This window comes from Brevundimonas sp. UBA2503 (genome assembly GCF_002341485.1).
In the GTDB taxonomy this organism is placed as follows: domain Bacteria; phylum Pseudomonadota; class Alphaproteobacteria; order Caulobacterales; family Caulobacteraceae; genus Brevundimonas; species Brevundimonas halotolerans.
Map to the genome: position 1 here is coordinate 256,514 of NZ_DDOD01000025.1, position 54,225 is coordinate 310,738.

Sequence of the window (54,225 nt, forward strand, 5' to 3'; positions counted from 1 at the left end):
TGTCGGCGTTGAAGGGCTCTCCACCAAAGGTCGTGTGGCTTCGATGCGGCAATCGCCCGACAGCCTACGTCGAGAACCTCATCCGCAACCATGTGCTGCCGATAAGGACCATGGGCCTGGGCGATGATATCGATTGCCTCGAGGTCGGCTGACCGCCCCTACCGCGCCATGCGGCCGTCGATCAGGGCCTCGGGTTCGAACATGAAGGCGATGTCCGGGTCGATGGGACGGGTGTCGACGCTGAGGTTCCAGACCGCCAGCCGCTCGACCAGGTGGCGCATGACGTTCAGGCGAGCCTGCTTCTTTTCATCGGTAGCGACAATCAGCCAGGGGGCGTGCGTGCTGTGGCTGCGCAGCAGCATGGAGTCGCGCGCCTCGGTATAGGCATGCCAGCGCTTCTGGGCCTCTCCATCCAGCGGTGAGGTCTTGAAGTGTTTCAGCGGGTCCTCGACCCGGGCCTCGAGCCTGCGGGCCTGTTCCTCCTTGGAGATATCCAGCCAGATCTTGATCGGGACGATGCCGGCCTCGGTCAGCATGGCCTCGAACGCCGGGACGTCGCGGATGAAGTCGGACTGTTCCTCAAGGGACGAGAAGCCCATCACCACCTCGACCCCGGCCCGATTATACCAGGACCGGTTGAAGATCACGATCTCACCGGCCGCGGGCAGGTGGGCGACATAGCGCTGGAAATACCACTGGCTCAGCTCGCGGTCGCTGGGCTTGGGCAGGGAGATGACCCGGGTATGGCGGGGGGCCATATATTCGGTGACGCGCTTGATCGACCCGTCCTTGCCCGCCGTGTCGCGGCCCTCGAACAGGATCAGGACCTTGCGACCTTGAGCGATCAGCCGGGCCTGGCTCTCGACCAGGGCGATCTGGAGGGTGTGAAGCTCTGCCTTGTAGGCCTTTTTGGATATTGCCATGCATCCAGTGGACCCAGGTGGCAGAGGGATGCAAGTCCATGCGGCTTCTGGCATCGTTCCTCCATGATCCGATTGTATATCCCCCAGCCTCTGGCCGCCGGCGCTGCGGTTGCTCCGACGCTGGACCAGTCACGCTATCTGACCCAGGTCATGCGGCTGAAGGCGGGCGACGACCTGCTCGTCTTCAATGGCCGCGATGGCGAGTGGCGCTGTTCGGTGGCCGAGGTGCTGAAGCGCGGGTGCCTGCTGAAGGCCGATGAACGGGTGCGCGACCAGATACTGCCGCCCGATGTCGAGTTGATCCTGGCTGTGGTGAAAAAGAGCCCGCTGGAGTTTGCGGTCGAGAAAGCCACCGAACTGGGCGTGCGGCGCATCCGGCTGGTCCGCACCGCGCGCACCCAGCCGCAAACGATCCGGTTGGACCGGCTGGACACCATCGCGGTCGAATCCGCCGAGCAGACCGGGCGAATGGATGTGCCGGAGATTGTCGTGTCCGAGCCCCTGGACGCCCTGCTGGACGGGTGGGACCCGGGCCGCCGTCTGATGTTCTGTGACGAGACGGGCGGACCACCTGCGCTGACGGCCCTGCCAAAGGCGGGCGGAGCGGGCTGGGGGATTCTGATCGGGCCAGAAGGCGGGTTTTCGCCAGACGAGCGCGAGCGACTATTAGCCCTGCCGTATGCCACCGCCGTGTCGCTGGGGCCCCGGGTGCTGCGGGCCGACACTGCCGCAGTCACAGCGCTGGCCCTGTGGCAGGCAACCCTGGGCGACTGGGAGCGGTGAGGCCACTTGTGCCCGCCCCCCGGACTGCCCAATTGGCCAGACGAACAAGGGGCCCCTTCGATGTCTGACGCTGCACCGCTGACCCGCGAGGCCCTGGTCGGGGCGCTGTCGAAAGGGATCAAGCCGAAAGACCAGTGGCGGATCGGGACCGAGCACGAGAAATTCGGCTTCGACAAGGGCAGTCTGCGGCGCCCCGCCTATGACGGGCCGTCCGGCATCCGCGCCATGCTGGAGGGGCTGCAGCGGTTCGGCTGGAGCCCGGTCGAGGAGGCCGGTCACGTCATCGCCCTCGAGCGTAAGAATGCCGAGGGCTTTACGGCCTCCATCAGTCTGGAACCCGGCGGGCAGTTCGAACTGTCGGGGGCGCCGCTGAAGGACATTCACGACATCTGTTCCGAGACCGGCCAGCATCTGGTCGAGGTCAAGATGGTGGCCGACGAACTGGGGCTGGGCTTTCTCGGATCGGGCTTTGATCCGCTGTGGTCGCGCGAGGATGTGCCGATCATGCCCAAGGGCCGCTATGACATCATGCGCGCCTATATGCCGAAGCGGGGTCAGTTGGGCCTCGACATGATGCTGCGCACCTGCACCATCCAGGCCAATCTGGACTTCGACTCCGAAGCCGACATGGTGATGAAGTTCCGAACTTCGCTGGCGCTGCAGCCGGTGGCCACCGCCCTGTTCGCCAACTCTCCGTTCACGGAAGGTCGTCCCAACGGCTTTCTGACCGCGCGGGCCAATGTCTGGACCGACACCGATCCCGACCGCACCGGCATGCTGGATTTTGTCTTTGCCGATGGCTTCGGCTTTGAGACCTATGTCGACTATGCGCTGGATGTGCCGATGTATTTCGCCAAGCGGGGCGAGCGCTATGTCGACCTGTCGGGCCAGTCGTTCCGGGCCTTCGCCGACGGCAAACTGGACGCGCTGCCGGGCGACCGGGCGACCGAAAAGGACTGGGCCGATCACCTGACCACCCTGTTCCCCGAGGTTCGGCTGAAACAGTATCTGGAGATGCGCGGCGCCGACGGCGGTCCGTGGAGCCGCATCTGTGCCCTGCCGGCGCTATGGGCGGGCATTTTCTATGACGCACCGTCGCTGGCCGCCGCCTGGGACCTCTGCAAGGACTGGCAGATCGAGGATCACGAGCGTCTGCGGCGCGAGGTGACGCGGCTGGGCCTGCGGGCCGAGATCGGCGGGCGGCCCCTGCGTGACGTCGCCGTCGACATGGTGGCCATCGCCCGTCAGGGGCTGAAGAACCGGGCGCGCTTCTCGGGCGGCATGGTGGATGAGCGCGGCTATCTGTCCGAACTGGAAGACACCGCCGACAGCGGCATCACCCCGGCCGAGCGCCTGCTGGACCTGTACCACGGGCCCTGGGGCGGTGATGTCCGGCGGCTCTATTCGGACTACGCCTACTGAGGTTGCGGCAGGCCGTCGCGGCGCGGAACAACGGTGGCGCTTGCGGGTTCCTCTCGCATGAACACCGAAAATCGCCCCCCCGCAGAACCCACCGATGTCCGCCCCGGCGAAGAGCCCTCTGACGCCGACGCCCGCGAGTCCGACGGCCCCGTGGTCGATGCCCAGGAGACCAAACAGGGCCGCGGCGGTCTCAGGATCGTGGTCGTGCTGGTGGTCTCGATCGCCCTGATCCTGATCATCTATGCCATCATGGTCATGGCCAGCCAGCCGGGCCTGGATGCCGTCGAGGATCAGGCTGAGGGCCGTCCGGTGCCTGCCGAACTTCAGCCGGTACCGGAAGCGTCCGAGGGCGGCTCGCCTGCGGCCGTGCCGGAAACGGATCAGCCCCCCGCCCAGTAGGGGCGCGACGGTTTCGCCTTGCCCCCTGACCGCCGAGGATGTCTCATCTCGGCAATGGCAAGCAGGGAATGGGCATGACCGCTAACATCCACATCGGCATCGGCGGCTGGACCTATGAGCCGTGGCGAGGGGTCTTCTACCCCGAGGGTCTGGTCCAGAAACGCGAGCTGGAGTACGCGGCCGGCAAGCTGACCTCCATCGAGATCAACGGCACCTACTATTCCACCTTCAAGCCCGACAGCTGGATGAAGTGGCGCGATGAGACGCCGGACGGGTTCGTCTTTGCCGTCAAGGCCAGTCGCTATTGCACCAATCGCAAGGTGCTCAGCGAGGGCAAGGACAGCTTTGACCGGTTCCTCGATCAGGGCCTGACGGCGCTGGGGGACAAGCTGGGGCCGATCAACTGGCAGTTCATGGCCACCAAGAAGTTCGATCCGGTCGATTTCGAAGGTTTCCTCAAGCTGCTGCCGAAGGAAAAGGACGGGGTTCGGCTGCGTCACGCGCTGGAGGTCCGCAACCCGACCTTCGACACGCAAGAATTCTACGACCTCGCGGCGAAATACGGCTGTGCCATCGTCTATGCCGAGGATGACGAGGCGCCGGAATGGCCGCGCATCGACCAGCCCACCGCCGACTTTGCCTACGCCCGCCTGATGTCGAGTCGCGAGGATGAGCCGACCGGCATGTCGGATGCCGAGCTGAATGCCACCGCCGACCGCCTGCGCGGCTGGGCCAAACGCGGCGATGTGTTCGCCTATATGATCGCGGGCGCCAAGGTGAGGAATCCGGCGGCGGCCATGGCCCTGATCGAGCGGGTGGGATGACAGCGCCTCAACTGAAGGGAAGCTGTCACTGCGGGGCGCAGCGGTTTACGGCACCCGCACCGGACTCTGTCACCGACTGCACCTGCACCACCTGCACCAAGCGGGGCACGCTGGCCGCCTACTACGCTCCGGGCGTGGTCGATCTGGACCTGACGCCCGGAACCCTGACCGCCTACGAGTGGGGCGACCGGATGATGACCTTTTATCACTGCGCGACCTGTGGCTGCGCTGTCCATTCCGAGGCCCCGGCCTGGACGACCGACGCCGGCGAGGCCCGCCCCGCCCGCGTGGTCCTGAATGCCCGCCTGTTCGAAGGGCTGGATCTGGCCGCCGTGCCGGTCCGTCATGTCGATGGTCGAAACGAGTGGTAACCTTGCGCTTGCCGCCCGTCATACGCACCTGCATCTGATACTCTTTGAAGGATACGCCCCATGCCCATCGCCACCCGCGCCTTTGCCGCCGTCGCCGCCGACAAGCCGCTGGAGCCGTACGGCTTTGACCGGCGCGATCCGGGCCCGGACGATGTGGCCATCGAGATCAAATACTGCGGCGTCTGCCACTCGGATCTGCACATCGCCCACAATGACCTGGGCAACACCCGCTATCCGATCGTGCCGGGTCACGAGATTGCCGGGGTGGTGACGGCGGTCGGATCGAACGTCTCGCGTTTCAAGGAGGGCGACCGGGTGGGCGTCGGCTGCATGGTCGACAGCTGCCGGCAGTGCCAGCCCTGCCTCGAGGGCGAGGAGCAGTATTGCGTGCCCGGCATGACCCAGACCTATGGCTCGCCGGATCCCAAGGGCGCCGAGGTCGGGCAAAAGGTCACCCAGGGCGGCTATTCCGACCGGATCACAGTCGATCAGAACTATGTCGTGACCATCCCCGACAGCATCCCGCTGGACGCCGCAGCACCCTTGCTGTGCGCCGGCATCACGACCTATTCGCCGCTGCGCCACTGGAAGGTCGGGCCCGGTTCGAAGGTGGCTGTGATCGGCCTCGGTGGTCTTGGCCATATGGCGGTCAAACAGGCGGCGGCGATGGGGGCGGAGGTCACCGTCCTGTCGACCTCGGACCGCAAGAAGGCCGACGCCGAACGCATGGGCGCCAAACATTTCCTGATCAACTCCGACAAGGCGGCAATGGCGGCCGCGGCCGAAAAGTTCGACCTGATTATCAATACGGTCTCGGCCACGCATGAGATCGCCAGCCACGTTCAGCTGCTGGCCCGGGACGGGACCATGGTCATGCTGGGCCTGACCACCGAGGGCCTGCCGGTTTACGCCATGGGTCTGTTGTGGCGCCGTCGCTCGGTCGCCGGGTCGCTGATCGGCGGCATCCGCGAGACGCAGGAGATGCTGGACTTTTGCGCCGAGCACGGTCTGGCCTGCGACATCGAGGTGATCGCCCCGTCACAGATCAACGAGGCCTATGCCCGGATGCAGAAGTCGGACGTAAGGTACCGCTTCGTGCTGGACATGGCGCAGCTGTGAAGACAGCGGCCTAGCCGGGAACCCCGCGTTTCGTTAAGGCTTGGATGACGGAGGGGCGCGGGAGAGACGCCCCCCGCCCGGAAACGCAAGGAATTCATATGGCACGAGTGGCACTGGTCACCGGGGGAACCCGGGGCATCGGCAAGGCGATTGTTCAACGGTTGAAGGAAGACGGCATGGCCGTGGCGGCCGGCTATTCCGGCAATGCCGAGGCGGCCGAGGCCACGGCGAAGGAACTGGGCGTCATGGTGGTGAAGGGCAATGTCGGCTCGTTCGACGACTGCGCCCGCGCCGTTCAGGAAGTCGAGGCCGAGCTGGGCCCGATCGAGGTGCTGATCAACAATGCCGGCATCACCCGCGACGGCTTCTTTCACAAGATGACCGCCGACCAGTGGTCCGATGTGATCCGCGTGAACATGGACTCGGTGTTCAACATGACGCGTCAGGTCATCACCGGCATGCGCGACCGGGGCTTTGGCCGGATCGTCAACATCAGCTCGATCAACGGCCAGAAGGGTCAGATCGGCCAGACCAACTATTCCGCCGCCAAGGCCGGCATGATCGGTTTCACCAAGGCGCTGGCGCTGGAAAATGCGCGAAAGGGCGTGACCGTCAACTGTATCGCCCCAGGCTATATCGATACGGAAATGGTCGGCGCCATGGATCAGAAGGTCCTGGATGCCATCATCGCCCAGATCCCGGTCGGACGGCTGGGCAAGGGCGAGGAGATCGCCGACATGGTGTCCTGGCTGGCCGGTGAACGTGCCGGATATGTCACAGGATGCACCCTATCCCTGAACGGCGGTCAGTATCTGGTCGGCTGAGCAGGCCCTTGCCTAAAATCTGCCGGGGTGGGGAGTCATCCCTCAATCCATGAAAAGCGGGAGACAGGTCGGAGCGATACGGCGACCGGCACCCCTTGCCGTACTGGCGGGGGTGATGGTCTTCGGCTGGCTGTGCCTTGCCTTGCCCGGCCATGCCCAGGTCTCTGCAAACTTCCAGAGCGAGGATTCGCGCGCCCAGCGAGATCGCGGCCCGACCACCAGCCTGCCTGACAGTGGCCGCTATGTGTCCGAGACGGGCCAAGGGTTCATTCTCGACCGCTCCAACACCGGCACCCTGATGCGGTTCGACCGCTCCACCGAGGTCTGGGTGCTGCGCCCGTCGCCCGCCCCGCGCGGCGATGTGATCTTTCGCAATGACGCCGGTGATCAGGTTCTGAGGGTCACTCCCAATGGCGGCATGACCCTTTATACGACGGCGGCCCCCCAAGGCGCGCCCGTGTCGCTGGCCGGGCCGGCGCCGGAACTTCTGGCCCCCACGCTGACGGCGTTTCAGCTGATGGACTTCATCCTGCGCCAGAGCGACCGGGCCACGCGTGCGGTCGGCGAGCTGATCGTGGTCGACATGAATATCCAGCCAGGCTCTGAATCGGTGGCGACCGATGCCCTGTCGACGGCGGTCGACGCCATTGTCCGCATGGCCCGCTCGCCCAGTCTGCGCCGGGATGTGTCCAGGGTCAGGATGATCATCATCACCGACGTCGGGCCACGTCAGGTCAGCTTTTCGCGGGGCACGCTGCGTATTGTGATTGATCCCGATGCCGGTTTTGCCGGGCGTCCGTCCTCGGCCCGTATCGTGCGGGTCATCTCGGAAACCGAGTAGCTCAGCCGCGAAAGCGGTCCTTGGCTGCGCGCCGTTCAGCGAAGGTTGCGGCATCGCCTGCCGTCAGGAACGGATTGAACCGCCGCTCGGAGCCCAATGTGGTCGGAACGGTCGGCTGACCCGCCTCAATCTGACGCATCAATCCCTCGACATGGACGCGCAACTCGGGCCGGTCATCGACGCTCAGCGCGAACCGGGCGTTGGAAGCGGTATATTCGTGGGCGCACCAGATCACCGTCTCATCCGGCCAGTCCATCAGGGCCGACAGGCTGGCCCACATCTGATCGGGCGTGCCCTCGAACAGGCGACCGCAGCCGAGGGTGAACAGCACATCCCCGACAAAGGCCGTGCGTCCTTCGGCGTCGTGCAGCACCACATGACCGAGGGTATGCCCAGGTGTCGCGATCACCCGCAGCCGGGTCTGGCCGACGGACACAATGTCCTCATCGGCGATGACATGATCGAGCGGCGCAGCCCGGCGAACTTCCTCCGGTCCATGAATGACGCAGCCGGTGGCCGCCTTCAGCGCGGCATTGCCGCCTGTGTGATCCGGATGCCAGTGGGTGTTGAGAATCAGGTTCAGACCACCCCAGCCCAGCCCCTCCAGCTCCTCAAGGATGCGACCGGCATCGGGCGTGTCGATGGCGGCGACCGTGCTGGTGGCCGGGTCGCGGACCAGCAGGCCATAGTTGTCCGACAGGCAGGGAAACAGGTGCACATCCAGGGTCATGGCAAGGACTCTAGCAGGGCGGCAGCGTCCGGGGCTATCCTGTGACCATGCGGATGGCCATTGAGGATCTGAGACTGTTCTACGGCGAGCCGTCGGGGCGACTGGTCCGACGGCTGCTGGCCGAGCGGCTGGACGCCGCCTGGGGCGAAGCCGACGGCTGTGATGTCCTGGGTCTGGGCTATGCCACGCCTTGGCTCGGCGCCTTCGTCGGTGCGCGCCGTCTGATCGCCGCCATGCCGTCGGGACAGGGGGTCGAGGCCTGGCCGCGGGGCGCCCGCAACCGCTCGGTGCTGGTCGACGACCGGGCGCTGCCATTCTCCGCTGGCAGTTTCGACCGCGTGCTGGTGGTTCATGCCCTCGAGGAAGCCGACGACGTCCGGGCGCTGATGGCCGAGGCGATCCGGGTGCTGACCCCCGCCGGTCGGATCATCCTTGTCGCTGCGGCCCGCGGCGGCCTTTGGGCCCGGGCCGAGAACACGCCCTTTGGTCATGGTCGTCCGTTCACGCGGCGCCAGCTCGAGAAGCTGGTGCGCGAGGTGGGGCTGGAGCCCGCCGCCTGGTCGCAGACCCTTTACGTTCCGCCCTGGCCGGCGCTCTACGGCATGGCAGACGGCTTCGAACAGATCGGCCGCCGGGTGGTGCCGGGGGCGGCGGGACTGATCCTGCTGGAAGCGACAAGGCATGCCTATGCGCGGGTCCAGCCCGTCGGGGCGGCCGAGCGCGTGCCGCTAAGGGGGGCGGCCCTTCAGCCCTCTCCGGCGGGGCGCGGCGCAAGCCGGGCTCTGGCCCAGCCGGGCGAACACGCCTAGATCGTGGCCATGCACCGACTGATCCTGATGCGCCACGCCAAGGCCGAACGCGGCTCTCCCTCCGGCCGGGACAAGGACCGTCCCCTCGCGGCGCGCGGTCGCGACGATGCCGCCCGCGTCGGCAAGACGCTTGCGACCCGCGGGCTGAAGCCTGACCGGGCGCTGGTGTCGGGCGCAGCGAGGACCCGCCAGACCTGGGATATTGTCCATGACAGCCTCGGGGATGTCGAGGTTGCGATCATCGATGACCTCTATGAAGCGGACCCCGATATCCTGCGCGCCCGCATCGAGGCCGAGATGGACTCAGCGGGGTGTCTGATCCTGATCGGACACAACCCCGGCATCCACCAGCTGGCGGTCGAACTGCTGATGGAGGGGGCGGCGGCGCCGTCGGTGCTTGAGCGGCTTAGCAGTGGCTTTCCGACCGGCATGGCGGCGATCTTTTCGGTCGATGCGGCCGAGCGCTATGCGCTGGAAGGGCTGATCCGCCCCGACGACGCCGAGGCGGCGGCGTGACCGGGCCAGAGGTGATCTACAAGCTGGTGGATGCCGAGGACTGGCAGGTCGCGACGGTCGACGGGGCCTACCCCGGGTCGGCCGTCGACGTGCGCGACGGCTACATCCACATGTCGACCGCCGACCAGCTGGATGAGACCGCGCGGCGGCACTTCACCGGCCTGCCCGACCTCTTGAAGGTGACGATCGACACCGCCACTCTTGCCGCCCTGCCGGACGAGGCTCTGCGCTGGGAGCCGTCACGGGGCGGGGACCTGTTCCCGCATCTGTATGTGCCGCTGCCCCTGTCGGCCGTGCGGTCGGTCGAGCCCTGTCACGTTGATGCGGAAGGCCGACTGAGCCTGGAGGCCGGCGCGTGAGCCTGCTGGATGCCGGCACGGCCCTGTTGCGGCGACTGGACGCCGAGCGCGCCCATGACCTGGCCATCGCGGGGCTGAAATATCTGCCCCTTTCTGCGACTCGCGACGACCCGATCCTCAAGACCGGGGTGGCCGGGCTGAGCCTGTCCAATCCCGTCGGTCTGGCGGCGGGGCTCGATAAGAATGCGGTGGCCATCCGGGGTCTGGCGGGGCTGGGCTTTGGCTTTGTCGAGTGCGGCTCGGTGACCCCCCGCCCGCAGGCCGGCAATCCCCGCCCGCGCCTGTTCCGGCTGGAAGAAGATCGCGCCGTCATCAACCGCATGGGCTTTAACAATGACGGGCTGGAGGCCTTTGCTGCGCGGCTGGACCGGCGCCCGCCGGGCGTGGTGGTCGGGGCCAATCTGGGCGCCAACAAGGATGCCGAGGACCGCATCGCTGACTATGAGACCGGACTGCGCCGGCTGGGCGGACGGGCCGACTATATGACGGTCAATGTGTCCTCGCCGAACACGCCCGGCCTGAGGGGGCTGCAGACCGTCGAGGCACTGGAGCCGCTGCTGGCGCGGATCAAGGCCGCGAGGCCCGTGGACCGGCCTGTCTTCCTGAAGATCGCGCCGGACCTGTCGGGCGAGGACATCGGCCGGATCGTGGAGGCGAGTCTCGCCTACGGACTGGACGGGCTGATCGTGTCGAACACCACCCTCGACCGGCCCGACACCCTGAAATCCACCCACGCCGGTGAGGCCGGAGGCCTGTCGGGCGCCCCGCTTCAGGCCCGCGCCGCCATGGCATTGGCGGCAGCGGTCGAAGCCTCGGCCGGGCGCTTGCCCCTGATCGCGGTCGGCGGCATCCCGGATGGCGCCGAGGCCTATGCCCGCATCCGGGCGGGGGCCAGCGCGGTTCAGCTGTACTCCGCTTTGATCTTCGAAGGGCCCGGTCTGGTCCGGCGGATCAAGGCCGATCTGGCCGCCCGCCTGCGCGCCGACGGATTTTCCACAGTTGCCGAGGCCGTCGGCACCGCGCGTTGACGGAGCGTTAGGGCTGCCGCGTCACTATGGTGCAAAGGGCTCAAAGCCCGCACTCGGGGATGCGAATGTCCATGACAGCGGCCGACTTGTCGTCAGGCTGGGTCGAAGCGATCCGGCAGCGCCGAAAGGCGTTGCTGCAGCGTCTGGGCATGGGCGCCGCGAGCGCGCTTGTCTTCAGTCCGATCCTGGGCTGGGACTTTTCGGCTCTGTGGGTGGCGGGCTATTTCCTGGTTCAGGTGCTGGACCTGTGGGTGTTCGGGCCGGTCAATGGCGGGCGCGCCCGGTCTCTGGGTCCCGCAAGGTTCGTTGCCGCCGCCGTAATGCTGGTGCTGAACGCGGCATACTTCGGTAGCCTGTCTGTCCCGCTGTGGTTGGTCGGCGGGCCAATGGGCGGCGTCTGTGCCGCCATCCTGCTTTCGTCGGGGGCCATCTATGCCGTGGTCAACGCGCCCCGGTCGCGGACTGTGCTGGCGCTGAGCATTGCACCCCAGTTCCTCTACCTCGCGGTCACCCCCGTCTTCATGATGATTTTCGGGGCCTCGGCAGCCTTTGCCACGGCAGTCGCCATCGCCATCGCCGTCTTCATGACCTACTGCCTCAGCACATGGCAGCGCATGGACACCGCGCGCAAATCCGAGGAAGCCGCGCGTCTGGACGCCGAACGCCGCCGGGTTGAGGCGGAACGGGTCATGGAGAGCCGGCAGGCGTTCCTCGCCGCCGTCGGGCATGACTTGCGCACCCCCATCAGTGCCATCCTGGCCGGCGCGGGCGTGCTTCAGGACGGCGCCACCGACAGGACTGCGCGCAATCAGGCCCAGTTGATCACCGATGCAGGGCTGATGATGAAGTCCCTGCTGGACGACCTGCTGGATCACGCCAAGATCGAGGCCGGGGGCATGACGGTCGAGGTCAATGACTTCAACCTGCGCTCGCTGATCGCCCAGACGGCGCGTCTGTGGCAGGGGCCGATCACGTCCAAGGGGCTGAGACTGCGGATCGAGGGCGCCGCCCAGGTGCCGTCGCATGTGCGCGGCGACGCCATGCGTCTGCGGCAGGTTCTGAACAACCTGATCTCGAATGCGGTGAAGTTCACCGACAGCGGCAGCATCACCCTGAAGCTTTCGGTGTGGGACGAGGAGCCGTCCGGCCACGCCGTGCTGATCGAGGTGCGCGATACCGGGCCCGGCATGACCCCGGCCCAGATCACCCGCCTGTTCCAGCCCTTCGACCAGACGACCGAGGGCGTCAGCGCCCGCCATGGCGGCACCGGGCTGGGGCTGGCGATCAGTCGCCATCTGACCGAACTGATGGGCGGTCGCCTGACCGCGCGGAGTCAGCCGGGCGCGGGCTCCAGCTTTACCGTGGCTGTCAGCTTCCCGCGCGCCCTGTCCGACAGTCAGGACCTGCCGACGCTGGACCGCGCCGGCCGCGAAGTGGTGGCGCGTGCCCTTGGTGGCCTGCCCGCCCCGGCACCGGCGGCACCGAAACCGCGCGAGGAAGCACGGGTCGAGCCTTCATCAGTTCATGCCGAGCGTGTCGAAGCCGACGCCGTGCCCGACATCGATGCGGTCGAGACCGTCGACGCCGCCGGTGTTGATGCCGAGGAAGACGACGCCCCCATGCGGGTGCTGGTGGTCGACGATCACGATATCAACCGCCGCGCCATCCAGCTGATCCTGCAGCCGCTGGGCTGTGACGTGACGACGGCGGCCGACGGCATGGCGGCGCTGAAAGCCTGTGATGCCCAGAGCTTCGACCTGATCTTCATGGACGTGCGCATGCCCGAACTGGACGGCCGCGAGACCACCCGCCGCCTGCGCGCTTCGGACAATGCCAATGCCCAGGTGCCGGTCATCGCCGTCACGGCAGATACCAGCCCGGACGACATCACCGCCTGTGCCGACGCCGGCATGACCTATTTCGTGCCCAAGCCGATCACGCCCGCCACCCTGCTTGGCGCGGTCAATCACGTCATGAACGGCGAAACGATCCAGGGCTCGGCGTCGGACCGGGTGGAGGCTGTGGCTTAAAGCTGGCCCAGCAGGTGTTCGGCGGACGACACCTTGAACTCGCCGCCCTGCTCGATGTTGAGCTGCTCGACCACGCCATCCTTGACCAGCATGGAATAGCGCTGCGAGCGCTCGCCCATGCCAAAGCCCTTGGCATCCATGGTCAGGCCCACCGCGCGGGTGAACTCGCCATTGCCGTCGGCCAGCATGAGGATTTTGTCGGCGCCGTCCTGCGACTGTGCCCAGGCACCCATGACGAAGGCGTCATTGACCGAGACGCAGGCCACGGTATCGACGCCCTTGGCCTTCAGCGTTTCCAGGTTTTCGGCAAAGCCGGGCATGTGGCGGGCCGAACAGGTCGGGGTGAAGGCGCCGGGCACGGCAAACAGGGCCACGGTCTTGCCGTTGAAGATCTCAGAGACATTGACCGGCTTGGGCCCCTCGGAGGTGGCCTTCATCAGGGTCGCTTCGGGCAGGCGGTCACCGGTGTTGATCGTCATGGGAAAGTCTCCGCTGGAGGTTTGGGCCGGTCGGGCCGTTCCTGACCAGATAGACACGCCACGGGTCCGGGCCAAGGGCCGATCCGGCAAGATGCGCGAAACTGTGCCCTTGCGCGCGGCGGGGGCAGGCCCGATGATCGAACCATGGACGGCTTTTCCTCCCTCGCCGGTCGCCTGTTGATCGCCATGCCCGGCATTGATGACGACCGCTTTCGCCAGGCGGTGATCCTTGTGTGCGCCCACGGGCCCGACCACGCCATGGGGGTTCGGATCGACCAGCCGCTGATGGGAATCGACCTGTCGACCGTGCTGGAAAAGCTGGATCTGCCGCCCCCGACCGAGGGCTATGAAGCCCCGGTGCTGGCCGGCGGACCGGTCGAGCGCGAACGCGGCTTTGTCCTGCACACGGACGACTGGATTTCCGACGGCACCAGTCTGGCCTTCGGCGATGGTCTGGCGCTGACGGGCACGCGCGACGTGCTGATCGCCATGTCCGACCCGGTGACGGGCCCGCGCCGCTCGCGCCTGATGCTGGGCTATGCCGGCTGGGACGAGGGCCAGCTGGAGGCCGAACTGACCGAGAACATCTGGCTGACGGCCGAAGCCGACACCGACATGGTGTTCGACGACGACCACGAGACCAAATGGACGCGAGCCCTGGCCGGTCTGGGGGTCGATGCCGCCCGTCTGTCCGGTACCGGCGGCCGCGCCTGAGCCCTTCCCACCTTACGGAGCAACTCCATGAATCTGGCCCGCTTCCCTCGTGTGCGTCTGGCGCATCTGCCGACTCCGCTCGAGCCCCTGCCGCGCCTGTCCGAGGAACTGGGCATCGAGCTGTGGATCAAGCGCGACGACTGCACAGGGCTGGCCGGTGGCGGCAACAAGACCCGCAAGCTGGAGTTCCTGCTGGGCGATGCCTTCGAGCAGGAGGCGGACACGCTTGTGACCCAGGGGGCGGTGCAGTCCAACCATGTGCGCCAGACGGCGGCGGCGGCGGCGGCCCACGGCCTCGACTGCGAGATCATTCTGGAGGCGCGCACGGGGTCGACCGCGCACGACTATCTGGCCAACGGCAATGTGCTGCTGGACCGGCTGTTCGGCGCCGGGCTCAGGACCGTTGCGGCCGGCAGCGACATGGTCGCCGAACTCGAGACGACGGCGGCCGACGTGCGAGTGCGGGGTGGCAAACCGTACGTCATCCCCGGCGGGGGGTCGAACCCGGTGGGGGCGCTGGGCTATGTCGACTGCGCCCGCGAAATCGTGGTCCAGGCGGATGAGCTGGATCTCCGGATCGACCGGATCGTCACCGCGACCGGCAGTGCGGGCACTCACGCTGGTCTGGTCGCCGGGCTGGCGGTCATGGGGGCCGACGTCCCGGTGCTGGGCATTGGCGTGCGCGCGCCGAAGGAACGGCAGGAAGCCAATGTCTTCAAACTGGCCGAAGAGACCGCCGCCCTGCTGGGCCATGCGGAGCGCGTGTCCCGGGATCAGGTGGTGGCCGACTGCGACTATGTTGGCGAGGGCTATGGTCTGGTAGATCAGGGCGTGATCGACGCCCTGAAGCTGGCCGCCCGCACCGACGGCATCGTGCTGGACCCGGTCTATAGCGCCAAGGCGATGAAGGGGCTGATCGCGCTGTCCCGGGCCGGCCGGTTCAAGGGCGAGACGCTGGTCTTCCTGCACACCGGCGGTGCGCAAGGGCTGTTCGGCTACGAGAGCGTAGTGGGCGCGGGGCTGTAGGGCGGGTTACGCCGGTCGCCGCAGGATCTTTTCCATCGCCTTGCCCCTCGCCAGCTCGTCGATGAGTTTGTCGAGGTAGCGGATCTCGCGCATGAGGGGCTCGGCGACCTCTTCCACGCGGATGCCGCAGATGACGCCGGTGATCGCCTCGCGGGCCGGGTTCATCGCAGGGGCATCGGCGAAGAAGGTCTCGAAGTCCGTCTTCGCCGCGATCTGCGCCTCAAGTCCCGCGTGGTCATAGCCGGTCAGCCAGCCGATGATCCGGTCGACCTCGGCCTTGCTGCGCCCCTTCTTCTCCGCCTTGGCGACGTAGTGCGGATAAACGCTGGCGAAGCTGGTTCGGTAGATGCGGTGGCCGGTCATGGGGGATCAGCCCACGCCCCCGGCGATCTGCATCATGACCAGACCGGTGAACCAGGCCGCGGCGGTGCCGATGATATAGCCGACCACGGCCAGCAGGACGCCGACCGGGGCCAGCGACGGGTGGAAGGCAGCGGCGGCGACGGGGGCCGAGGCTGCGCCGCCGATATTGGCCATGGAGCCGACACCGAGGAAGAAGCTGGGCGAGCGGATCAGGAAGGCCATGGCGAACATCAGGGCCACGTGGATCAGCATCCAGACCCCGCCGATCAGGAAATAGACCGGGCTGTCGAGGATGGCGCCGATGTTCATGTTCAGGCCGACGGTGGCGACCAGCACATAAACGAAGACCGAGCCGACCTTGGACGCGCCCGGCCCCTGCAGCTTGCGCGCCGGGGTAAAGGACAGCAGCACGCCGATGACGGTGGCGATCAGCACCAGCCAGAAGAAGCTGGAATCCAGCGACAGCCGTTGGGCGAGGGGCCAGGTCTCGCCGAACCAGCCGGCCAGCGGATCGGCGACGGCGTGCGACAGGCCGACCGCTCCGAACCCGACCGCGAGGATGAAGATCAGATCCTTGAGCAGGGGGATGCGAGCGTGTTCGGCCTCATAGGCCTCGGCCTTGTGGCGCACCCGGTCGACGGCGGTGGTGTCGGCCCGGAACAGCTTGTCGAACATGCGCTGGTTGGCCGCGATGAACAGGACGACCGCCATCCAGATGTTGGCGACGATCACATCGACCGCGATCCAGATCGAGAAGGTGTCGGGCCCGGCGCCGTAGATCTCATAGAGCGCAGTCTGGTTGGCCGAGCCACCGATCCAGCTGCCGGCGACGGTGGCCATGCCGCGCCAGATGGCTTCGGGCCCCGCGCCCATCAGCTCGGGCGCGACCCAGCTTGTCAGCAGCAGGGCGACCGGGCCGCCGATCATCACCCCCACGGTGCCGGTCAGGAACATGATCAGCGCCTTGGGCCCCAGGCCGAACACGGCGGGCAGGTCGGCCGAGACCGTCAGCAGCACCAGCGCCGCCGGCAGCAGATAGCGTGAGGCGATATAGTAGAGCTGCGACTCCTCGGGATCGACGACGCCGAAGGTCGTCAGCAGCGACGGCAGGAAGTAGCAGAGCAGCAGGGCCGGAATGACGGTGAAGAAGCGCTGCACCCAGACGCTCTGGCGACTGGAGGCCCAGAAGACTGCGCCGAGGATGACGGCCAGCAGCCCCAGCACCACGGCGTCATTGGTGATCAGCGCAGTGCTGGCGGCGTCTTCGATCGGCATGGTCATCTCCCTCGTCCCCGGGGCATAAGGGCGAGGTCGTAGCGATTTGGCAAGCGGCGAGCGGGAGACGCGGATGAAGGTGCTGGGGGTTCTGGGCGGTATGGGCCCGGCGGCGACGGTCGCCTTTCTGGCGCGGCTGCAGGCCCTGACGCCCGCCACCTGTGACGAGGATCATATCCGCGTGCTGATGGACATGAACCCGCAGGTGCCCAACCGTCACCGCGATGAGCCGGGGGCGAAGCGGGTGCTGGGCGAGATGGCCGCACGGCTGCGCGACATGGGGGCCGAGGTGCTGGCCATGCCGTGCAACACCGCCCACGCCCACGCTGACGCCATCCGGGCCAGTGGCCTGCCCTTCATTGACATGGTGGCCGAGACCGCAGCAGAGGCGGCGCGCGGCGGTGCCAGACGGATCGGCGTGTTGGCTACGCCGGGCGGAGACGCCCTCTATGCCACGGCGCTGGAGGCGCTCGGGGTCGAGCCGGTCCGGCTGAACATAGCCGGGCGGCGTACGTTTCTGGAGGCGGTGTTTCAGGTCAAGTCGGGCGATGTCGGCGCGGGGCCGCAAGGCCTGATGCGCGGCCTGGCGGCAGGGCTGGTCGAGGCGGGCGCAGAGGTCGTGATCGGCGGATGCACCGAGGTGCCCCTGCTGATCGGGGTCGGCGACGTGGCTGTGCCGCTGGTCGACTCGGCCGAGGTGCTGGCGGCGGCCTGCGTCCGGATATGTCTGGCAGACATTGCCACCGCGAGCGACGCGCGGCAGGGGTAGGCGGATGAGCCCGACCCCCCTGATCATCGATTGCGACCCCGGCGTGGACGATGCCGTGGCGCTGCTGACCGCCTTTGGAACGCCCGCGCTGGAGCTGCTGGCCATCACCACGGTCGGCGGCAATGTGCCGGTCGACAAGACCGCGCGGAACGCCAGCATCCTGCGCCAGATCGCCGGGCGCGGGGATGTGCCGGTCTTCATGGGGGCCGAACGGCCGCTCCGGCGCGAGCCCATGGGGGCCGGAGAGTTTCACGGGGCCGAGGGGCTGGGCGACATGGTCCCGTTCGAGCCCGAAGCCGGCTGTGCACCGGGCACGGCGGTCGAGGCGATCATGGAGATCGTCATGGCGCGACCCGGGAAGACCGTATCGCTGGCGGTTCTGGGCCCGCTGACGAATCTGGCGCTGGCGCTTCAGGCCGAACCGAGTCTGGCGGAGCGCCTGGGGCCGGTGGCGGTCATGGGCGGTGCGCGGGCCGAGGGTGGCAACATCACGGCCTCGGCCGAGTTCAACATCTGGGCCGACCCCGAGGCGGCGGCCGAGGTGCTGGCCAGCGCCTGCGATGTTATTCTGTTCGGGCTGGACGTGACGCATCAGGTGCGGGCGACCGAGGCGCGGATTGCGGCGCTCGAGGCGCTCGGCACCGACCCGGCCGGGGCGGCGGCCTCCATGATGCGGTTCTCGCAGCGGATCGAGCGCGAGATCGTCGGCTGGGAGGCCCCCCCGGTCCATGACCTGTGCCCCGTGGCCTGGATGATCCGCTCGGATCTGTTCACCCTCCGGCCGTGCCATATTGCGGTCGAGACGGTGAGCGACCTGACCCGGGGCCATACGGCGGTCGAGTTCCGGGAGGACGTGGCGGGCCCGCTGCGGCACCGGTGGGCGACCGGTGTGGATGTCGACGGGGTGTTCGAACTGCTGACGGAGGCGGTGCGATGAGGATCACGGTGGTCGGGTCGATCAATGTCGACATGGTGGCGACGGCGCCCTCCCTGCCGCGTGCGGGAGAGACGGTGACGGGGGCTGTGCTGGCGCGGCATCCGGGCGGCAAGGGGGCCAATCAGGCGCTGGCCGCGCGGCGGCTGGGGGCCGAGGTCGCCCTGATCGGGGCGGTCGGCGAAGGGCCGCTGTCGGACGAGGCGTTGGTGCTCCTGGAAGAGGCAGGCGTGGACCTGAAGGGCGTCGGCAGCGCCGAGGGCACGCCGACCGGCGTGGCCCTGATCGCGGTGGACCCCAGTGGCGAGAACCAGATCGTGGTCGCCTCGGGCGCCAATGGTCAGGCGCGGCCCGAACATCTGCCGGCCCGGATCGAGGACCCGCTGATCGTGCAACTGGAACTGCCGGTCGAGACCGTCGAGGCGGCGGTGGGGCGGGCCACGGGGTTCGTCTGCGCCAATCTGGCCCCGGCGCGGCCGGTGTCGGAGGGCCTGCTGCGGCGCTGTGACCTGATCGTCGTCAATGAGACCGAGGCGGCCTTTTACGGTGACGCCCTGCATTCGGGCGGCGGGCAGGTGGTGATCACCCGGGGGGCCAAGGGGGCCAGTCTCTACAAGCGCGGGGCGGTGGTGGCCGAGGTGGGGGCGCCGCTGGTCGAGGCTGTGGATGCGACGGGGGCCGGTGACGCCTTTGTCGGGGCGATCACGGTGGCGTTTCTGGAAGGCCAGCCGGTCGACGCGGCCCTGAGATTTGCCTGTGCGGCCGGGGCCCTCGCGGCCACCGTGGCCGGGGCCCAGCCCTCACTTCCGACGCGGGAGCAGGTTGAGGCCCTGCTAAACTCGGGCATGGCCGGGTGAACGGTCGGGCGGCTGGGGGGTTGAGTCATCTGAACCCAACCAAGGAGCCCCCCAATGTCCGATGCCGCCCAGAAGGCCCAAGCCGAAAAGGCCATGAAGCTGAAGGCCGAATCCGCCCCGCCCGCCCATCCGGATCCGGGCCAGACTGCCGACGAAGGCATGCAGCCGACCCATGAGCGTGACATCGCCCCCTCAGGTGCGCTCGACGCGGAAGGCCACCGCCCGGTGCTGGAACGCTCGCGCAAGGTGCGCTGAGCCACCCATCACCCCCTCTCTCCCTCATTCAGGAAACTCCATGCAAATTCAGATCAATACGACCAGTGACATCGATGGCAGCGCCGCCCTGATCAGCCATGCCGAGGATCAGGTGCGCCAGCGTCTGTCGCGCTATCAATCCCGCCTGACCCGCATCGAGATGCACCTCGGCGACGAGAACGGCGCGCGCGACACGGCAGGGGACAAGCGATGCGTTCTCGAGGCCCGCCCCACCGGACTGGCGCCGGTCACCGTGACCGATCACGGCGATACGCTGGAATCGGCCATGGGCGGCGCCCTGAAGAAGATGGGCTCGCACCTCGACAGCGTGTTCGGCAAGCTGGACGCCCGCTGAGACGGCCCGCTTCCCGCGCTCAAACTTGGAACAACGTCCCGAGCGTTCTAGAGACGAGGCATGACACAGGATGATTTGAGCCCGGGCCTTTCCAGCGCGCGTGCGTCACTGGTCGGCGGACGCCCGCAAGAGGCCCTCGCCACTGTGCGTGTCCTTCTGGATCGGGGCACGGAGAGCCCCGCCCTTCACGGATTGCACGCCCAGGCCCTGCTGAAAACGGGTGACGAGAGCGGTGCCGAGGCTGCGGCCGACCGAGCCCTGTCGCTGGATGTGCGCGAGGCCCGGGCCCTGTGCGTCAAGGGGGATATCCTGAGCCGGCGCGGGGAGTTGCGGGACGCCAATGCCTATTACGGCGGGCTGATGCGGGTTCTGGAAGGCGCGCCGACGCTTGACGCCGATCTGAATGAGGGTCTGGCGCGGGCGCGGGAACTGCGCCAGCGGGTGACCGGTGACATGATGCAGACCCTGCAGGGGGAGTTGCAGGGCGCCGGTTTCAACGAGGAACGGTCGCACCCGCGGTTCCGGCATGCACTGGATCTGGCCCTTGGCCGCAGGGCCCTCTACATGCCCCAGCCCAAGGCCTTCTATTATCCGGAGTTGCCGGCGTCGCAGTTCTATCCGCGCGCGGACTTCCCCTGGCTGGACGGGGTCGAGGCGGCGACCGACGCCATGCTGGGCGAGCTGAACGGTGTGCTGGGACAAGAGAATGAGTCCTTCTCGCCCTATGTCCAGACCATGCCGAACATGCCCAAGCGGCCCGGCGACCTGTTGATCGACAGCATGGACTGGAGCGCCTGCTTCCTGTGGCGCGACGGGCGGGAGACCGCCTATGCCGCCCGCTGTCCGCAGACGATGGCGGCATTGGCCGATGCGCCGCTCTGCCGGATCCGGGGCCGGTCGCCGCAGGTCATGTTCTCGCAGCTGAAGGCGGGCGCGCGGATCCCTGCGCACCATGGCTATGTGAACACGCGGCTGGTCTGCCATGTGCCTCTGATCGTGCCGGAGGGCTGCCGGTTCCGGGTCGGCAATGAGACCCGCCACTGGCAACGCGGCGAGGCTTGGGTGTTCGATGACACGATCGAGCATGAGGCGATGAACGACAGCGCCTCGGACCGGGTCATCCTGATCTTCGACATCTGGCACCCGGCCCTGTCCGAGGAGGAACGCCATCTGGTCGGCACCCTGCTGGAGGCCATGGACGCCTATTCGCCCAATCCCGCGACCTGGGAGTAGGGGTCAGAGGGTCACCACCAGTCGCGCGACCGAGCCTTCGGCAAGGCGGTCGAAGCCCTCGTTGATCCGGTCCAGCGGCAGGCTGCCGCTCATCAGACGGTCGACCGGCAGGCGGCCCTCGCGGAACAGGGCGACGTAGCGGGGCAGGTCGCGCGAGGGCACGCAGGTGCCGATATAGCTGCCCTTGAGCGTGCGCTCCTCGGCCACCAGTCCGACGATATTGACCGGCAGCACAGCATCCGGAGGGGGGAGGCCGGCGGTGACGGTGGTACCGCCGCGGCGGGTCATCTTCCAGGCGGCCTCGAGCGCGCGGGCGGAGCCGGCCATCTCGACCACGACTTCGGCCCCGCCGCCGGTCAGGGCGCGGACCTGGTCGATGGCGTCGGCATCGGCGGCACGGACGGTGTGCACCGGCCCGAGGGTCCGGGCCAGCGCCAGCTTGTCCTCGCTGAGGTCGACCGCCACGACAGGCGAGGCGCCACAGGCCAGCGCGCCCAGCACCGAGGCCAGACCCACACCGCCCAGACCCACGACGGCCACCGATTGGCCGGGCCGGACCCCTGCCGTATTCACCACCGCGCCGACGCCCGTCAGCACCGCACAGCCGAACAGGGCGGCCTGATCGAACGGTAGGGCCGGGTCGATGCGGATCAGCGACCGGCGCGAGACCACGGCCCGCTCGGCAAAGGCGGAGCAGCCCAGATGGTGGTGCAGGACCTCATCGCCGGCATGAAGCCTTTGGCCACCGGTCAGCAGTTCGCCCCGGCCATTGGCGGCCGCGCCCGGTTCGCACAGGGCGGGGCGGCCCTCGGCACAGGGTGAGCAATGGCCGCACGACGGCATGAAGACCATCGCCACATGGTCGCCGACCGACAGGTCCTCGACACCTTCGCCAAGGGCCTCGACCTCTCCGGCCGCCTCATGGCCCAGCGCCATCGGCAGGGGGCGGGGCCGGTCGCCATTGATGACGCTGAGGTCGGAGTGGCAGAGGCCCGCGGCACGGATGCGGACCTGAACCTCGCCGGGGCCGGGCGGATCGAGCGTCACGGTCTCGATCGAGAGCGGGCGGCTGTCGGCATAGGGGCGGCTGGCCCCTATGCTGCGGAGAATGGCGGCGCGGGTTTTCATGATCGCATGCGAGACGCCTTGACGCGGCGTCCGTCAAGCCCGGGTCGGCGACCGGGGTGGAGTGGAGACTCCGAAAACAGACTCCACTTTCTCCAACTGCAACACCTCCTGTGACGGCTTCTGTTCAGTCGATCCTGGCATGGGTGTCCGTCAGAAGCGGTCGGAGCCGACCCCCTTACGCAAGGCTGGAGCAATCCCGCGTTATCGCCTACGACTTGAAAAAAAGCGGGAGGTTACGGGTGACAGGCACGATCGAACGGACACGGCGCGAGGACTACAAGCGGTTCCAGGCCATCTCCACGCGGTGGATGGACAATGACGTCTACGGCCATGTGAACAATGTCGTCTATTATTCGTGGTTCGACACGGCGGTGAACCGGCTGCTGGTCGTCAATGGCCTGCTGGACATCCATGAGGGGTCGGTCGTCGGCCTGGTGGCCGAAACGGGCTGTCGCTATTTCTCGCCCACCGCCTTTCCGGACGAAATTCAGGCGGGCGTCCGCGTCGCCCATGTCGGGACCAGTTCGGTGCGCTACGAGATCGGCCTGTTCCGCAACAAGGAGGAGGAGGCCGCCGCCGTCGGCCACTTTGTCCACGTCTATGTCGACCGCGAAACCAAGCGCCCGGTGCCGGTCGACGACAAGATGCGCGGATTCCTGGAGAGCCTTCGCCCCTGAGCCATCATGCCCTGACGGGTGACAAGCCGGTCGCGCCGGGCTATGCGGCGCGCCTCACATTTCCCTTGAGACTGCCGAGACGACGACCATGGCCGGCCATTCCAAATTCAAGAACATCATGCACCGCAAGGGCCGCGCCGATGCGCAGCGGTCCAAGCTGTTCTCCAAGCTGTCCCGCGACATCACCGTGGCGGCCAAGTCGGGCCTGCCGGACCCGGCCATGAACCCGCGTCTGCGCCTGGCGGTCAACAACGCCAAGGCCGAGAGCCTGCCCAAGGACGTGATCCAGCGGGCGATCAACAAGGCCTCGTCCGGCGACGTCGATACGATGGAAGAGGTCCGCTACGAAGGCCGCGGCCCCGGCGGCGTCGGCATCATCGTCGAGGCCCTGACGGACAACCGCAACCGCGCGGCCTCGAACATCGGCACGGCCTTCAAGAAGAACGGCGGTGCCCTGGGCGAAATGAACTCGGTCGCCTTCATGTGGGACCGGGTGGGCAAGATCACCTATCCGGCCGAGGCGGGCAGCGAGGACGCCATCATGGAAGCCGCGATCGAGGCCGGCGCCCAGGACGTCGAAAGCGATCTGGAAAAGCCCGACATCTATGAGGACGCTCCCGGCCACACCATCTGGACCGCCTTCGAGGACCTGAACGAGGTGGCCGAGGCCCTGTCGAAGATTCTTGGCGACCCGAAATCAACGGCTATCGTCTGGAAGCCCCAGTCGCTGGTGCCGGTCACCGGCGAGGCCGTTGGCACGCTGATGAAGCTGCTGGATGCGCTGGACGCCGAGGACGACGTCTCGAGCGTCTATTCGAACGAGGACATCTCGGACGAGGACGCGGCGCAGTACGCGGGCTGACCGGAACATCCGGGCGACCTCAAGGGTTGGTCAGGGCGAACCGCAACGCTTTGACCCGAGGGCCCCATGGATATCTGCCAGCTGATTCTGGATGACCACGCCGAACAACGCCGCCTGTTCGGCCTGATCGAGCAGATCGACCCGAACAACACCGACGCCCTTTCGGCGGTCTGGGGGCGGCTGGCCGCCTTCCTCGACGCCCACGCCGAGGCCGAGGAACGCCATTTCTATCCCGACCTGCTGAAGAAGGGCGAGGGCGCCAACGACGCTGACGACGGCACGGTCGAGGGCGAGACCGAGGACGCCATCACCGACCACAACAAGCTGCGCGATGCGGTCAAGGCCGTGGAGCGCCACACGGTTGGCAGTCCCGAATGGATTGATGCGGTGGGCGAGGCCAATGTGGTCAACTCGAAGCACATGGGCGAGGAGGAGCGCCAGGGCTTGACCGACTTCCGCCGGAATGTGTCTCTGAAGGACCGCCACGATCTGGGCGTGAAATATGCCGCCTTCCAGGCGCGGCACATCACCGGGGTCAAACCGGTCAACAAGGACGTCGAGGCCTATATCGACACGCACAGCTAAGGGGGCGCTATGCGCAGGGGGAGCAGGACAGGACGAGGCATCATCCGGCGGATCGGACATGCGGACGGCGGTGATCAGCTGGCTATTCGCGATCATCCTGCTCGTCGGCGCGGCGGCACTGATGACCTGGGCCATCCATGGCGGCATCCGTATGGCGTCGGTCATTGAGGCCGAGGTCAAAGAGGACCGGGCCCGATCCGAAGCGCCCGTCATTCTGGTCCAGCCGGACGCGCCCCCTCTTGTTGCGGTGGAGCGAACGGAGTGGAGCCTGACGCCTCCTCCCCCTTCCAGGACGAAGGGCGCCCCGCCTTCATGGCTTTTGCGACCCCAACCCCGCTATCCGGAAGAGGCCATCGGCGCCGGTATCCCCCGGGGCACGGTCGAACTGCGGTGCGTGTCGGGCCCGGACGGGCAGGTGCGGGACTGTGTAGTGACCGCCGAGACCCCCGAAGGATACGGGTTCGGGCGAGAAGCCTTACGGGCGACAGGGGACGCGCGGATGCGACCCGCCGAGGTCGATGGCGAATCCGGCGAGGCATCGGCGTCTTTCGGCGTCCATTTTCATCTGGAGGATTAGACCCCGTTGACCCTCTTGCTGTCCACCTATGGCCTGCCGCTGGTGAGTGCGCTGATCGCGGGCGCGCTGATCGGGCTGGAGCGGGAGTGGCGCGGTCGGGCGGCGGGCTTCCGGACCCATATTCTGGTCTGTCTGTCGTCGACCCTGCTGATGCTGGCCTCGACCTCGCAGGGGGCGTGGATGTTCTCGGTCCTGCCCGGGCAGGAGGTGATCGCCGACCCGACGCGGATGGCGCACGGCATCCTGACCGGGATCGGCTTTCTGTGCGCCGGGGTGATCTTCCGGGCGGGGTTTTCGATCCACGGGCTGACGACGGCGGCCTCGCTGTGGACGGTGTCGGCGCTGGGGATTCTGTTCGGGGCCGGCCTGTTCTGGCTGGGCTGGGCCGGTGCGCTGGCAACGCTGGCGGTGCTGGCCGCGCTCAAGCTGATCAGCCGGAGCGTGCCGGATCGCACCGTGGTCGATATCGAGGTGCGGTGGAAGGCGGGCGCGAGCGGGACGGCCCGGGAAGTCGAGAAAGCCCTCACCGAGGGCGATGCGGGGCTGAAGCGAACAGGACTGAGATTGACGGAGGAGGGCCAGGTCTGCCGTCAGAGCTGGCGGTTGACGGTCCGCTCGCGCGATCTGGCGGCGCTGGCGGAGCGCATCCAGTCGGTGCCGGGCGTGGCCGGTTTCGATCTGGCGCCGAGGGACGACTGAGGCACGCGCTGCATCGGTTCATTGCCCGCTAACCCTCTTTCGGGCACATAGAACGGATGGCGAACGAACCGACTCGCATTCTGGGGCTGGACCCGGGCCTGCGGCGCACCGGATGGGGCGTCGTGGTGGCCGAGGGGTCGCGTCTGCGCTGGATCGCGCATGGCGTGGTCAGCCCGCCCGAACGGGCCCCGTTCAGCGAACGCCTGCTGTTCCTGCTGGAGGCGGTGGGTCAGGTCTGCGCCGACCATGGCTGTGACGAGGCGGCCATCGAGGAAGTGTTCGTCAATATGAATCCGGCCTCGACGCTCAAGCTGGGTCATGCCCGGGCAGCGGTCATGCTGGCCCCGGCGCGCTGTGGGCTGAGCGTCGCCGAATATGCGCCCAACCTGATCAAGAAGGCGGTGGTCGGGGCCGGCCATGCCGACAAGAGCCAGATCGCCTTCATGGTCAAACGCCTGCTTCCGGCGGCGGGGGATGTGACGGCCGATGCCGCCGATGCCCTGGCGGTCGCCATCACCCACGCCCAGCTGCGGCGTGCGAAGATCCTCACCCGCGCAGCGGGGGAGGGGGACCACGTAGTGGTGGAGGGGGCGACCTCCAGCGCCGCCGTCCGCCCCCTCCACCGCCTGCGGCGGTCCCCCTCCCCCGCATCGCTCCGCTCGCTGGGGAGGATCGCATGATCGGGCGTCTTCGCGGCGTGCTGGCCGAGGTCGAGACCGACCACTGCCTGATCGACTGTATGGGCGTGGGCTATGGCGTGACCTGCGGGGCGCGGACACTGGGCCGCATGCCGGCGCCGGGGGATGAGGTGACCCTGCACATCGAGAGCAGCTGGTCGGCCGAGAACGGCCCGCGGCTGTACGGTTTTCTGGCCCGGGATGAGCGGGAGGCCTTTCGCACCCTGACCGGAATCCAGGGCGTGGGGCCCAAGGCGGCGCTGTCGGTGCTGGATGTGCTGCCGCCCGGGGAACTTGCGGCCGCCGTGGCCCGTGAGGACAAGGCCGCCGTGGCGCGCGCCAACGGCGTGGGGCAGAAGCTGGCGCTCAGGATCGTCACCGAACTGAAGGGCAAGCCGCTGGGGGCCGGGGGTCTGGCGATCGGTGCGGGCGCCGGACCCGTTGCCGCGACGCCGGCGGCCCCATCCCTGACCGGCGAGGCCGTGGCGGCCCTGCTGGGGCTGGGCGTGGTCGAGGTCAATGCCCGCCGCGCCGTGGACCAGGCCTTGATCCGACTGGGTGAGGACGTTGACCTGTCGGCCGTCATCCGCGCGGCGCTGCAGGAGCTGGGGCGATGAGCGTCATGGGACCGAAGATTCAGATGAAATCAGCGATGTTTATGATCGCCATTCTGACCGTTCCGTCGGCGTCCTGCGCGCAGGATCCTGCGCCTTTGTCTTCTGCCCAGACTGTTGGCAGCGGCCGTATGCTTGAAGGAACGGGAGTTCCGGCAGCCGAGTTGCTGCAGTCGAGGCGGATCGATGGAGACTGGCTCGAAACTGAAATTCTGATCGACGACTCGGCAGCTGCGCGCGCCTATCCCTCAGCGGTTGCAGTCTCCACGGTATTCAAGGTGGACTGCGAGCGTGATCGATACGGCTACGTCAGCCGCAGATTCTATGGCGCCGATGGTGTACTGCTGCACGAAGTTGACCTCCGTTCGGACGATGTCGTTCAACAAGGTCCCCAGTGGGAAATGATCGGTCAGGTTTGTGCGTTCGACGGACAGGCGTCTGCGGACGCGGCGGACTTCGATGGGGTTGCCGGGTTCCTCCGCCTTGCAGGAAACCGTCCTGAACGGACGAGATCGGGACCCCCGCCGACTGTGGTGCCTATTCGATGACCGACGAGCGGATCATCTCGGCCGATGCCACGCCCGGCGAAACCTATGACCGTGCGTTGCGACCGCAGACGCTGGACGAGTTCGTCGGGCAGCCGCAGGCCAAGGGCAATTTGAAGGTCTTTATCGACGCGGCCCGGGGGCGGGGCGAGTCGCTGGACCATGTGCTGCTGTTCGGACCACCGGGCTTGGGCAAGACGACGCTGGCGCAGATCGTGGCGCGGGAGCTGGGGGTGGGGTTCCGGGCGACCTCGGGGCCGATCCTGGCCAAGGCCGGGGATCTGGCGGCGATACTGACCAATCTGGAACCGCGCGATGTGCTGTTCATCGACGAGATCCACCGGCTGAATCCGGCGGTCGAGGAGATTCTCTATCCCGCCATGGAGGACCATGTGCTGGACCTGATCATCGGCGAGGGGCCGTCGGCGCGCTCGGTGCGGATCGATCTGGCGCCGTTTACGCTGGTGGGGGCGACGACGCGGGCGGGCCTGCTGGCGACGCCGCTGCGCGACCGGTTCGGCATTCCGCTGAGGCTGGAGTTCTACAGCCCCGAAGAACTGGTCAAGGTCATCCTGGGCGCGGCGCGCAAGATGGGCGCGGCGGTGGCCGAGGACGGCGCGCGCGAGATCGCCACCCGGTCGCGGGGCACGCCGCGCGTGGCCGGGCGGCTGCTGCGTCGGGTGCGCGACTTTGCCGATGCCGAGGGGGCCACATCCATCGACCGGCTGGTGGCGGCGCGGGCGCTGGCGCGGCTGGAGGTCGATGAGGCCGGGCTGGACAGTCTGGACCGGCGGTTCCTGAAGGCCCTGATCGAGAACTATGGCGGCGGGCCGGTGGGCATGGACACGCTGGCAGCGGCCATCGCCGAGGCCCGCGATGCGGTCGAGGATGTGATCGAGCCCTATCTGCTGCAGCAGGGCTTCATCCAGCGCACCCCGCGCGGACGCATGGCCTGTGCCCGGGCCTATAGCCATCTGGGGCTGGCCGAGCCACCGCGTCCGCCGGAACAGGGCGGGCTGTTCGGGGGGAAATAGGCGGACGCCCTTCATCCGCCCCTCTTCACCCGGGGAGCGAACGCCTGCATGCTGGCTGCAAGGAGGCGGCATGGCGCGGCGCATCAGTGTGAACAGGGTTCTTGCGGTGCTGGGCGGTGCGGTTGTGCTGCTGGGCGCGGTGGTCCTGTGGCGCGTGGTCGATACCGGTGGCTTTTCGCCCCGGCCGGTGGTCGAGCGGGTGCGGGGGCAGCTGGCGGACTATGATGCGTCGCTTGAACTGTTCGACATGACCGACGGGCGGACGCCCGGGGTGGTGTGCGGCTATGCCGGGACGCCCGGGGACCGGGCCAGCGCAGTGCGGTTCGTGGCCCGGCCCAACCGATTGTTGACCAGCGCCGATCCTCTGCCGGGAGAGTTCCGTGACCAGATCGAGGCGGAATGCCCCGGCTATTTCGCGACGGTCCCCCGTGCGGGGAGCGCGGGATGAGCGACCATCCGACCGCCGGGCGCTTTGACGGGCGCGCGCACATCCTGCCGGTGCGCATCTATTACGAGGACACCGACTTTACCGGTCTGGTCTACCACGGCGCCTATGTGCGGTTCTTCGAGCGGGGGCGGTCAGACTTCCTGAGGGCGGCGGGGATCGGCCATGCCGAGCTGCTGGACGGAGAGCGGCCGCTGGCCTTTGTCGTCTCGAAGATGACGCTGGAGTTCGTGCGGCCCGCCCGGATCGATGACGCCCTTCAGGTCATCACCACCTATGACACCATGAAGGGGCCGCGCATGCAGATCGCCCAGCGGATCGAGCGGGCGGGAGAGGTGCTGTGCCGGGCCGGGGTCGAGGCGGTCTGCATCCGCCCGGATGGCCGCCCGACCCGGCCGACGCCGGCCCTGATCGCTGCCGTTCTGCCCTGGCTTTCGCCCTTGCCGGTTGCAGGGGGATGACGCCGGGCGTCCGGCCCGCTAATCCGCCATCAAATGGTCACGCCTTGACGCTGCAAAGGGCGTGACGCTGTTCCCAGGATCGATCCATGACCGTGCCCGCCGAAGCCTCCCTGCTCAATCCCGTCGATCTGTTCATGCACGCCGACTGGGTGGTCAAGGCCGTGATGATCGGTCTGGCCGTCGCCTCGATCTGGTCGTGGGCGATCATCATCGACAAGATGTTCCGCTTTGCGGCGCTGAAGCGTCAGGCGGACCAGTTTGAGAAGGCCATTTCGTCCGGCAGGTCGCTGGAGGAGATCGCGCATCAGGCGGGGCCGAATCCGGATCCCATCCTGCCGCGCATGCTGGTCGCTGCCGTCACAGACTGGCGTGAGGCGCGGGCCCGCCAGACGATGACCGAGGCGCAGAGCCATCTGCTGATCTCGCGCATCGACCGCGCGCTGGACAGTCTGATTGCGCGCGAGAGCCAGCGGATCGAGACGGGCCTCGGCGTGCTGTCGGTGGTGGCGACCTCCAGCCCCTTCATCGGCCTGTTCGGCACGGTCTGGGGCATCATGAACGCCTTTGACGCCATCGCCTCGGCCGGCAACACGAATCTGACGACGGTGGCGCCGGCCATTGCCGAGGCCCTGTTCGCCACGGCCATCGGTCTGGCGGCGGCCATCCCCGCCTATATCGCCTACAACGCCTTTTCGATCGAGGCGGGCAAGTTTGCCGGCCGGCTGGAGAGCTTCGCCGACGACCTGCAGGCCGCCATCGCCCGGCGACTGGGCACCGGCCCGGCCACGCCGCCATCGTCGTCCACGCCCCGGGAGCTCTGAACCATGGCCATGGGAGGACCCGGCGGAGGCGGCCACGTGCGGGGCCGCAGACGCGCCCGCAAACGCCCGCTGAGCGAGATCAATGTCACGCCGCTGGTCGATGTGATGCTGGTCCTGCTGATCATCTTCATGATCTCGGCGCCGCTGCTGACGGTGGCGGTGCCCGTCGACCTGCCCGAGACCGAGGCCAGCGCGGTCGAGTCGACGCAGGAGCCCGTGACGGTCTCGATCAATTCGGCCGGGACGATTTTCGTGGGTGAACGCGAGGTGGCGTTCGACAGCCTGATCGGGGCGGTGCTGGACGACGGCGGGGCCGATGCCCGCGAGCGGCCGCTGTTCCTCAGGGCCGACGCCCAGGTGCCCTATCAGGCGGTCGCCCGGGTGATGGCGCGGCTGTCGACCAATGGCTTCGTCAAGCTGAACCTGATCACCGACACGGCCGGAAATACCGCCGCGGCCGAGCCGGTCGAGAGCGACCTCTGAGTCATGGCCAATGGCGCGCCTTCCTTCCTCGGATCGGTCCTGCTGCACGCAGGGGTGATCGGCCTGGCCCTGATCGCCTGGCCGAAGGAGGCGGATGCCCCGCGCGAGATGATGGCCACCGTGCCAGTGTCCATCGTGTCGGAAATGACGGTGCTGGCCGCCGCGCCCGACAATCCCGCCGATGAGCTGATCACCGAGGACGGGTCCAGTTCGCCGGAACTGCCGGCCGAGGTCCTGCCCGAGCCGGTTCCCGAGGCCCCGCCGACGCCCCGGCCCGATCCCGCCCCACGTCCGACGCCCCGGCCCCAGGCGGAGCAACCCCGAACACCGCCCCGCCAGCCGCCGTCACCGCCCCAGCGCCCGACGCCCCCGCGCGAGGAGCCGGGACTGAACCTCGGCGAACTGTCCGAGCGGCCGCAACGGGGCACGACGTCGGGCCGTCCCTCTACGGGCGACAGCGGGGCAGGACAGGCCCCGCGCGCCATGGGGCGGGCCGACCTGAATTCGGTTGGCACTCAAGTGACACCAAACTGGAACCCACCGTGCCACTTGCCCGGCATTGATGAGGTTTCCCTGAGGGTTCAGGTCCGCATGTCGGAAGACGGGCGCCTCATTGGCTCGCCGCGCGTCCTGAATCCTCGCAGCGATGCCACGGGTCGGGCCGCGTCTGACAGCATTCTTCGCGCCATTCGGATTCCGCCGCGCTACCGGATGCCCGTCGGCTATGAAGAGCAGGATTTCATCCTCACCTTCCCGCTGGAGCAGGCCTGTCGCAACCGCTGACCCGGCGGGTCGTTGACCTCATGGCGTTCAGCCTTCGTCAGGACGTCATGATCAAAGATGACAATCGCGTGCGCGGCGGCTGTCCGGTCTGAAAGTCGCCTCAATCGCGCACATGGTGGCGACAGGACATAGGGTGGCGCTAGGATCGCGCCGCCCGGTAATGAGTTCGGAGGAACGGATGGGTTTCAAGCGGCGGATGCAATCGGCAACGGGGGTCGGGGCTACGCTTGGCCTTGGACTGGCGCTGGCTATGGGCGCGCCCCAGGCTGCGCTGGCGCAGGAACCGGCTCCGCTTCAGGAAGTGATCGTCAGCGAGGGCGTGTTGCGCCCCCTGCCGATTGCCGTCGTTGGCTTCAGCGGTCAGTACGGCACGGAGATTTCCAGCGTCATCAGCGGCAATCTGCGCCGGTCAGGTTTCTTCGACCCGCTGAACCCCGCCAGCTTCATCGAGACCGGCCTGTCGCTGGCCAACCAGCCGACCTTCCCGCAATGGACCTCGATCGGGGCCGAAGTGGTGCTGTACGGATCGGTGACGCCGCGCCCGGATGGCCGGAACGACGTCGGCTTCCGCCTCTATGACACCTACCGGGAATGCCAGCTGGTCAGCTACCAGTTCACGGCCACGCCCGAGCAGTGGCGCCGCATCGCCCACAAGATTTCCGACGTCGTCTATCAGCGCATGACCGGCGAGAGCGGCTTCTTTGACACCCGCGTCATCTATGTCGCTGAGAGCGGCACCCAGTTGAACCGCCTCAGCCGCCTCGCGATCGTCGATCAGGACGGATACAATCCCGTCTTCCTGACCCAGGGCGACGAAGTGATCATGTCGCCGCGCTTTTCGACCTCGAACCCGGACGAGGTCACCTATGTGGCGCTGGGCCAGGATTACAGCCGCATCTATCTGAAGAATCTGTCGACCGGCAGAACCGAGTCGCTGGGCGAATTCGACGGTCAGGTGCTGGCGCCGCGCTATTCCAATGACGGGTCAAAGGTCGCCTTTTCGATCATTCGCGGCGGCAATACCGACGTCTATACGATGGACCTGCGCTCGCGCGAGCTGCGCCGCCTGACCAGCGATCCCGGCATCGACACCTCGCCCAGTTTTTCGCCTGACAACCGGCGGCTGGTGTTCACCTCCGACCGCTCGGGGTCAGCGCGCCTGTATGTGATGAATGCGGATGGGTCGGGTCAGCGGCCGATCTCGCGCGGCGGCGGATCGTATACGGCGCCGTCGTGGAGCCCGCGCGGCGATCTGATCGCCTTTACCAAACAGCAGGGCGGGCAGTTCCACATCGGCGTGATGGGCACCGATGGCACGGGCGAGCGCATCCTGTCGTCCAGCTATTTCGAGGAAGGTCCGTCATGGGCCCCGAACGGCCGTTACATCATGTTCGCTCGTCAGACGCGCGGCGGCGATACCCGGCTGTGGACGGTCGATCTGTCGGGGCGGGTGATCGCCCAGGCCGGCTATGACGGACGCGGATCCAGCCCCGCCTGGTCGCCCCTGCTGGACGCGCCGCCCGCCAACCTCGGCTATGGCCAGGCGCCCGACAGCTGTCCCAGCTGACCGGCGAAATAGCCTCACAGGAGAATCCCCGAACCCTTCGGATCAACTGTGCGTTATCGCTGCTATCTGAACGTTCTGCGTTCAGATAGCGCTTCACAATCGTCAAGCTTGCCAGGTGACCTGGCGGCAACGTCAAGGAGAGCCTCATGATCAAATCCCGTGTCCTTCGCCTGGCCCTTGTCGGCGTGGCCGTCAGCGCCATGGCCGCCTGCGCCCGTCCCGCCGAGGCCCCCGGCCCCATCACCGACAACGGCGGTACCCAGCCCGGCAACAACACCACCTATCCGGATCGTCCGGTCACCGGCGGTGAGATGGGCGCTGCGCGTCCCGGTTCGGCCGAGGAGTTCGCCAACACCATCGGCGACCGCGTCTATTTCGACCTCGACAGCTATTCGATCCGTCCCGAGGCCTATCCGCGTCTGAACCAGCAGGCCGCCTGGCTGCGCCAGTATCCGGCGGTCACCATCCGCATCGAAGGCAATGCCGATGAGCGCGGCACGGCCGAATACAACCTGGCCCTGGGTGCACGCCGCGCCGAGGCCGTGCGGGCCTATCTGGTCCAGCAGGGCGTGGCCGCCTCGCGCATCGACACCATCAGCTTCGGCAAGGAGCGTCCGATCGCGCAAGGCTCGAATGAGGAGTCGTGGGCCCGCAACCGCAACGCCCACACCGCCATCGTGTCCGGCGCCGTCCGCTGATGCGGGCTGCCTGACGGCAGGGTAAGCGAGGGGGCGTGTCCGGTGGGCATGCCCCCTTTCGCTGAGAGTTTTCGCCTGACGGGGTCAGGCTGTGTAAGGGTGGCGTGCCTTGTCGGGGCCGCAAATCCGTGGAACGAGACGCGTCATGTTCAAGTTTTTCTCTCGTCTGAAGATCGCCCGGTCAGCCCCGGGCAAATCGGCGGCTGGCCTTGCCGTGCTGGCCTTTGTCGGCGCGACCCTGCTGGCCAGCCCGACCGTCGCCCAGTCAACCGAGGGCGAGCCGATCATCTGGGATGCGCGCCGCCTGAGCACGCTGGAGCGCAACGTCCGCCGGATCGAGCGGGCCCTGTTCCAGCGCAATTCTTCGGGACAGCCCTTCATCATGGAGCCCGACCCCGAGGTCGTGGCCCTGCAGGGGCAGATGGGCAGCGTCGACACCCGTCTGGCCGACGTCGAGCGGACCCTGCAGCGCATGAATGGCGATATCGAGCGCCTGACCTTTGCGCTGGACGAGACCGAGCGTGAGAATACCCAACTGCGGCGTCAGCTGACCGATGCGGAGGCTCGCATTGCCGAGCTGGAGTCGGCCGCTCGCCTCGAAGCCGAGCTCAATGCACCGATCGAGCCAAATTCCCCGAGCGGCACGGCCGGCGGTGACCTGCGGGCTGCCGATCGTCTGATGGCCCAGGACAGCCGCCGGGGTGCGCGGGCCTATGAGGTCCTCTTGGTCACCTGGCCGGATGCGCCCGAGGCGCGGCTGGCGGCCGTGCGTCTGGCCGATCTCTATCTGGCCGATGATGCCGCGGCGGCCGTGCCCCTCTATGCGCAGGCGCTGAGCGGCTGGCCGACCGAGCCGTGGGCGGCCAAGGCTACGGTTGATCTGGCCCAGGCGCTGGTGGCAACCGACCGCAACACCCAGGCCTGTGCGGCCCTGACGGACTTCAATCGCCGCTATGCCGAGACGGCGCCGGCGGCGCTGAAGACCCGTGCCACCTCGGTCCGGACCGGGGCTGGCTGCCGCTGAGCGAGCCCCTGACCGGGTTGGCGGAGCGGGTGAAGGCGGCGCTGGCCGCGCGCCTTCTGGCGAATGACCCCGCACCGGTCGCGGTGGCCGTATCGGGCGGCGGGGATTCGGTTGCCCTGCTGCATCTGGCGCGTGAGTGGGCGGTTGCGCATGGCCGGTCGCTGGCCGTTCTGCATGTCGATCACGGCCTGAACCCCGACAGTCGCGCCTGGCAGGATCGGGTGCGGGACATGGCCGGGCGGCTTGGCGCGGCGTTTCACAGCGCGCGCTGGGAGGGGCCCTGTCCTGACACAGGCCTGCCCGCCGCCGCCCGCGCGGCCCGTCATGCGCGGCTGGCCGATATGGCCCTTACGGTCGGAGCGCGGGTCATCCTGACCGGTCACACCGCCGATGATGTCGCCGAGGGGCGCTGGATGCAGGCGGAGGGCTCGACGCTTGGCACGGTGCGCGACTGGAGCCCGTCACCGGCCTGGCCCGAGGGGCGCGGCCTGATGCTGCTGCGGCCGCTGCTGGCCGAGCGGCGGGCCGATCTGCGCGACTGGCTGACGGCGCAGCGGATCGACTGGATCGAGGATCCGGCCAACTCCGACCTGCGCTATGGCCGCAGCCGGGCCCGGCAGGCGCTGGAGGCGGGCGAGCAGGCCCCTGTTCCGCAACAGGACAGGTCGCTGAGGACAGCCGGCATTTCGGCGGACGAATGGGGTGTCATCCGCATGCCCCGCGACACCGAGCCGAGAGCGCTGGCCTTTGGACTGGTCGTTGCCGGGGGCGGCATGCGCCCCCCACGGGGCGACCGGCTGGCGCGTCTGGGCCAGCGGATTGCGGCGGGTGAGAATTTCACGGCGGGCCTTGCCGGGGCCCGACTGATCGCGGAGGCCGAGGGCCTGACTCTTGTGCGGGAGGCGGGCGAATATCGCCGCAGGGGTGAGCCGGTCATCGACCTGATCCCCGGCGTCGAGGCGGTCTGGGACGGGCGCTTCGCCCTGACGGTGGACGAGCCCGGCTGGCGCGTCGCGCCGCTTTCGGGCCGGGCGGCGCGACTGGATGGCCATGACCGTACCGTTCTGGCGGGTCTGCCAGCGGCGGTGCGACCGGGCCTGCCTGTGCTCATTCGGGACGATGAAACGGGACCGGTTCTTGCACAGTCGAGGGCCCGGGTGGAGGCCCTGGCCGCGTGTCGGCTGGCCCTTGGCCTGGGGCAGGTTGAGCATGAGGCGGATTTGAAGTGTCGCAGGGAATGGCGCACGGATGGACGAGCCCCTATTTTGTGACGATACACAGTCCGGGCGACCGGGCCGGGCGGCTCCAGACGGGGTTGCGCCATAGACTGAGGAACACATGAACCTTCGCAGATTCGCCGTCGTCGGCATGATCATCCTGGGGATGCTGGCCATCTATGCCGCCATGAGTCAGGGCGGTGGCGCCCTGTCCGGCAAGGAAGGCGAGGCGGGCAGCAATGCCCCGCCGGAGGAGATCACCTATTCGCAGCTGCTGACCGCGATCGAGCAGGACCGCATCAAGGCCGTGGAGGTCCAGGGCGAGGCCCTGACCGGGGTGTTCAGCGACGACACCCGGTTTGAATCCGTGACGCCTATGCCGAACGCCGATCTGATCGCTCAAATTCAGGCGACCGGCGCCGAGGTGCAGGTCAAGTCGATGCGCCAGCCGCTGTGGATGAGCATTCTGCTGGGACTGCTGCCGATCTTTGTGCTGGTCGGTCTGTTCCTGCTGATCACCCGCCAGATGCAGGGCGGGGCGCGCGGCGCCATGGGCTTTGGCAAGTCCAAGGCCAAGCTGTTGACCGAGCACAAGGGCCGCAAGACCTTTGCCGACGTCGCCGGTGTCGATGAGGCCAAGGACGAGCTGCAGGAGGTCGTCGACTTCCTGAAGGACCCGGGCAAGTTCCAGCGTCTGGGCGGCAAGATTCCCAAGGGCGCCCTGCTGGTCGGCCCTCCGGGTACCGGCAAGACCCTGTTGGCGCGCGCCGTGGCCGGTGAAGCGGGCGTGCCCTTCTTCTCCATCTCGGGCTCGGACTTCGTCGAGATGTTCGTCGGCGTCGGCGCCAGCCGCGTGCGCGACATGTTCGAACAGGCCAAGAAGAATGCGCCCTGCATCATCTTCATCGACGAGATCGATGCCGTGGGCCGTCACCGGGGTGCAGGGCTCGGCGGCGGCAATGACGAGCGCGAGCAGACGCTGAACCAGCTGCTGGTCGAGATGGACGGCTTTGAATCGAACGAAGGCATCATCCTGATCGCGGCGACCAACCGTCCCGACGTGCTGGACCCGGCCCTGCTGCGTCCGGGCCGTTTCGACCGCCAGGTGGTGGTGCCCAACCCCGACGTGTCGGGCCGCGAGAAGATCCTGCGCGTCCATATGAAGGATGTGCCGCTGGCCGCCGACGTCAACGTCAAGACGCTGGCGCGCGGCACGCCCGGCTTCTCGGGCGCCGACCTGGCCAATCTGGTCAATGAGGCGGCCCTGCTGGCGGCCCGCAAGGACCGCAAGATGGTCACCCATCGCGACTTCGAGGACGCCAAGGACAAGGTCATGATGGGCGCCGAGCGCAAGTCCATGGCCATGAACGAGGAAGAGAAGCGCCTGACCGCCTATCACGAGGCCGGTCACGCCATCGTCGCGATCAACGTCAAGATGGCCGACCCGGTGCACAAGGCCACCATCGTGCCGCGCGGCCGGGCGCTGGGCATGGTGATGCAGCTGCCGGAAGGCGACCGCTATTCGATGAAGCACCAGCAGATGATCGACCGCATCGCCATCATGGCCGGCGGCCGGGTGGCCGAGGAGCTGATCTTCGGCAAGGAGAACATCACCTCGGGCGCCAGTTCCGATATCGAACAGGCGACCAAGCTGGCCCGCGCCATGGTCACCCGCTGGGGCTTTTCGGAAAAGCTGGGCACGGTGGCCTATGGCGAAAACCAGGAAGAGGTGTTCCTCGGCCATTCGGTGGCGCGCAGCCAGAATGTCTCGGAAGAGACGGCCCGCATCATCGATGAAGAGGTCAAGCGGATCGTCACCGAGGGCTGGAATGCCGCCCGCAAGATCCTGAAGGCCAAGGCCAAGGACCACGAAACCCTGTCGCAGGCGCTCCTGGAGTTCGAGACCCTGTCGGGCGACGAAATCCTGGCCCTGCTGAAGGAAGGCAAGCGCCCGGATCGCGACGGCGAGAACGATCCGACGCCGGGGCCGTCGGTCTCGGTGCCGGTGACGCCGGTCACCGAGGTGCCGGTGCCCGAGGCCACGCCCAAGCCCGAACAGCCGACGACGGTCCACTAGGGCCGTGCAGACCCGCCGGATCGCCACCGACGGCCTGACGCAGTCCGTGATCGAGGCGGGCGAGGGGCCGCTGGTGTTGCTGATCCACGGCTTTCCCGAGCTGGGGATCAGCTGGCGGGCGCAAGTTGAGGCGCTGGCGGAGGCCGGCTGGCATGCCGTGGCGCCCGACATGCGGGGCTATGGCGGGACGGACAAGCCCGAAGGGGTGGACCAGCACACCCTTCTGCATCTGGTCGGCGACATGGTCGATCTGGTGCGGGCGCTGGGTCATGAGACCTGTGTCGTGGTCGGTCATGACTGGGGCGCGCCGGTCGCCTGGCATTGCGCCCTGATGCGGCCTGACATGTTCCGGGCGGTGGCGGGGCTGAGCGTGCCGTTCCAGCCGCGCCGGCCCGGCGGGCCGCCGATCCCGGCCATGAAAGCGATCACCAAACGGGCGGGGCTGGGCGATCTTTATATCGTCCGCTTTCAGGACCCGGATGCCCATGCGCCGCTGGAGGCCGATCCCGGGACGGCGCTTCGCAAGATGTTCTGGGCCTATGACGGGGCGACCGCGTCCGGGGACCGACACACCGGGTTCCTGCAGCCCGGCGTGAGCATGATCGACAGCATTGCGGACCATGCCGTCCTGCCGCCGTGGATGTCGGCGGAGCATTTCGCGGAGTATGTCGCGGCCTTTGCTGCGGGCGGATTTGCGGGGCCGCTGAACTGGTATCGGGCGCTGGACCTGAACTGGTCGCTGACGGCCTGGCTGCAGGACCGCCGCATCAGCGTGCCGTCGCTGTTCATTGTCGGCGAGAACGACCCTGTGCGCCATTACGCCGGACCGGCCGAGGCGGGTCTGAAGGACTGGCTGACCGACCTGCGTGGCCAGCACGAGATTGCGGGCGCCGGCCACTGGATCCAGCAGGAGCGGCCCGAGGCCGTGAACCGCCTGCTGCTGGACTTCTTGGCTAAGCTCTAGGCCGCGGCCTCGGCGGTGATTTCCAGACTGCGCAGCCGCGCATCCAGATCGTGGATCATGCCGGTGACCATGATCTCATCGACATGCGTCAGGGCCCGGAAGTCCTTGAGGGATTTCCGCACCGTCTCGCCGTCGCCGATGGCGGCATAGGTCAGGCGGCTGTCGACCGCGGCGCGTTCCTGCGCGGTCAGGACGGTGGCGATGTCGTCGACCGGGGGTTTGAGGCGGCCGGGCGTGCCCCGCACCACATTGGCAAAGGCCATCTGCATTGAGGTCGCCAGCCGCTGCGCCTCGGCCGTGGTGTCGGCGGCAAAGACATTGATGACGGCCATGGCGTGGGGTTGCTCCAGTGCCTTCGACGGGCGGAATCCCTCGCGGTAAATCTTGAGCGCCGGCAGCAGCAGTTCCGGGGCGAAATGGCTGGCGAAGACGAAGGGCAGGCCCAGCTGGGCGGCCAGTTCCGCACTGAACAGGCTGGAACCCAGCAGCCACAGGGGGACGTTCGAGCCCTGACCCGGCCAGGCCGCGACCCGCTGGCCCTCCACCGCCGGGGCCAGATAGGCCTGCAGCTCCAGCACATCCTGCGGAAACCGGTCTGCCCCGTCGAAATAGCGGCGCAGCGCCCGCGCGGTTGGACCGTCCGTGCCCGGAGCACGTCCAAGGCCGAGATCGATCCGGCCGGGATAGAGGGCATCCAGCGTGCCGAAGGCCTCGGCCACCATCAAGGGCGCATGGTTGGGCAGCATGATGCCGCCGGCGCCGACGCGGATGGTGCTTGTCTGGCTGGCGACATGGCCGATGGCCACGGCGGTCGCGGCCGAGGCAATGCCCGGCATATTGTGATGCTCGGCCAGCCAGAAGCGGGTGTAGCCCAGCCGCTCGGCGGTCCGGGCCAGACGGGCGGATTCGGTAAGGGCGCGGGCGGCGTCACCCCCTTCGACGACGGGTGACAGATCGAGAACGGACAGGGCTGACATGCCCTTCAGATCGTCATCCCGGGGCGGCGTTCAAGGTGCGACGCCGCTTGCGGGTCAGACCGGATGCGTCGGACCGGGCTTGTCCGAAGTCTCCGAGATCGACGGTGTGTCTGGCAGGGGGATGAATTCGTGGTCGTCATCTTTCGGCAGGACCATGCGTCCGGCCTTCCAGTCGGCCTTGGCCTGATCCAGACGGGCCTGGCTTGAGGCCACGAAATTCCACCAGATCAGCCGCTGACCCACCGGCTCGCCGCCCATGACCATGACGGTCGAGGGACGGATGGCCTTGATAGTCGGCTCGGCGGTGGGCTCGAGCACCACCAGCTGTCCCTCGCCGAAGGTGCGGTCGCCGACGTCGATCTCGCCCCGGACGATATAGAGGGCCCGCTCGCTCATGCCGCCCGCGCCCTTGCCGAGCGGCGGCGCCGTGCGGACGCCCTCGGCCAGCTCCCAGTGCACATAGAAGAGCGGCGACGACACCGGCACGGCGGCCCGGGCGCCATAGGCCTCGCCCGCGACCAGACGGGCATAGAGGCCGGCATTGTCATAGGTGGGCTGGTCGTCCTCGCCGTGGTGATGGAAGGCCGGGGCGGTCTCTTCCAGTTCGTCGGGAAGGGCGATCCAGGCCTGCATGCCGTGCATGGGGCCGCCGGTCGAGCGCTTCAGCGGATCGGTGCGCTCGGAATGGACGATGCCCTTTCCGGCCGTCATCCAGTTGACCTCGCCCGGGCGGATCGGCTGGCTGTAGCCCAGATTGTCGCGGTGATGGATCTCGCCCTCGAACAGATAAGTCAGGGTCGACAGGCCGATATGGGGGTGGGGCCGCACATTGACGCCCTCGGCGCCCGGCGCGAACTCGGCCGGGCCCATATGGTCCAGAAAGATGAAGGGGCCGACCATGCGGCGCGCATGGAAGGGCAGGATGCGCCCGACCTCGAACCCGCCGAGGTCCTTCTTGCGGGCCTCAATCACCATCTCGATCATCAGTCGTCCCCATGATCCAATTGCAGGCGGGCGATCCGGGCCGGAGCCGGGTCAGGCGCGACAAGGGCGCCGTCGGGTCCGAAATCGCTCCACTGCGAGCGTGAAACGAACACCAGTTCGCCGTTTAGCACCAGTCCCGTGGTCGGCTCATCCAGCTCTGGTAGATTGGCGGCCAGCACGGTGACTGTGTCGATGGCCCGTCCGTCTGCGCTCAGCGTCAGGCGTAGAACGCGCTGGGGCGCCACGCCGTTCTGGATGGCGTAGAGGCTGTCTCCATCAGTCATCAGGCCGTCAATCCCGATCAGAGAGGCGTGCGACGGGGCGGGGATGCGGGCCGGACTGCCACCTGTAAGGGGCACCTGCCACAGGCCAGAACTGTAGTCGGCCACGATTAAACGGTCCCCGATCACGACTATGCCTTGGGGAGACCCGAAGACGCCCGAGACGAACAGCGTCAGTTCGGATCGGGGAGAGTCCAGTCGGAAGATGTCCCCGGAATTGCTGTCGGCAACAAAGACCGAGCCGTCCGGGGCCAGCACCAGATCGCCAAAGGCACGGTCGTTTCCGTTCAGCGGCGGGTCGTAAACCCACATGACCTCTCCGGTCCCGGCGTCAATCTCCAGCAGGGTCGCGGCAAATCGGGGATTGTGTTCCTCGCCATAAATGGCGGGTGGAAGGGGTGTGGTGGTGGCCCACAGGATGCCGCGCCTGGCGTCCAGAGCCATTCCCAGAACCCCCGAAACCTCGGGATGAGGGCGCAGAAAGGGACTGATTGTGCCGTCTGGCGCCAGCGCGACAATCGTTCGCCCGGCAATCTGTGAGACCAGCCAGCGATCATGCGCCTCATCCCGGATGACGCTTTCCACGATGCTGGCACCCTCAATCTGGAAGAGGGTGGAGATGGCTTCGGATCCCACAGGTGTGCGGTTGGTCTCAATCTGATTGATGATCTGGCTGACCGCTTCGGCGTGATCGGGTCGGGCGCTGAGGTCAGCAAAGGCCTCGTCCCGGCTGAGGTTCAGGATCAGGCCCGCGTCGGCATAACGCCCATAATGGACAAGCGCTTCCCGGGGGTCGCCCATGGCCACGGCCAGCCGCGCCCGCAGGATCATCAAACCGGGATGGTTCGGGATCAGGCCATCGGCCTCCGCCAACAGGGCTGCGGCTGTTGTCAGATCGTCCACCTGGGCGGCCGCCAGACCTTCGGCGCGCAGACGGCGAAAGGCGGTGACATCGCTCTCGGCCTGCTGGGCAAATGCGCCGGGCGCATACAGGCCAAGTATCAGCCCCAGAACCAGTGCAATGGCATGACGCACGATGAGCCCCCTTGTCGCCGGTGCCTAGTTCACATGCGGACTGACGATGCCGAGCGGCAGGGCGGTGACGTTCTTGACGCCGCGCGTGACGATGTGGCTTTCGCAGTCCGAGACGATGCCCAGTGCCAGCAGTTTCTCGCGCAGGAATTTGTCGAAGGCGTGCATGTCGGAGGTCACGATCCTCAGCACATAGTCCTCGCGCCCGGTGATGGTGGCGCACTGCACCACCTCGGGCCAGTCGGCGACCGCCGCCTCGAAAATTTCCAGGTTCTGGGTCGAGGGCAGGTTCAGCTTGACGATGGCATAGACCTCGAAGTCGAGGCCCAGCTTTTCGGCATCCAGCAGGGTCACCCGCTTGCGGATATAGCCGGTATCCTCCAGTCTCTTGATGCGCCGCCAGCAGGGCGAGGCCGACAGGCCCACCTTTTCGGCCACGTCGGCAACCGAAAGCCCGGCATCGTGTTGCAGGATGTCGAGGATGCGGGCGTCGATGGCGTCCAGTTCGTCGGCCAATGCATTTCTCCTGATCTTGTTTCGGCGCAATAAAATACCTTGATTAGGCGGAATGCAAGGTCGGATTTGAGCGAGCAATGAAAGATCGCCCGTGCTAGATCGCTGGGTGAGGAAACGCTGACGGATCAACGGACGGCAACCACGATGAAAAAGAACACCAAGCCCCTGTCCCTGCGGGTGCCGGAGCCTTCCGGTCGTCCGGGTGACACCCCCGACTTCAGCCACCTGAAACTGGACGCCGCCGGCGCCGTCGCCCGGCCCGACGCCCTGGCCGATCCGCACGAGATGCGCGACATGGCCTTTCAGCTGGTGCGGGTGCTGGATGATGACGGCAAGGCGGTCGGTCCGTGGGATCCCAAGCTCGACCCCGAGACGCTGCGCAACGGCCTGAAGGCCATGATCCTGACGCGCGCCTTCGACGACCGGATGCACCGCGCCCACCGTCAGGGCAAGACCAGCTTCTATATGAAGTGCACGGGCGAAGAGGCCATCGCCGTGGCCCAGGGCATGATCCTGCCGCGCGAGGACATGGGCTTTCCCACCTATCGACAGCAGGGCCTGTTGATCGCGCGAGGTTATCCGCTGGTCGACATGATGAACCAGATCTATTCGAACGCCTCGGACCCCATCAAGGGCCGTCAGCTGCCGATCATGTACTCCAGCCGCGACTATGGCTTCTTCACCATCTCGGGCAATCTGGGCACCCAGGTGCCGCAGGCCGTCGGCTGGGCCATGGCCTCGGCCTACAAGGGCGACGACAAGCTGGCGATCAGCTGGATCGGCGATGGCGCGACGGCCGAGGGCGACTTCCACAATGCCCTGACGTTTGCGGCTGTTTACCGCGCGCCGGTGATCCTCAACATCGTCAACAACCAGTGGGCCATCAGCTCCTTCCAGGGCATCGCCGGGGGGCTGGAGACCACCTTTGCCTCCAAGGCGATCGGCTATGGCCTGCCGGCGCTGCGGGTCGACGGCAATGACTTCCTGGCCGTCTGGGCAGCGACCCAGTGGGCCGAGGAGCGCGCCCGCGCCAACAAGGGCGCCACGGTCATCGAGCTGTTCACCTATCGCGGGGCGCCGCACTCGACCTCGGACGATCCCAGCCGCTATCGCCCCGGCGATGAGCACGAGAAATGGCCGCTGGGCGATCCGATCGCGCGCCTGAAACAGCATCTGATCGCACTCGGCGAATGGTCGGACGAACAGCAGGAGGCGGCCGAGAAAGACGCCGTCGAACAGGTCCGCGCGGCGGGCAAGGAGTCCGAGGCCATCGGCACGCTCGGCCAGTCGCGACCCAGTGTGAAGACCATGTTCGAGGATGTGTTCGCCACCGAGGACTGGCGTCTGGTCGAACAGCGTCGCGAAGTGGGGGTCTGACGATGAGCGAGAAAACCTTCACCGAAGCCGACCGCACCGACGCCCTTGAGCCGGACGGCGACACCGTGGGCTCGCCCGCGCCGAAGACCGATGCGCGCGCGGCCGTCCAGCCGATGAACATGATCCAGGCGCTGAACTCGGCGCTCGACGCCAAGATGGCCGAGGACCCGAATGTGCTCTCGTTCGGCGAGGACGCGGGCTATTTCGGCGGCGTCTTCCGCGTCACCGACAAGCTGCAGGAAAAGCACGGCCTGACGCGCAGCTTCGACGCCCCGATCAGCGAATGCGGCATCGTCGCCGCCGCCATCGGCATGGGGGCCTATGGCCTCAGGCCCGTCGTCGAGATCCAGTTCGCCGACTACATCTATCCGGCCTATGACCAGATCGTCTCGGAGGCAGCCAAGCTGCGCTATCGCTCGGCCGGCATGTTCACCAGCCCGATCACGGTGCGCTCGCCCTATGGCGGCGGCATCTTCGGCGGCCAGACCCACAGCCAGAGCCCCGAAAGCCTGTTCACCCACATCGCCGGCCTGAAGGTCGTGGTGCCCAGCAACCCCTATGACGCCAAGGGTTTGCTGACCGCCTGTATCGAGGACGACGATCCGACCATCTTCTTCGAGCCGAAACGTCTCTACAACGGCCCGTTCGACGGCTGGCACGAAAAGCCGGTCTCGCCCTGGAAGGCCCAGGAGCTGGCCCAGGTCCCGGCCGAAAAATACACCGTGCCGCTGGGCAAGGCGCGGATCATGAAGGAAGGCGCCGACGTCACCATCCTGGCCTGGGGCACCATGGTCTGGGTGTCGCTGGCCGGGGCCGAGCACGCGGGCGTCGACGCCGAGGTGATCGACCTGCGCTCGCTGGTGCCGCTGGACATCGAGGCCATCGAGGCCAGCGTCAAGAAGACTGGCCGCTGCGTCATTGTGCACGAAGCGCCGAAAACCTCCGGATACGGAGCAGAACTGTCGGCTCTGGTGCAGGAGCGCTGTTTCTATCACCTTGAGGCGCCGATTGCGCGGGTCTGCGGCTGGGACACCCCCTATCCGCACGCCTTTGAGTGGGAATATTTCCCCGGCCCCGAACGGGTGGCCGAGGCCCTGAAATCGACCATGAACGGAGGGCGCTGAGCATGGGACGCTATGTGTTCAAACTGCCCGACGTGGGCGAAGGCACGGCCGAGGCGGAACTGGTCGGCTGGCACGTCAAGGTCGGCGACCGCGTCGAGGAGGACCAGATCCTCGCCGACATCATGACCGACAAGGCGACGGTCGAACTGACCTCGCCCGTCGCCGGCACGGTGACCGCCGCCCACGGCGAACCGGGCCAGCAGCTGGCGGTGGGCTCGCCGCTGGTGGAGTTCGAGGTCGAGGGCGCGGGGAATGCGGCGGCCTCTGACGGCGGTGCTGCCCCCTCCGTCTCCGCGCAAGAGCGCGGAGCCACCTCCCCACACAGTGGAGAGGTGAAGGCAGACCAGAGCTCACCTCCCCACGCTGGTGGGGAGGGGGACCGCGGAGCGGTGGAGGGGGCGGCGCAACCGCCTCCCTCCGGCGCCAACTACGTATTCAAACTGCCCGACGTCGGCGAGGGCACGGCCGAGGCCGAGCTGGCCGGCTGGCACGTCAAGGTCGGGGACGCGGTCGAGGAAGACCAGATCATCGCCGACATCATGACCGACAAGGCGACCGTCGAACTGACCAGCCCGGTCGCCGGCACAGTGGTGGCCCTGCACGGCGAACCGGGCCAGCAACTGGCTGTGGGTGGGCCGCTGGTCAGCTTTGCGGTTGAGGGCAAGGGTAATGTGGCGGCGTCGGTGCCTGCTTCCGCCCCCTCCACCGCTTCGCGGTCCCCCTCCCCCGTGAAGGACGGGGGAAGATCGAAATCCGTCGCCTCAGCTCCTCCCCCGCGTGCGGGGGAGGGGGACCCCGCGAAGCGGGGTGGAGGGGGCGAGGTTACCCGCACCCTGTCCGCGCGGGGCGAACGCCCGCTGGCCTCGCCCGCCGTGCGCCAGCGGGCCCGCGATCTGGGGGTCGAGCTGCAGTTCGTGCCTGGCTCCGGCCCGGCCGGGCGCATCGAGCATGGCGATCTCGACGCTTACGTCGCTTCGGGCAGCCGTGGATCGTCCGCCTCCGGATCATCGGCCTCGACCTATGCCCGGGCCGAGGGCACGACCGAGACCCGCATCATCGGCCTGCGCCGCAAGATCGCGGAGAAGATGGCCGAGAGCGTGCGTCGCATCCCGCACATCACCTATGTCGAGGAAATCGACATGACGGCGGTCGAGGAGCTGCGGGCGCATCTGAATACGACGCGCACCAAGGACCAGCCCAAGCTGAACGTCCTCCCCTTCATCGCCCGCGCGATCGTTGTGGCCCTGCGCGACCAGCCGACCATCAACAGCCACTATGACGACGAGGGCGGGGTGCTGACGACGCACAACGCCGTCCACCTGGGCATCGCGGCCCAGACCCCGAACGGCCTGATGGTCCCCGTCGTCCGCCACGCCGAGGCGCGCGATCCGTACGACACGGCGCTGGAGATCGCCCGCGTCTCGGGCGCGGCCAAGGACGGCTCGGCCAAACGCGACGAACTGTCGGGCTCGACCATCACCATCACCTCTCTGGGCACGCTGGGCGGGGTGGTCCACACCCCGATCATCAACCACCCCGAGGTCGCCATCGTCGGCCCCAACAAGATCGCCGAACGCGTGGTGGTCAAGGACGGGCAGATGGTCGTGCGCAAGATGATGAACCTGTCCTCCAGCTTCGATCACCGCATCGTCGACGGCCATGACGCGGCGGTGTTCGTGCAGCGCATCAAGGGGTTGCTGGAGCACCCGGCGACGCTGTGGATGGGGTGAGGGTATGAGAAAGCTCTGCAGCGCCGCCATTGTCGCGCTTACGATTGTGTCGATCGCGTCACCCGCTCTCGCTTGTCGTCGCCCTAAGGACTGGGTGCCGCCGACCCCAGAGCAGGTGGAAGAGGGCTTCCAGCAAAGCTTGTTGACTGAATCGACCGAGATCTACGTGGCCGAAGTGATTGCGATTGACCCCGCTGATTCAATCGTTCCCTTCGTAAGATTCCAACCGATCGAATGGTTTCGCCGCACCGAGGCGGAAACCTTCGAAACAGACGGCGACTTGGTGATCAATACCTGCGGCACTCTGATCAATTCGGGGTGGTACCAAGGCATGGGTGTTGGGGATCGGGTTCTCGTGTTCATCGGCTCTCCCTTTGACACGCCGAGGGTCCAGCACGTGGAGCCGCTCACAACTCCGCGCGCCAATGCTGTCATCGAAACCATCCGCGCTGAGGCCCAATGACCCAAACCCTCAAAACCAAAGTCCTCATCATCGGTGCCGGCACCGGCGGCTATGTGGCGGGGATCCGCTGTGGCCAGCTGGGCCTCGACACCATTCTGGTGGATGGCGGCGACGGCCTTGGCGGCACCTGCCTGAACGTCGGCTGTATTCCGTCCAAGGCGATCATCCATGCGGCCTCGAAATTCGAGACGGTGGCCAAGGCTGCAGATGGCGGGACGCTGGGCATTACGGCGTCGAAGCCGGCCATTGACCTGAAGGCCACCATGGCCTGGAAGGACGGCATTGTCCGTAAGCTGAACGGCGGGGTCGCGGCCCTGCTGAAGAAGGCCAAGGTCAAGGTCGTCAACGGCTGGGCCCAGTTCTCGGACGCCAAGACCTGCACGGTGAAGACCGCTGACGGCGACATCACCATTTCGGCCGAGCACGTGATCCTGGCCACGGGCTCCGAGCCGGTCGAACTGCCCTTCCTGCCGTTCGGCGGCGATGTGATTTCCTCGACCGAGGCGCTGGCGCTGGACAAGGTGCCGAACAGGCTGGTCGTGGTGGGCGGCGGCTATATCGGGCTGGAGCTGGGCATTGCCTATCGCAAGCTGGGGGCCGAGGTCGCCATCGTCGAAATGGCCGACCGCCTGCTGCCGCTCTATGACAAGGCGCTCACCGATCCGGTCGCCAAATGGCTCGAAAAGCACGGCGTCGAGCTGCATCTGGGCGCGAAGGCGGGCAGCTTTGAAAAGGGCGCGCTGAACGTCACCGACAAGGACGGCAAGGCGCTGCAGCTCAAGGCCGACAAGGTGCTGGTCACCGTCGGTCGCCGCCCCCGCACCAAGGGCTGGGGTCTGGAGAATATGGGCGTGGCCATGGCCGGGCCGTTCGTGAAGATCGACGACCGCTGCGCCACCAGCATGAAGAACGTCTGGGCCGTCGGCGATCTGACCGGCGAACCCATGCTGGCCCACAAGGGCTCGGCCCAGGGCGAGGTGGTCGCGGAAATCATCGCGGGCCATGACAAGCGGTTTGATCCGGTGACCATTGCGGCGGTGTGCTTCACCGAGCCTGAAATCGTCTCGGCGGGGCTGGGGCCGCAGGATGTCGCGGGCCGTGACGATGTGATCACCGCCATCTTCCCCTTCATGGCCATCGGCCGTGCGCTGGCGCTGGAGGCCGGTGACGACGGCGGGTTCGTGCGGGTGCTGGCGTCAAAGACGGATCACCGCATCCTCGGCATTCAGGCCGTCGGCCAGCATGTGTCGGAGCTGTCGAACAGCTTTGCCCAGATGCTGGAAATGGGCGCGGTGCTGGAGGATGTGGCCGGGACCATCCACGTGCACCCGACCATGGGCGAAGCCTTCCACGAGGCGTCCTTGCGCGCGCTGGGCCACGCGATTCACATCTAGGCGGCGAGTGCGCCTTCGGACCGCACGGCGTCCCGGTCGAAGCAGGCGTCGAATGTGAAGACCGATCCTTCGCCGGGTATGGAGCGCACGGTGATGTCGCCCCCCATCAGCCGCGCCAGCCTGTGGCAGATGCTGAGTCCCAGCCCAGTGCCCCCAAAGCGGCGGGTGGAGGAGTCATCAACCTGGGCAAAGGGCTGGAACAACCGCTCCAGATCGTCCGGCCTGATCCCGATGCCGCTGTCGCTGACAGCCACCTGAAGACGGCTGCGACCGCCGCCGGCGTCGCGGGCGGTGACGGTCAGGCCCACGGTTCCGCGCTCTGTAAACTTGATCGCATTGCCCAGCAGGTTGTGGGTGATCTGACAAAGCCGAAGCGGATCGACCACCAGATGGGACGGAAGGTCGCCTGCGGTGTCGAGGGCAAAAGCCAGTCCGCGGGCCTCGGCCTGGGCGCCGAAGGGCCCGATCATCTGCTGTATCAGGTCCTGCGTCGGGTAGATCTGAAGCCGAAGCTCCATCTGCTCTGCCTCAATCTTGGTCATGTCGAGAATATCGTTGAGCAGCCCCATCAGGCTGTCGCCTGAATTGCGGATGATTCCGACCATTTCCGTCTGCTTGTCGTTCAGGCCTGACATTTGCAGGATCTGTGCAGCGCCCAATACGCCGTTCATCGGGGTGCGCAGTTCGTGGGATACCACACCCAGAAAGTTCGACTTGGCGGCATTGGCCGCATCGGCGCGATCGCGGGCGGCGGCAAGGTCCGTGATCAGCACGGCCTGTGCGGCGTTGATCGCCTCCAGTTCCGCGTCTTTCATCTGGGTCACGGCGACCTTGATCATCAGGGCGAGGCCGATCACGGGTACAATGGACAGTCCCAGCAGGAAGGCCGACGTGCCCCACAGGGCTGCCAGCAGATAGGCGGTGACGGCTGTGTAGGGCAGGGACACCAGCAGGGCCTCATGCGGGGCCGCACGCATCTGGGTGAACACCAGCACATAGCCCGCGAACAGCAGGGCAACAGCAACCGTCACACCATAGGCTCCTCCGTGCAGGGCGGCGATAAGCGGCGCCGCAGCCCAGGCGATGCAGGAAAGGGTCGCCGTAACCAGCTTCAGTCTCGCGTGGAGGCGTGCATCCTGCAGGTTTACCCGGGTTTCGACGATGGTGCGGGCGATGCCGGAAAGGGTTGCGACCAGATACCAGGCCAGGGCGATCCGCCATGATGTCACGGCCGAAAGCGGAAGGGCCCAGCTGGCGATCAGCCAGTAGCGCAGATGCCCTGCCGCGATCAGGCGGTGAAGCAGGGGTGGGGGTACAGGGGACGCAGTATCAGGCATTGGGACGCTCCGTGGCCCAGTTTATGCCTCATTCTTCCTAAGCGAGCATGAATCAGGAGCGCAATCGAGTAGCCCTCCATTACGGCACTTTCACTTGAGTGGAGCGAGGGCATGACGCATCGTTGGAGCAACCCCAGATGGAGGATACCCCATGCGACTTTCCCTGATGATGGCGACCGTGGTGGCCGGCGTGGCCCTGGCCGGTGCCGCGAATGCCCAGGACCCCCACGCCGGTCATGAGGCTGCCCCGGCTCAGGACGGCCAGTACAGCGCCTCGCTGACGCGGATGATCACCGCGACCGCCGACGGCGAATGTCCGGCCGACCTGATGGCCGCGGAACTGCTGACCGCCTGCAATGAACAGGTCGACCAGATCGGCCCGGCCCTGCAGTCGCTGGGCCCGATCAGCGACATGGCCTTCGTCAGCGCCGAGGGCGAAGGCACCGAGCGCGTCGAGACCTATGAAGTCTTCTTCGAAAGTGGTCCGATGCTGACCTGGGGCATCGGCGGCTATACCGACGGCAAGTTCACCGTGGCCTTCGTCAGCGGCTGAGGCCGGACCTTGAAAGGAGGCCGGCCGTGACGACCGGCCCCGATCCTTGTATCAGTCGGGACGTTGCGCCGCGTCCTTCTGCGGCGAGACGCGGATAGGCACCATTCGACCGGCGCCGACCCGCTCCGATACCGACCCGGACGAGACTATCCCCGTTTGAGGTCGGGCGGGGTGGCCTCATCCGTCAGGATACGGATGGCTTCCTCGATCGAGACGATCTCCTGGCCTTGTGAGCCGAGACGGCGGATGGCGACCTTGCCCTCCTCGGCCTCATTCTTGCCGACTACGGCGATCACCGGGACCTTGGCGACGGAGTGCTCGCGCACCTTGTAGCCGACCTTCTCGTTGCGGAGATCGGTCTCGACACGCAGGCCGGCGGCCTTGAACTTCTCGGCCACCTGCTTCGCATAGTCGTCGGCGTCCGAGACGATGGTGGCAACCACGATCTGGACCGGCGCCAGCCAGAGCGGGAAGGCCCCGGCATAGTTCTCGATCATGATGCCGATGAACCGCTCGAACGAGCCCAGAATGGCCCGGTGCAGCATGACGGGCCGGTGCTTGGCGCCGTCCTCTCCGACATATTCCGCACCCAGACGTTCGGGCAGGACATAGTCCAGCTGGATGGTTCCGCAGGTCCATTCGCGACCGATGGCATCCTTGACGACAAAGTCCAGCTTGGGGGCATAGAAGGCCCCGTCGCCCTCGGTCACGACGGGCTCGGTCCCGGCCGCGCGGGCGGCTTCGGCCATCTGGGCCTCGGCCTTGTCCCAGAATTCATCCGTACCCGCACGAACCTCGGGCCGGGTGCCGAGGCTGATATAGGCGGTTTCCATGCCGAGGTCGGCGTGAACGCTGCGCGCCAGGTCGATGAAGCGCGAGGTCTCCTCGACGATCTGGTCCTCGCGGCAGAAGATGTGGGCATCGTCCTGGACGAAGCCGCGCACCCGCATCAGGCCGTGCAGGGCGCCGGACGGCTCATAGCGGTGGCAGGCGCCGAACTCGGCCATGCGCAGGGGCAGTTCACGATAGGACCGCAGGCCCTGATCAAAGATCTGCACGTGCCCCGGGCAGTTCATCGGCTTGAGGCTGAGCTCCTCGCCCTCGACCGTTTCGCAGACAAACATGTTCGGGCGATATTTGTCCCAGTGGCCCGAGGCTTCCCAGAATTTGCGGTCCAGCACCTGGGGCGTCTTGACCTCGACATAGCCGGCGGCGTTCAGGCGGCGGCGCATATAGGCCTCGATCACCTGCCACAGCACCCAGCCCTTGGGGTGCCAGAAGACCATGCCGCGGCCCTCTTCCTGCATGTGGAAGAGCTCCATGGCGCGGCCCAGCTTGCGGTGGTCGCGCTTCTCCGCCTCTTCCAGCCGCTTGAGGTGGGCGTCCAGATCCTCTTTCGAAGCCCAGGCCGTCGCATAGATGCGCTGCAGCTGCGGATTGCGGTGGTCGCCGCGCCAATAGGCCCCGGCCAGCTTGGTCAGCTTGAAGGCCTTGCCCACGAATTTGGTCGAGGGGAAGTGCGGCCCCCGGCACAGGTCCAGCCACTTGCCCGTGCGATAGACGGTGATGACCTCGTTTTCCGGCAGGTCGCGGATCAACTCGGCCTTGAAGCGCTCACCGATGCTGTCGAAATAGATGATGGCCTCGTCGCGATCCCAGACCTCGCGGACCAGCTTCTCGTCGCGGTCGACGATCTCGCCCATGCGCTTTTCAATCGCGGCAAAGTCGTCGGTCGAGAACGGCTCTTCCCGATGAAAATCATAATAGAAGCCGTCGTCGATCGCCGGACCGATGGTCACCTGGGTGCCGGGGAACAGCTCCTGCACCGCCTGGGCCAGCACATGGGCGGCGTCGTGGCGGATGGTTTCCAGCGCTGCCGGATCATCCCGCATCAGCAGGCGGAAATCGCCGCCAGTCTCGATCGGGCGATCGAGGTCGCGCTGCTCGCCATTGATCTCGGCCAGGGCAGCCTTCTTGGCCAGCGAGGGCGAGATGGAGGCGGCCACCTGCCGGCCTGTCGTCGAGGACGGAAACTGGCGGACGGCACCGTCGGGGAATTTCAGGTCGATCATGGGTCTGTCTTCGTTGTCTGGATCGCGGGAGGGGAGGGCTCCCGCGCCGGAACCGGGTCATAGCCCGAGCTTCCGAAAGGATGGCATTTGCAAAGGCGTCGAACGGTCAACCATCCGCCCCGCACCGGCCCGTGAGTGATCAGGGCGTCGCGGGCATAGTCCGAACAGGTTGGCAAAAACCGGCAGGACTGCCCGATCAGGGGCGACAGGGTCAGCTTGTAGCCACGATGGGCCGCGCGGACGCCGCGTTCATAGAGGGTTTCGCCGGATGCCATGTCGCCGCGCTTATCCCCCGCATCGCCCGCCCGGGCAAGCACCGCGGGCGAGCTCGGGGAGTGCCGGGCGGATCAGGCCGCTCCGGCGCGGCGAGTTCGCTCGGCCTCGGGGATGTCGCGGGTCGCCAAGGACGTCGCCAACGCCATCTCGACGGCATCGACCAGCGCCCCCATGGCCACCTGGGTTGAGGCATGGCGCTGGGGATAGTCGGCGACGGGCTTGAGCACGCGCAGGCCCTCGAAGCGGCCCTCCGGACCCTCGCCGCCGGTCTTCAGCATGTCTGTCAGGGCTGTTGCAGCGGTGGTGATCTCATCAGCTGTAGCGCCGATGACGGCCTCGCCGATCACGCCAGCGGCGGCCTGTCCGAGGGCGCAGGCCTTGATGTCCTGGGCGAAGTCGGTGATCCGGCCCTGATCGTCCAGGGTCACATCGACGATGGCGCGCGAGCCGCACAGCCGGGCCACGCGCTCACCGGTACCGTCGGCACGGGCCAGCCGTCCGGCGTGGGGCAGGTTGGCCGCCAGACCCAGAATCCGGGCGCTGTAGAGGTCGTCGATCATGGACGAAACATAGGCGCGACCCGCGGCCTGCGAAAGACGCTATTGCAGGGACTGCCAGGTGCGGCCGCTGTCGGCGGTGACCGGGCCGGCCGCGCGCTCGCGGATCCAGGCCAGATTCCGGTCGGCGACCTGGGGTGGCAGTTCGCGGCGCAGGATGGTTTCGGCCTCGCCCAGATTGCCGGACAGGCCCAGCACCAGCGCCAGATTTTGCTTCACCTGAAGGCCAGCCTGGGGCTGGACTGCCGCGCGCCGCAGCAGGGCTTCGGCCCCGGGCAGATCGCCGGAGGTCAGGCGCACCATGGCCATGTTCGACAGGATGGAGGGGTTGTCGGGCGACAGGCGCAGGCCCTCGGTCCAGGCGACCTGGGCATCC

General features: G+C 67.3%; 62 protein-coding genes and 1 pseudogene (2 of these 63 only partly in view). 48 read left to right on the plus strand and 15 right to left on the minus strand.

All coding sequences use genetic code 11. The annotated features are described in order from the left end of the window. On the plus strand, window positions 1-152 hold the final stretch of the coding sequence (locus B4K74_RS12725; RefSeq protein WP_286693252.1) for a DUF5615 family PIN-like protein. Its footprint begins 181 nt before the window's first position; 152 of the gene's 333 nt are visible here — the last part of the coding sequence; its start codon lies beyond the left edge, outside the window; the stop codon is at window positions 150-152. A gap of 6 nt (window positions 153-158) precedes the next feature. Here B4K74_RS12725 and ppk2 read toward each other — a convergent pair whose 3' ends face one another. Further along, window positions 159-917, minus strand: coding sequence for a polyphosphate kinase 2 (gene ppk2, locus B4K74_RS12730; protein WP_414630940.1), 759 nt, complete (start codon window positions 915-917; stop codon window positions 159-161). 69 nt (window positions 918-986) lie between these two features. Here ppk2 and B4K74_RS12735 point away from each other — a divergent pair, with 69 nt between their 5' ends. The 8 genes from B4K74_RS12735 to B4K74_RS12770 all read left to right on the plus strand — a co-directional run bounded on the left by B4K74_RS12735 (window position 987) and on the right by B4K74_RS12770 (window position 7,506). Further along, window positions 987-1,706: a 16S rRNA (uracil(1498)-N(3))-methyltransferase gene (locus B4K74_RS12735; protein ID WP_286693254.1), complete on the plus strand. Its 720-nt coding sequence runs from the start codon at window positions 987-989 to the stop codon at window positions 1,704-1,706. 60 nt (window positions 1,707-1,766) lie between these two features. Further along, entirely contained in the window at window positions 1,767-3,128 is a 1,362-nt protein-coding gene (locus tag B4K74_RS12740) for a glutamate--cysteine ligase (RefSeq protein ID WP_286693255.1), read from the plus strand. A 57-nt stretch (window positions 3,129-3,185) separates the two neighbouring features. Continuing rightward, window positions 3,186-3,527, plus strand: a complete 342-nt coding sequence (locus B4K74_RS12745) for a hypothetical protein (protein WP_286693256.1) — start codon at window positions 3,186-3,188, stop codon at window positions 3,525-3,527. Between the two features lie 74 nt (window positions 3,528-3,601). Continuing rightward, the gene (locus B4K74_RS12750) at window positions 3,602-4,351 is read left to right on the plus strand and encodes a DUF72 domain-containing protein (RefSeq protein ID WP_286693257.1); all 750 of its coding nucleotides are present in this window, start codon (window positions 3,602-3,604) and stop codon (window positions 4,349-4,351) included. Next, window positions 4,348-4,722: a GFA family protein gene (locus tag B4K74_RS12755; protein WP_286693258.1), complete on the plus strand. Its 375-nt coding sequence runs from the start codon at window positions 4,348-4,350 to the stop codon at window positions 4,720-4,722. Before B4K74_RS12750 ends, B4K74_RS12755 begins: the two co-directional genes overlap by 4 nt. Before the next feature lie 60 nt (window positions 4,723-4,782). Beyond that, window positions 4,783-5,841, plus strand: a complete 1,059-nt coding sequence (locus tag B4K74_RS12760) for an NAD(P)-dependent alcohol dehydrogenase (RefSeq protein WP_286693259.1) — start codon at window positions 4,783-4,785, stop codon at window positions 5,839-5,841. A gap of 98 nt (window positions 5,842-5,939) precedes the next feature. Then, window positions 5,940-6,665 (plus strand): acetoacetyl-CoA reductase, encoded by a 726-nt coding sequence (gene phbB, locus B4K74_RS12765; protein WP_123288561.1) that lies wholly within the window; start codon window positions 5,940-5,942, stop codon window positions 6,663-6,665. 49 nt (window positions 6,666-6,714) lie between these two features. Then, complete coding sequence (locus B4K74_RS12770; RefSeq protein ID WP_286693260.1) at window positions 6,715-7,506, plus strand: DUF4908 domain-containing protein; 792 nt, start codon at window positions 6,715-6,717, stop codon at window positions 7,504-7,506. Between the two features lies 1 nt (window position 7,507). Here the strand turns inward: B4K74_RS12770 and gloB are convergent, their stop codons facing one another. Further along, on the minus strand, window positions 7,508-8,236 hold the full coding sequence (gene gloB / locus B4K74_RS12775) for a hydroxyacylglutathione hydrolase (RefSeq protein ID WP_123288559.1): 729 nt from the start codon (window positions 8,234-8,236) through the stop codon (window positions 7,508-7,510). 53 nt (window positions 8,237-8,289) lie between these two features. Between gloB and B4K74_RS12780 the strand changes: the two genes are divergently transcribed. From B4K74_RS12780 to B4K74_RS12800, 5 genes are all read left to right on the plus strand, one after another. Next, entirely contained in the window at window positions 8,290-9,045 is a 756-nt protein-coding gene (locus B4K74_RS12780) for a class I SAM-dependent methyltransferase (protein ID WP_286693261.1), read from the plus strand. 9 nt (window positions 9,046-9,054) lie between these two features. Then, on the plus strand, window positions 9,055-9,561 hold the full coding sequence (locus B4K74_RS12785; RefSeq protein ID WP_286693262.1) for a SixA phosphatase family protein: 507 nt from the start codon (window positions 9,055-9,057) through the stop codon (window positions 9,559-9,561). Further along, on the plus strand, window positions 9,558-9,920 hold the full coding sequence (locus tag B4K74_RS12790; protein WP_286693263.1) for a DUF952 domain-containing protein: 363 nt from the start codon (window positions 9,558-9,560) through the stop codon (window positions 9,918-9,920). The genes B4K74_RS12785 and B4K74_RS12790 overlap by 4 nt, the downstream gene beginning before the upstream one ends. Next, window positions 9,917-10,948: a quinone-dependent dihydroorotate dehydrogenase gene (locus B4K74_RS12795; RefSeq protein ID WP_123288555.1), complete on the plus strand. Its 1,032-nt coding sequence runs from the start codon at window positions 9,917-9,919 to the stop codon at window positions 10,946-10,948. The genes B4K74_RS12790 and B4K74_RS12795 overlap by 4 nt, the downstream gene beginning before the upstream one ends. Before the next feature lie 71 nt (window positions 10,949-11,019). Further along, window positions 11,020-12,978, plus strand: a complete 1,959-nt coding sequence (locus B4K74_RS12800; RefSeq protein ID WP_286693264.1) for an ATP-binding protein — start codon at window positions 11,020-11,022, stop codon at window positions 12,976-12,978. Here B4K74_RS12800 and B4K74_RS12805 read toward each other — a convergent pair. Next, a complete protein-coding gene (locus B4K74_RS12805) occupies window positions 12,975-13,457 on the minus strand; it encodes a peroxiredoxin (RefSeq protein WP_286693265.1) in 483 nt (160 codons plus the stop codon). The genes B4K74_RS12800 and B4K74_RS12805 overlap by 4 nt on opposite strands. Window positions 13,458-13,601: 144 nt before the next feature. Between B4K74_RS12805 and B4K74_RS12810 the strand changes: the two genes are divergently transcribed. Both B4K74_RS12810 and B4K74_RS12815 read left to right on the plus strand, forming a co-directional pair. After that, the gene (locus B4K74_RS12810) at window positions 13,602-14,171 is read left to right on the plus strand and encodes a YqgE/AlgH family protein (RefSeq protein WP_123288552.1); all 570 of its coding nucleotides are present in this window, start codon (window positions 13,602-13,604) and stop codon (window positions 14,169-14,171) included. A 27-nt stretch (window positions 14,172-14,198) separates the two neighbouring features. After that, entirely contained in the window at window positions 14,199-15,197 is a 999-nt protein-coding gene (locus B4K74_RS12815) for a D-cysteine desulfhydrase (RefSeq protein WP_286693266.1), read from the plus strand. A 6-nt stretch (window positions 15,198-15,203) separates the two neighbouring features. On the opposite strand, the gene B4K74_RS12820 is transcribed toward B4K74_RS12815, so the two are convergent. Together B4K74_RS12820 and B4K74_RS12825 are read right to left on the minus strand one after the other, a co-directional pair. Next, window positions 15,204-15,560 carry a DUF2200 domain-containing protein gene (locus tag B4K74_RS12820; protein WP_286693267.1) on the minus strand — a complete coding sequence of 119 codons (357 nt, stop codon included), beginning with the start codon at window positions 15,558-15,560 and terminating at the stop codon, window positions 15,204-15,206. 6 nt (window positions 15,561-15,566) lie between these two features. Next, window positions 15,567-16,835 carry a DUF819 domain-containing protein gene (locus tag B4K74_RS12825; RefSeq protein WP_286693268.1) on the minus strand — a complete coding sequence of 423 codons (1,269 nt, stop codon included), beginning with the start codon at window positions 16,833-16,835 and terminating at the stop codon, window positions 15,567-15,569. A 73-nt stretch (window positions 16,836-16,908) separates the two neighbouring features. Here B4K74_RS12825 and B4K74_RS12830 point away from each other — a divergent pair, with 73 nt between their 5' ends. From B4K74_RS12830 to B4K74_RS12855, 6 genes are read left to right on the plus strand one after another with little or no spacing between them, the layout of a single operon-like run. After that, window positions 16,909-17,604 carry an aspartate/glutamate racemase family protein gene (locus B4K74_RS12830; protein WP_286693269.1) on the plus strand — a complete coding sequence of 232 codons (696 nt, stop codon included), beginning with the start codon at window positions 16,909-16,911 and terminating at the stop codon, window positions 17,602-17,604. Between the two features lie 4 nt (window positions 17,605-17,608). Beyond that, a complete protein-coding gene (locus B4K74_RS12835) occupies window positions 17,609-18,541 on the plus strand; it encodes a nucleoside hydrolase (RefSeq protein ID WP_286693270.1) in 933 nt (310 codons plus the stop codon). After that, entirely contained in the window at window positions 18,538-19,395 is an 858-nt protein-coding gene (locus B4K74_RS12840; RefSeq protein ID WP_286693271.1) for a ribokinase, read from the plus strand. Before B4K74_RS12835 ends, B4K74_RS12840 begins: the two co-directional genes overlap by 4 nt. A gap of 54 nt (window positions 19,396-19,449) precedes the next feature. After that, complete coding sequence (locus B4K74_RS12845; RefSeq protein WP_286693272.1) at window positions 19,450-19,650, plus strand: hypothetical protein; 201 nt, start codon at window positions 19,450-19,452, stop codon at window positions 19,648-19,650. 40 nt (window positions 19,651-19,690) lie between these two features. Then, window positions 19,691-20,005: an HPF/RaiA family ribosome-associated protein gene (locus B4K74_RS12850; protein ID WP_286693273.1), complete on the plus strand. Its 315-nt coding sequence runs from the start codon at window positions 19,691-19,693 to the stop codon at window positions 20,003-20,005. Window positions 20,006-20,065: 60 nt separating this feature from the next. Further along, window positions 20,066-21,238: an aspartyl/asparaginyl beta-hydroxylase domain-containing protein gene (locus B4K74_RS12855; RefSeq protein WP_286693274.1), complete on the plus strand. Its 1,173-nt coding sequence runs from the start codon at window positions 20,066-20,068 to the stop codon at window positions 21,236-21,238. A 3-nt stretch (window positions 21,239-21,241) separates the two neighbouring features. On the opposite strand, the gene B4K74_RS12860 is transcribed toward B4K74_RS12855, so the two are convergent. Next, on the minus strand, window positions 21,242-22,366 hold the full coding sequence (locus B4K74_RS12860) for a zinc-dependent alcohol dehydrogenase family protein (protein WP_286693275.1): 1,125 nt from the start codon (window positions 22,364-22,366) through the stop codon (window positions 21,242-21,244). Window positions 22,367-22,605: 239 nt separating this feature from the next. Between B4K74_RS12860 and B4K74_RS12865 the strand changes: the two genes are divergently transcribed. The 20 genes and pseudogenes from B4K74_RS12865 (at window position 22,606) to B4K74_RS12960 (ending at window position 39,176) form a co-directional block, all read left to right on the plus strand. Next, entirely contained in the window at window positions 22,606-23,043 is a 438-nt protein-coding gene (locus B4K74_RS12865) for a thioesterase family protein (protein ID WP_339784540.1), read from the plus strand. An 88-nt stretch (window positions 23,044-23,131) separates the two neighbouring features. Further along, window positions 23,132-23,905, plus strand: a complete 774-nt coding sequence (locus B4K74_RS12870; protein ID WP_286693276.1) for a YebC/PmpR family DNA-binding transcriptional regulator — start codon at window positions 23,132-23,134, stop codon at window positions 23,903-23,905. A 66-nt stretch (window positions 23,906-23,971) separates the two neighbouring features. Then, window positions 23,972-24,490 (plus strand): hemerythrin domain-containing protein, encoded by a 519-nt coding sequence (locus B4K74_RS12875; RefSeq protein WP_286693277.1) that lies wholly within the window; start codon window positions 23,972-23,974, stop codon window positions 24,488-24,490. Between the two features lie 58 nt (window positions 24,491-24,548). Next, a complete protein-coding gene (locus B4K74_RS12880; protein ID WP_286693278.1) occupies window positions 24,549-25,067 on the plus strand; it encodes an energy transducer TonB in 519 nt (172 codons plus the stop codon). Window positions 25,068-25,073: 6 nt separating this feature from the next. Beyond that, the gene (locus B4K74_RS12885) at window positions 25,074-25,766 is read left to right on the plus strand and encodes an MgtC/SapB family protein (protein WP_286693279.1); all 693 of its coding nucleotides are present in this window, start codon (window positions 25,074-25,076) and stop codon (window positions 25,764-25,766) included. A gap of 56 nt (window positions 25,767-25,822) precedes the next feature. Further along, window positions 25,823-26,314 (plus strand): annotated as a pseudogene (gene ruvC / locus B4K74_RS12890) (crossover junction endodeoxyribonuclease RuvC); the annotation flags it as partial. A 128-nt stretch (window positions 26,315-26,442) separates the two neighbouring features. Beyond that, window positions 26,443-27,060: a Holliday junction branch migration protein RuvA gene (gene ruvA / locus B4K74_RS12895; RefSeq protein WP_286693280.1), complete on the plus strand. Its 618-nt coding sequence runs from the start codon at window positions 26,443-26,445 to the stop codon at window positions 27,058-27,060. Then, a complete protein-coding gene (locus B4K74_RS12900) occupies window positions 27,057-27,605 on the plus strand; it encodes a hypothetical protein (RefSeq protein WP_286693281.1) in 549 nt (182 codons plus the stop codon). The genes ruvA and B4K74_RS12900 overlap by 4 nt, the downstream gene beginning before the upstream one ends. Then, window positions 27,602-28,636 (plus strand): Holliday junction branch migration DNA helicase RuvB, encoded by a 1,035-nt coding sequence (ruvB, locus tag B4K74_RS12905; RefSeq protein ID WP_286693282.1) that lies wholly within the window; start codon window positions 27,602-27,604, stop codon window positions 28,634-28,636. Before B4K74_RS12900 ends, ruvB begins: the two co-directional genes overlap by 4 nt. Before the next feature lie 70 nt (window positions 28,637-28,706). Further along, a complete protein-coding gene (locus B4K74_RS12910) occupies window positions 28,707-29,084 on the plus strand; it encodes a hypothetical protein (RefSeq protein WP_286693283.1) in 378 nt (125 codons plus the stop codon). Then, window positions 29,081-29,542, plus strand: a complete 462-nt coding sequence (locus tag B4K74_RS12915) for a YbgC/FadM family acyl-CoA thioesterase (protein ID WP_286693284.1) — start codon at window positions 29,081-29,083, stop codon at window positions 29,540-29,542. The genes B4K74_RS12910 and B4K74_RS12915 overlap by 4 nt, the downstream gene beginning before the upstream one ends. Window positions 29,543-29,628: 86 nt before the next feature. Continuing rightward, entirely contained in the window at window positions 29,629-30,363 is a 735-nt protein-coding gene (gene tolQ, locus B4K74_RS12920) for a protein TolQ (protein WP_286693285.1), read from the plus strand. 3 nt (window positions 30,364-30,366) lie between these two features. Further along, window positions 30,367-30,846 (plus strand): ExbD/TolR family protein, encoded by a 480-nt coding sequence (locus B4K74_RS12925; RefSeq protein ID WP_286693286.1) that lies wholly within the window; start codon window positions 30,367-30,369, stop codon window positions 30,844-30,846. A 3-nt stretch (window positions 30,847-30,849) separates the two neighbouring features. Next, window positions 30,850-31,629 (plus strand): hypothetical protein, encoded by a 780-nt coding sequence (locus B4K74_RS12930; RefSeq protein ID WP_123288533.1) that lies wholly within the window; start codon window positions 30,850-30,852, stop codon window positions 31,627-31,629. A 250-nt stretch (window positions 31,630-31,879) separates the two neighbouring features. After that, a complete protein-coding gene (gene tolB, locus B4K74_RS12935; RefSeq protein ID WP_286693367.1) occupies window positions 31,880-33,196 on the plus strand; it encodes a Tol-Pal system beta propeller repeat protein TolB in 1,317 nt (438 codons plus the stop codon). 146 nt (window positions 33,197-33,342) lie between these two features. Continuing rightward, entirely contained in the window at window positions 33,343-33,894 is a 552-nt protein-coding gene (pal, locus tag B4K74_RS12940; RefSeq protein ID WP_123288532.1) for a peptidoglycan-associated lipoprotein Pal, read from the plus strand. Between the two features lie 145 nt (window positions 33,895-34,039). After that, the gene (locus B4K74_RS12945) at window positions 34,040-34,918 is read left to right on the plus strand and encodes a tol-pal system protein (protein WP_286693287.1); all 879 of its coding nucleotides are present in this window, start codon (window positions 34,040-34,042) and stop codon (window positions 34,916-34,918) included. A 29-nt stretch (window positions 34,919-34,947) separates the two neighbouring features. Further along, window positions 34,948-36,189, plus strand: a complete 1,242-nt coding sequence (gene tilS / locus B4K74_RS12950; protein WP_286693288.1) for a tRNA lysidine(34) synthetase TilS — start codon at window positions 34,948-34,950, stop codon at window positions 36,187-36,189. Between the two features lie 67 nt (window positions 36,190-36,256). Next, complete coding sequence (gene ftsH, locus B4K74_RS12955) at window positions 36,257-38,212, plus strand: ATP-dependent zinc metalloprotease FtsH (RefSeq protein WP_286693289.1); 1,956 nt, start codon at window positions 36,257-36,259, stop codon at window positions 38,210-38,212. 4 nt (window positions 38,213-38,216) lie between these two features. Further along, the gene (locus tag B4K74_RS12960) at window positions 38,217-39,176 is read left to right on the plus strand and encodes an alpha/beta fold hydrolase (RefSeq protein WP_286693290.1); all 960 of its coding nucleotides are present in this window, start codon (window positions 38,217-38,219) and stop codon (window positions 39,174-39,176) included. Here B4K74_RS12960 and B4K74_RS12965 read toward each other — a convergent pair. Genes B4K74_RS12965 through B4K74_RS12980 form a run of 4 tightly spaced genes read right to left on the minus strand, consistent with a single transcriptional unit; the run spans window position 39,173 to window position 42,966 of the window. Then, window positions 39,173-40,153, minus strand: coding sequence for an LLM class flavin-dependent oxidoreductase (locus tag B4K74_RS12965; protein ID WP_123288530.1), 981 nt, complete (start codon window positions 40,151-40,153; stop codon window positions 39,173-39,175). The genes B4K74_RS12960 and B4K74_RS12965 overlap by 4 nt on opposite strands. A gap of 54 nt (window positions 40,154-40,207) precedes the next feature. Further along, window positions 40,208-41,137, minus strand: coding sequence for a pirin family protein (locus B4K74_RS12970; protein ID WP_286693291.1), 930 nt, complete (start codon window positions 41,135-41,137; stop codon window positions 40,208-40,210). Beyond that, window positions 41,137-42,453: an SMP-30/gluconolactonase/LRE family protein gene (locus B4K74_RS12975; RefSeq protein ID WP_286693292.1), complete on the minus strand. Its 1,317-nt coding sequence runs from the start codon at window positions 42,451-42,453 to the stop codon at window positions 41,137-41,139. The genes B4K74_RS12970 and B4K74_RS12975 overlap by 1 nt, the downstream gene beginning before the upstream one ends. Before the next feature lie 24 nt (window positions 42,454-42,477). After that, window positions 42,478-42,966: an Lrp/AsnC family transcriptional regulator gene (locus B4K74_RS12980; protein ID WP_123288527.1), complete on the minus strand. Its 489-nt coding sequence runs from the start codon at window positions 42,964-42,966 to the stop codon at window positions 42,478-42,480. A 144-nt stretch (window positions 42,967-43,110) separates the two neighbouring features. Here B4K74_RS12980 and B4K74_RS12985 point away from each other — a divergent pair, with 144 nt between their 5' ends. The 5 genes from B4K74_RS12985 to lpdA all read left to right on the plus strand — a co-directional run bounded on the left by B4K74_RS12985 (window position 43,111) and on the right by lpdA (window position 49,054). After that, entirely contained in the window at window positions 43,111-44,343 is a 1,233-nt protein-coding gene (locus B4K74_RS12985) for a 3-methyl-2-oxobutanoate dehydrogenase (2-methylpropanoyl-transferring) subunit alpha (RefSeq protein WP_286693293.1), read from the plus strand. 113 nt (window positions 44,344-44,456) lie between these two features. Then, window positions 44,457-45,467 (plus strand): alpha-ketoacid dehydrogenase subunit beta, encoded by a 1,011-nt coding sequence (locus B4K74_RS12990; RefSeq protein ID WP_349677378.1) that lies wholly within the window; start codon window positions 44,457-44,459, stop codon window positions 45,465-45,467. 2 nt (window positions 45,468-45,469) lie between these two features. Then, on the plus strand, window positions 45,470-47,197 hold the full coding sequence (locus B4K74_RS12995) for a 2-oxo acid dehydrogenase subunit E2 (protein ID WP_286693295.1): 1,728 nt from the start codon (window positions 45,470-45,472) through the stop codon (window positions 47,195-47,197). Between the two features lie 4 nt (window positions 47,198-47,201). Continuing rightward, entirely contained in the window at window positions 47,202-47,660 is a 459-nt protein-coding gene (locus B4K74_RS13000; RefSeq protein WP_286693296.1) for a hypothetical protein, read from the plus strand. Then, entirely contained in the window at window positions 47,657-49,054 is a 1,398-nt protein-coding gene (gene lpdA / locus B4K74_RS13005; protein WP_286693297.1) for a dihydrolipoyl dehydrogenase, read from the plus strand. Before B4K74_RS13000 ends, lpdA begins: the two co-directional genes overlap by 4 nt. Here lpdA and B4K74_RS13010 read toward each other — a convergent pair. Further along, window positions 49,051-50,391, minus strand: coding sequence for a sensor histidine kinase (locus B4K74_RS13010; RefSeq protein ID WP_286693298.1), 1,341 nt, complete (start codon window positions 50,389-50,391; stop codon window positions 49,051-49,053). The genes lpdA and B4K74_RS13010 overlap by 4 nt on opposite strands. 151 nt (window positions 50,392-50,542) lie before the next feature. Between B4K74_RS13010 and B4K74_RS13015 the strand changes: the two genes are divergently transcribed. After that, window positions 50,543-50,944, plus strand: a complete 402-nt coding sequence (locus B4K74_RS13015) for a hypothetical protein (protein ID WP_286693299.1) — start codon at window positions 50,543-50,545, stop codon at window positions 50,942-50,944. 146 nt (window positions 50,945-51,090) lie between these two features. Here B4K74_RS13015 and thrS read toward each other — a convergent pair whose 3' ends face one another. From thrS to B4K74_RS13035, 4 genes are all read right to left on the minus strand, one after another. After that, the gene (gene thrS, locus B4K74_RS13020) at window positions 51,091-53,016 is read right to left on the minus strand and encodes a threonine--tRNA ligase (protein ID WP_286693300.1); all 1,926 of its coding nucleotides are present in this window, start codon (window positions 53,014-53,016) and stop codon (window positions 51,091-51,093) included. After that, entirely contained in the window at window positions 53,013-53,291 is a 279-nt protein-coding gene (gene yidD, locus B4K74_RS13025) for a membrane protein insertion efficiency factor YidD (RefSeq protein WP_123288572.1), read from the minus strand. Before yidD ends, thrS begins: the two co-directional genes overlap by 4 nt. A 72-nt stretch (window positions 53,292-53,363) precedes the next feature. Next, window positions 53,364-53,852: an iron-sulfur cluster assembly scaffold protein gene (locus B4K74_RS13030; RefSeq protein WP_286693301.1), complete on the minus strand. Its 489-nt coding sequence runs from the start codon at window positions 53,850-53,852 to the stop codon at window positions 53,364-53,366. 39 nt (window positions 53,853-53,891) lie between these two features. After that, a protein-coding gene (locus tag B4K74_RS13035; RefSeq protein WP_286693302.1) for a tetratricopeptide repeat protein crosses the window boundary here: on the minus strand, window positions 53,892-54,225 show its final stretch. It continues 431 nt past the right edge of the window; 334 of the gene's 765 nt are visible here — the last part of the coding sequence; its start codon lies off the right edge, out of view; it ends in the stop codon at window positions 53,892-53,894.

Bases quoted from the DNA above. Each gene is read 5' to 3' on its own strand.
- B4K74_RS12735 (WP_286693254.1), top strand. From the start codon at position 987: ATGATCCGATTGTATATCCCCCAGCCTCTGGCCGCCGGCGCTGCGGTT.
- B4K74_RS12740 (WP_286693255.1), top strand. From the start codon at position 1,767: ATGTCTGACGCTGCACCGCTGACCCGCGAGGCCCTGGTCGGGGCGCTG.
- B4K74_RS12745 (WP_286693256.1), top strand. From the start codon at position 3,186: ATGAACACCGAAAATCGCCCCCCCGCAGAACCCACCGATGTCCGCCCC.
- B4K74_RS12750 (WP_286693257.1), top strand. From the start codon at position 3,602: ATGACCGCTAACATCCACATCGGCATCGGCGGCTGGACCTATGAGCCG.
- B4K74_RS12755 (WP_286693258.1), top strand. From the start codon at position 4,348: ATGACAGCGCCTCAACTGAAGGGAAGCTGTCACTGCGGGGCGCAGCGG.
- B4K74_RS12760 (WP_286693259.1), top strand. From the start codon at position 4,783: ATGCCCATCGCCACCCGCGCCTTTGCCGCCGTCGCCGCCGACAAGCCG.
- phbB (WP_123288561.1), top strand. From the start codon at position 5,940: ATGGCACGAGTGGCACTGGTCACCGGGGGAACCCGGGGCATCGGCAAG.
- B4K74_RS12770 (WP_286693260.1), top strand. From the start codon at position 6,715: ATGAAAAGCGGGAGACAGGTCGGAGCGATACGGCGACCGGCACCCCTT.
- gloB (WP_123288559.1), bottom strand. From the start codon at position 8,236: ATGACCCTGGATGTGCACCTGTTTCCCTGCCTGTCGGACAACTATGGC.
- B4K74_RS12780 (WP_286693261.1), top strand. From the start codon at position 8,290: ATGGCCATTGAGGATCTGAGACTGTTCTACGGCGAGCCGTCGGGGCGA.
- B4K74_RS12785 (WP_286693262.1), top strand. From the start codon at position 9,055: ATGCACCGACTGATCCTGATGCGCCACGCCAAGGCCGAACGCGGCTCT.
- B4K74_RS12800 (WP_286693264.1), top strand. From the start codon at position 11,020: ATGACAGCGGCCGACTTGTCGTCAGGCTGGGTCGAAGCGATCCGGCAG.
- B4K74_RS12805 (WP_286693265.1), bottom strand. From the start codon at position 13,457: ATGACGATCAACACCGGTGACCGCCTGCCCGAAGCGACCCTGATGAAG.
- B4K74_RS12810 (WP_123288552.1), top strand. From the start codon at position 13,602: ATGGACGGCTTTTCCTCCCTCGCCGGTCGCCTGTTGATCGCCATGCCC.
- B4K74_RS12815 (WP_286693266.1), top strand. From the start codon at position 14,199: ATGAATCTGGCCCGCTTCCCTCGTGTGCGTCTGGCGCATCTGCCGACT.
- B4K74_RS12820 (WP_286693267.1), bottom strand. From the start codon at position 15,560: ATGACCGGCCACCGCATCTACCGAACCAGCTTCGCCAGCGTTTATCCG.
- B4K74_RS12825 (WP_286693268.1), bottom strand. From the start codon at position 16,835: ATGCCGATCGAAGACGCCGCCAGCACTGCGCTGATCACCAATGACGCC.
- B4K74_RS12830 (WP_286693269.1), top strand. From the start codon at position 16,909: ATGAAGGTGCTGGGGGTTCTGGGCGGTATGGGCCCGGCGGCGACGGTC.
- B4K74_RS12835 (WP_286693270.1), top strand. From the start codon at position 17,609: ATGAGCCCGACCCCCCTGATCATCGATTGCGACCCCGGCGTGGACGAT.
- B4K74_RS12840 (WP_286693271.1), top strand. From the start codon at position 18,538: ATGAGGATCACGGTGGTCGGGTCGATCAATGTCGACATGGTGGCGACG.
- B4K74_RS12845 (WP_286693272.1), top strand. From the start codon at position 19,450: ATGTCCGATGCCGCCCAGAAGGCCCAAGCCGAAAAGGCCATGAAGCTG.
- B4K74_RS12850 (WP_286693273.1), top strand. From the start codon at position 19,691: ATGCAAATTCAGATCAATACGACCAGTGACATCGATGGCAGCGCCGCC.
- B4K74_RS12855 (WP_286693274.1), top strand. From the start codon at position 20,066: ATGACACAGGATGATTTGAGCCCGGGCCTTTCCAGCGCGCGTGCGTCA.
- B4K74_RS12860 (WP_286693275.1), bottom strand. From the start codon at position 22,366: ATGAAAACCCGCGCCGCCATTCTCCGCAGCATAGGGGCCAGCCGCCCC.
- B4K74_RS12870 (WP_286693276.1), top strand. From the start codon at position 23,132: ATGGCCGGCCATTCCAAATTCAAGAACATCATGCACCGCAAGGGCCGC.
- B4K74_RS12875 (WP_286693277.1), top strand. From the start codon at position 23,972: ATGGATATCTGCCAGCTGATTCTGGATGACCACGCCGAACAACGCCGC.
- B4K74_RS12880 (WP_286693278.1), top strand. From the start codon at position 24,549: ATGCGGACGGCGGTGATCAGCTGGCTATTCGCGATCATCCTGCTCGTC.
- ruvA (WP_286693280.1), top strand. From the start codon at position 26,443: ATGATCGGGCGTCTTCGCGGCGTGCTGGCCGAGGTCGAGACCGACCAC.
- B4K74_RS12900 (WP_286693281.1), top strand. From the start codon at position 27,057: ATGAGCGTCATGGGACCGAAGATTCAGATGAAATCAGCGATGTTTATG.
- ruvB (WP_286693282.1), top strand. From the start codon at position 27,602: ATGACCGACGAGCGGATCATCTCGGCCGATGCCACGCCCGGCGAAACC.
- B4K74_RS12910 (WP_286693283.1), top strand. From the start codon at position 28,707: ATGGCGCGGCGCATCAGTGTGAACAGGGTTCTTGCGGTGCTGGGCGGT.
- B4K74_RS12915 (WP_286693284.1), top strand. From the start codon at position 29,081: ATGAGCGACCATCCGACCGCCGGGCGCTTTGACGGGCGCGCGCACATC.
- tolQ (WP_286693285.1), top strand. From the start codon at position 29,629: ATGACCGTGCCCGCCGAAGCCTCCCTGCTCAATCCCGTCGATCTGTTC.
- B4K74_RS12925 (WP_286693286.1), top strand. From the start codon at position 30,367: ATGGCCATGGGAGGACCCGGCGGAGGCGGCCACGTGCGGGGCCGCAGA.
- B4K74_RS12930 (WP_123288533.1), top strand. From the start codon at position 30,850: ATGGCCAATGGCGCGCCTTCCTTCCTCGGATCGGTCCTGCTGCACGCA.
- tolB (WP_286693367.1), top strand. From the start codon at position 31,880: ATGGGCGCGCCCCAGGCTGCGCTGGCGCAGGAACCGGCTCCGCTTCAG.
- pal (WP_123288532.1), top strand. From the start codon at position 33,343: ATGATCAAATCCCGTGTCCTTCGCCTGGCCCTTGTCGGCGTGGCCGTC.
- B4K74_RS12945 (WP_286693287.1), top strand. From the start codon at position 34,040: ATGTTCAAGTTTTTCTCTCGTCTGAAGATCGCCCGGTCAGCCCCGGGC.
- ftsH (WP_286693289.1), top strand. From the start codon at position 36,257: ATGAACCTTCGCAGATTCGCCGTCGTCGGCATGATCATCCTGGGGATG.
- B4K74_RS12965 (WP_123288530.1), bottom strand. From the start codon at position 40,153: ATGTCAGCCCTGTCCGTTCTCGATCTGTCACCCGTCGTCGAAGGGGGT.
- B4K74_RS12970 (WP_286693291.1), bottom strand. From the start codon at position 41,137: ATGATCGAGATGGTGATTGAGGCCCGCAAGAAGGACCTCGGCGGGTTC.
- B4K74_RS12985 (WP_286693293.1), top strand. From the start codon at position 43,111: ATGAAAAAGAACACCAAGCCCCTGTCCCTGCGGGTGCCGGAGCCTTCC.
- B4K74_RS12990 (WP_349677378.1), top strand. From the start codon at position 44,457: ATGAACATGATCCAGGCGCTGAACTCGGCGCTCGACGCCAAGATGGCC.
- B4K74_RS12995 (WP_286693295.1), top strand. From the start codon at position 45,470: ATGGGACGCTATGTGTTCAAACTGCCCGACGTGGGCGAAGGCACGGCC.
- B4K74_RS13000 (WP_286693296.1), top strand. From the start codon at position 47,202: ATGAGAAAGCTCTGCAGCGCCGCCATTGTCGCGCTTACGATTGTGTCG.
- lpdA (WP_286693297.1), top strand. From the start codon at position 47,657: ATGACCCAAACCCTCAAAACCAAAGTCCTCATCATCGGTGCCGGCACC.
- B4K74_RS13010 (WP_286693298.1), bottom strand. From the start codon at position 50,391: ATGCCTGATACTGCGTCCCCTGTACCCCCACCCCTGCTTCACCGCCTG.
- B4K74_RS13015 (WP_286693299.1), top strand. From the start codon at position 50,543: ATGCGACTTTCCCTGATGATGGCGACCGTGGTGGCCGGCGTGGCCCTG.
- thrS (WP_286693300.1), bottom strand. From the start codon at position 53,016: ATGATCGACCTGAAATTCCCCGACGGTGCCGTCCGCCAGTTTCCGTCC.
- yidD (WP_123288572.1), bottom strand. From the start codon at position 53,291: ATGGCATCCGGCGAAACCCTCTATGAACGCGGCGTCCGCGCGGCCCAT.
- B4K74_RS13030 (WP_286693301.1), bottom strand. From the start codon at position 53,852: ATGATCGACGACCTCTACAGCGCCCGGATTCTGGGTCTGGCGGCCAAC.